This window comes from Microbacterium ginsengiterrae (genome assembly GCF_014205075.1).
Classification (GTDB): domain Bacteria; phylum Actinomycetota; class Actinomycetes; order Actinomycetales; family Microbacteriaceae; genus Microbacterium; species Microbacterium ginsengiterrae.
This window is the reverse complement of the sequence record NZ_JACHMU010000001.1, coordinates 2032245-2089385: the sequence shown is the minus strand read 5'-3', so window position 1 is coordinate 2089385 and position 57141 is coordinate 2032245. Positions and strand designations below refer to the sequence as shown.

At 69.6% G+C, this 57141-nt stretch carries 50 protein-coding genes and 1 riboswitch (2 of these 51 running past the window's edge); of the genes, 24 read left to right on the top strand and 26 right to left on the bottom strand.

What is annotated here, in order from left to right; translation table 11 throughout:
• The 5 genes from HD600_RS10190 to HD600_RS10170 all read left to right on the top strand — a co-directional run.
• A protein-coding gene (locus tag HD600_RS10190) for a LacI family DNA-binding transcriptional regulator (RefSeq protein WP_184283445.1) crosses the window boundary here: on the top strand, nt 1-799 show its 3' portion. Its footprint begins 200 nt before the window's first position; only the last 799 of its 999 coding nucleotides appear in the window; its start codon lies off the left edge, out of view; its stop codon occupies nt 797-799.
• Between the two features lie 84 nt (nt 800-883).
• Complete coding sequence (gene xylA / locus HD600_RS10185) at nt 884-2071, top strand: xylose isomerase (RefSeq protein ID WP_144795836.1); 1188 nt, start codon at nt 884-886, stop codon at nt 2069-2071.
• 3 nt (nt 2072-2074) lie between these two features.
• On the top strand, nt 2075-3358 hold the full coding sequence (gene xylB / locus HD600_RS10180; RefSeq protein ID WP_184283443.1) for a xylulokinase: 1284 nt from the start codon (nt 2075-2077) through the stop codon (nt 3356-3358).
• Between the two features lie 98 nt (nt 3359-3456).
• Nucleotides 3457-4176 (top strand): DUF6882 domain-containing protein, encoded by a 720-nt coding sequence (locus HD600_RS10175; RefSeq protein WP_184283441.1) that lies wholly within the window; start codon nt 3457-3459, stop codon nt 4174-4176.
• Nucleotides 4173-4736, top strand: coding sequence for a hypothetical protein (locus HD600_RS10170; protein WP_184283439.1), 564 nt, complete (start codon nt 4173-4175; stop codon nt 4734-4736). The genes HD600_RS10175 and HD600_RS10170 overlap by 4 nt, the downstream gene beginning before the upstream one ends.
• On the opposite strand, the gene HD600_RS10165 is transcribed toward HD600_RS10170, so the two are convergent.
• Entirely contained in the window at nt 4737-5624 is an 888-nt protein-coding gene (locus HD600_RS10165; RefSeq protein WP_144795840.1) for a bifunctional methylenetetrahydrofolate dehydrogenase/methenyltetrahydrofolate cyclohydrolase, read from the bottom strand.
• A 96-nt stretch (nt 5625-5720) separates the two neighbouring features.
• Nucleotides 5721-6995, bottom strand: a complete 1275-nt coding sequence (gene glyA, locus HD600_RS10160) for a serine hydroxymethyltransferase (protein ID WP_184283437.1) — start codon at nt 6993-6995, stop codon at nt 5721-5723.
• Between the two features lie 40 nt (nt 6996-7035).
• A riboswitch (ZMP/ZTP riboswitch) is annotated at nt 7036-7120 on the bottom strand.
• A gap of 73 nt (nt 7121-7193) precedes the next feature.
• Here glyA and HD600_RS10155 point away from each other — a divergent pair.
• The 6 genes from HD600_RS10155 to HD600_RS10130 all read left to right on the top strand — a co-directional run bounded on the left by HD600_RS10155 (nt 7194) and on the right by HD600_RS10130 (nt 14543).
• A complete protein-coding gene (locus HD600_RS10155) occupies nt 7194-8687 on the top strand; it encodes a beta-N-acetylhexosaminidase (RefSeq protein WP_184283435.1) in 1494 nt (497 codons plus the stop codon).
• Nucleotides 8684-9832, top strand: coding sequence for an N-acetylglucosamine-6-phosphate deacetylase (gene nagA, locus HD600_RS10150; protein WP_144795843.1), 1149 nt, complete (start codon nt 8684-8686; stop codon nt 9830-9832). Before HD600_RS10155 ends, nagA begins: the two co-directional genes overlap by 4 nt.
• 391 nt (nt 9833-10223) lie before the next feature.
• Nucleotides 10224-12389 (top strand): sigma-70 family RNA polymerase sigma factor, encoded by a 2166-nt coding sequence (locus tag HD600_RS10145; RefSeq protein WP_184283433.1) that lies wholly within the window; start codon nt 10224-10226, stop codon nt 12387-12389.
• A gap of 9 nt (nt 12390-12398) precedes the next feature.
• Nucleotides 12399-12770, top strand: coding sequence for a YrdB family protein (locus tag HD600_RS10140; RefSeq protein WP_184283430.1), 372 nt, complete (start codon nt 12399-12401; stop codon nt 12768-12770).
• Nucleotides 12767-14128, top strand: a complete 1362-nt coding sequence (locus HD600_RS10135; RefSeq protein WP_184283428.1) for an FAD-binding oxidoreductase — start codon at nt 12767-12769, stop codon at nt 14126-14128. Before HD600_RS10140 ends, HD600_RS10135 begins: the two co-directional genes overlap by 4 nt.
• Complete coding sequence (locus HD600_RS10130; protein ID WP_144795847.1) at nt 14121-14543, top strand: NUDIX hydrolase; 423 nt, start codon at nt 14121-14123, stop codon at nt 14541-14543. The genes HD600_RS10135 and HD600_RS10130 overlap by 8 nt, the downstream gene beginning before the upstream one ends.
• Nucleotides 14544-14555: 12 nt before the next feature.
• Here HD600_RS10130 and nagB read toward each other — a convergent pair whose 3' ends face one another.
• The 5 genes from nagB to HD600_RS10105 are packed head-to-tail and all read right to left on the bottom strand — an operon-like array spanning nt 14556 to nt 21948.
• On the bottom strand, nt 14556-15335 hold the full coding sequence (gene nagB / locus HD600_RS10125) for a glucosamine-6-phosphate deaminase (protein ID WP_144795848.1): 780 nt from the start codon (nt 15333-15335) through the stop codon (nt 14556-14558).
• Entirely contained in the window at nt 15328-16299 is a 972-nt protein-coding gene (locus tag HD600_RS10120; RefSeq protein WP_206705721.1) for an ROK family protein, read from the bottom strand. The genes nagB and HD600_RS10120 overlap by 8 nt, the downstream gene beginning before the upstream one ends.
• On the bottom strand, nt 16299-17486 hold the full coding sequence (locus HD600_RS10115) for an ROK family transcriptional regulator (protein ID WP_184283426.1): 1188 nt from the start codon (nt 17484-17486) through the stop codon (nt 16299-16301). The genes HD600_RS10120 and HD600_RS10115 overlap by 1 nt, the downstream gene beginning before the upstream one ends.
• Before the next feature lie 5 nt (nt 17487-17491).
• Nucleotides 17492-20740, bottom strand: a complete 3249-nt coding sequence (locus HD600_RS10110) for a family 20 glycosylhydrolase (RefSeq protein ID WP_184283424.1) — start codon at nt 20738-20740, stop codon at nt 17492-17494.
• Nucleotides 20731-21948: an alanine racemase gene (locus tag HD600_RS10105; protein ID WP_184283422.1), complete on the bottom strand. Its 1218-nt coding sequence runs from the start codon at nt 21946-21948 to the stop codon at nt 20731-20733. The genes HD600_RS10110 and HD600_RS10105 overlap by 10 nt, the downstream gene beginning before the upstream one ends.
• Nucleotides 21949-21973: 25 nt before the next feature.
• Here HD600_RS10105 and HD600_RS10100 point away from each other — a divergent pair, with 25 nt between their 5' ends.
• From HD600_RS10100 to HD600_RS15215, 3 genes are all read left to right on the top strand, one after another.
• A complete protein-coding gene (locus tag HD600_RS10100) occupies nt 21974-22381 on the top strand; it encodes a RidA family protein (protein WP_144795852.1) in 408 nt (135 codons plus the stop codon).
• 117 nt (nt 22382-22498) lie between these two features.
• The gene (locus tag HD600_RS10095) at nt 22499-22966 is read left to right on the top strand and encodes a hypothetical protein (protein WP_184283420.1); all 468 of its coding nucleotides are present in this window, start codon (nt 22499-22501) and stop codon (nt 22964-22966) included.
• Nucleotides 22967-23099: 133 nt separating this feature from the next.
• Complete coding sequence (locus HD600_RS15215) at nt 23100-24560, top strand: L,D-transpeptidase family protein (protein ID WP_338402216.1); 1461 nt, start codon at nt 23100-23102, stop codon at nt 24558-24560.
• Nucleotides 24561-24673: 113 nt separating this feature from the next.
• On the opposite strand, the gene HD600_RS10085 is transcribed toward HD600_RS15215, so the two are convergent.
• Complete coding sequence (locus tag HD600_RS10085; RefSeq protein WP_184283418.1) at nt 24674-26890, bottom strand: NADP-dependent isocitrate dehydrogenase; 2217 nt, start codon at nt 26888-26890, stop codon at nt 24674-24676.
• Between the two features lie 119 nt (nt 26891-27009).
• On the opposite strand from HD600_RS10085, the gene HD600_RS10080 reads away from it, so the two are divergent.
• Nucleotides 27010-27468 carry a GNAT family N-acetyltransferase gene (locus HD600_RS10080; RefSeq protein ID WP_144795856.1) on the top strand — a complete coding sequence of 153 codons (459 nt, stop codon included), beginning with the start codon at nt 27010-27012 and terminating at the stop codon, nt 27466-27468.
• A gap of 178 nt (nt 27469-27646) precedes the next feature.
• A complete protein-coding gene (locus HD600_RS10075; RefSeq protein WP_184283416.1) occupies nt 27647-29083 on the top strand; it encodes a GH1 family beta-glucosidase in 1437 nt (478 codons plus the stop codon).
• 3 nt (nt 29084-29086) lie between these two features.
• On the opposite strand, the gene HD600_RS10070 is transcribed toward HD600_RS10075, so the two are convergent.
• The 8 genes from HD600_RS10070 to HD600_RS10035 form a co-directional block, all read right to left on the bottom strand.
• Nucleotides 29087-29917, bottom strand: coding sequence for a hypothetical protein (locus tag HD600_RS10070; protein ID WP_184283414.1), 831 nt, complete (start codon nt 29915-29917; stop codon nt 29087-29089).
• Nucleotides 29918-29951: 34 nt separating this feature from the next.
• A complete protein-coding gene (locus HD600_RS10065) occupies nt 29952-31766 on the bottom strand; it encodes an ABC transporter ATP-binding protein (protein WP_184283412.1) in 1815 nt (604 codons plus the stop codon).
• A complete protein-coding gene (locus HD600_RS10060; protein ID WP_184283410.1) occupies nt 31763-33724 on the bottom strand; it encodes an ABC transporter ATP-binding protein in 1962 nt (653 codons plus the stop codon). The genes HD600_RS10065 and HD600_RS10060 overlap by 4 nt, the downstream gene beginning before the upstream one ends.
• Nucleotides 33725-34015: 291 nt before the next feature.
• Entirely contained in the window at nt 34016-34522 is a 507-nt protein-coding gene (locus HD600_RS10055; protein ID WP_184283408.1) for a methylated-DNA--[protein]-cysteine S-methyltransferase, read from the bottom strand.
• Nucleotides 34519-36048 carry a DNA-3-methyladenine glycosylase 2 family protein gene (locus HD600_RS10050; protein WP_184283406.1) on the bottom strand — a complete coding sequence of 510 codons (1530 nt, stop codon included), beginning with the start codon at nt 36046-36048 and terminating at the stop codon, nt 34519-34521. Before HD600_RS10050 ends, HD600_RS10055 begins: the two co-directional genes overlap by 4 nt.
• A 170-nt stretch (nt 36049-36218) precedes the next feature.
• A complete protein-coding gene (gene purH / locus HD600_RS10045) occupies nt 36219-37826 on the bottom strand; it encodes a bifunctional phosphoribosylaminoimidazolecarboxamide formyltransferase/IMP cyclohydrolase (RefSeq protein WP_144795863.1) in 1608 nt (535 codons plus the stop codon).
• A gap of 45 nt (nt 37827-37871) precedes the next feature.
• A complete protein-coding gene (purN, locus tag HD600_RS10040) occupies nt 37872-38453 on the bottom strand; it encodes a phosphoribosylglycinamide formyltransferase (protein ID WP_184283404.1) in 582 nt (193 codons plus the stop codon).
• A gap of 9 nt (nt 38454-38462) precedes the next feature.
• Nucleotides 38463-39860: a cell division protein PerM gene (locus HD600_RS10035; protein ID WP_184283402.1), complete on the bottom strand. Its 1398-nt coding sequence runs from the start codon at nt 39858-39860 to the stop codon at nt 38463-38465.
• 90 nt (nt 39861-39950) lie between these two features.
• On the opposite strand from HD600_RS10035, the gene HD600_RS10030 reads away from it, so the two are divergent.
• Nucleotides 39951-41438, top strand: a complete 1488-nt coding sequence (locus HD600_RS10030; RefSeq protein WP_144795865.1) for an NCS2 family permease — start codon at nt 39951-39953, stop codon at nt 41436-41438.
• A 101-nt stretch (nt 41439-41539) separates the two neighbouring features.
• Nucleotides 41540-42514, top strand: coding sequence for a glycerophosphodiester phosphodiesterase (locus HD600_RS10025; protein WP_144795866.1), 975 nt, complete (start codon nt 41540-41542; stop codon nt 42512-42514).
• 6 nt (nt 42515-42520) lie between these two features.
• Here HD600_RS10025 and sucD read toward each other — a convergent pair whose 3' ends face one another.
• Both sucD and sucC read right to left on the bottom strand, forming a co-directional pair.
• Nucleotides 42521-43423 carry a succinate--CoA ligase subunit alpha gene (gene sucD, locus HD600_RS10020; protein WP_144795867.1) on the bottom strand — a complete coding sequence of 301 codons (903 nt, stop codon included), beginning with the start codon at nt 43421-43423 and terminating at the stop codon, nt 42521-42523.
• A 32-nt stretch (nt 43424-43455) separates the two neighbouring features.
• Complete coding sequence (sucC, locus tag HD600_RS10015; protein WP_144795868.1) at nt 43456-44622, bottom strand: ADP-forming succinate--CoA ligase subunit beta; 1167 nt, start codon at nt 44620-44622, stop codon at nt 43456-43458.
• A gap of 135 nt (nt 44623-44757) precedes the next feature.
• Here sucC and HD600_RS10010 point away from each other — a divergent pair, with 135 nt between their 5' ends.
• Nucleotides 44758-45420, top strand: coding sequence for a TetR/AcrR family transcriptional regulator (locus tag HD600_RS10010; RefSeq protein WP_184283400.1), 663 nt, complete (start codon nt 44758-44760; stop codon nt 45418-45420).
• 1 nt (nt 45421) lies between these two features.
• Here HD600_RS10010 and HD600_RS15065 read toward each other — a convergent pair whose 3' ends face one another.
• Nucleotides 45422-46063 carry a CatB-related O-acetyltransferase gene (locus HD600_RS15065; RefSeq protein ID WP_184283398.1) on the bottom strand — a complete coding sequence of 214 codons (642 nt, stop codon included), beginning with the start codon at nt 46061-46063 and terminating at the stop codon, nt 45422-45424.
• Nucleotides 46064-46089: 26 nt separating this feature from the next.
• Nucleotides 46090-46488: a VOC family protein gene (locus tag HD600_RS10000; RefSeq protein WP_184283396.1), complete on the bottom strand. Its 399-nt coding sequence runs from the start codon at nt 46486-46488 to the stop codon at nt 46090-46092.
• Nucleotides 46489-46576: 88 nt separating this feature from the next.
• On the opposite strand from HD600_RS10000, the gene HD600_RS09995 reads away from it, so the two are divergent.
• Nucleotides 46577-47368 (top strand): TetR/AcrR family transcriptional regulator, encoded by a 792-nt coding sequence (locus tag HD600_RS09995; RefSeq protein ID WP_184283394.1) that lies wholly within the window; start codon nt 46577-46579, stop codon nt 47366-47368.
• Nucleotides 47369-47380: 12 nt separating this feature from the next.
• Here HD600_RS09995 and HD600_RS09990 read toward each other — a convergent pair whose 3' ends face one another.
• Nucleotides 47381-47863 carry a hypothetical protein gene (locus tag HD600_RS09990; protein WP_184283392.1) on the bottom strand — a complete coding sequence of 161 codons (483 nt, stop codon included), beginning with the start codon at nt 47861-47863 and terminating at the stop codon, nt 47381-47383.
• Between the two features lie 46 nt (nt 47864-47909).
• Between HD600_RS09990 and HD600_RS09985 the strand changes: the two genes are divergently transcribed.
• Nucleotides 47910-49361 carry a phytoene desaturase family protein gene (locus tag HD600_RS09985; RefSeq protein ID WP_144795874.1) on the top strand — a complete coding sequence of 484 codons (1452 nt, stop codon included), beginning with the start codon at nt 47910-47912 and terminating at the stop codon, nt 49359-49361.
• A 41-nt stretch (nt 49362-49402) separates the two neighbouring features.
• A complete protein-coding gene (locus HD600_RS09980) occupies nt 49403-50446 on the top strand; it encodes an ATP-dependent DNA ligase (protein ID WP_184283390.1) in 1044 nt (347 codons plus the stop codon).
• 9 nt (nt 50447-50455) lie between these two features.
• Here HD600_RS09980 and ligD read toward each other — a convergent pair whose 3' ends face one another.
• From ligD to HD600_RS09965, 3 genes are all read right to left on the bottom strand, one after another.
• Entirely contained in the window at nt 50456-51514 is a 1059-nt protein-coding gene (ligD, locus tag HD600_RS09975; protein WP_184283388.1) for a non-homologous end-joining DNA ligase, read from the bottom strand.
• Nucleotides 51515-51552: 38 nt separating this feature from the next.
• Nucleotides 51553-52662: an SseB family protein gene (locus HD600_RS09970; RefSeq protein ID WP_184283386.1), complete on the bottom strand. Its 1110-nt coding sequence runs from the start codon at nt 52660-52662 to the stop codon at nt 51553-51555.
• Between the two features lie 81 nt (nt 52663-52743).
• Complete coding sequence (locus HD600_RS09965; RefSeq protein WP_184283384.1) at nt 52744-55188, bottom strand: ATP-dependent helicase; 2445 nt, start codon at nt 55186-55188, stop codon at nt 52744-52746.
• A 62-nt stretch (nt 55189-55250) separates the two neighbouring features.
• Here HD600_RS09965 and HD600_RS09960 point away from each other — a divergent pair, with 62 nt between their 5' ends.
• Together HD600_RS09960 and HD600_RS09955 are read left to right on the top strand one after the other, a co-directional pair.
• Nucleotides 55251-55643 (top strand): pyridoxamine 5'-phosphate oxidase family protein, encoded by a 393-nt coding sequence (locus HD600_RS09960; protein ID WP_184283382.1) that lies wholly within the window; start codon nt 55251-55253, stop codon nt 55641-55643.
• Between the two features lies 1 nt (nt 55644).
• Complete coding sequence (locus HD600_RS09955; protein ID WP_184283380.1) at nt 55645-56040, top strand: YccF domain-containing protein; 396 nt, start codon at nt 55645-55647, stop codon at nt 56038-56040.
• A 3-nt stretch (nt 56041-56043) separates the two neighbouring features.
• Here the strand turns inward: HD600_RS09955 and HD600_RS09950 are convergent, their stop codons facing one another.
• Nucleotides 56044-57015, bottom strand: a complete 972-nt coding sequence (locus tag HD600_RS09950) for a hypothetical protein (protein ID WP_184283378.1) — start codon at nt 57013-57015, stop codon at nt 56044-56046.
• A gap of 103 nt (nt 57016-57118) precedes the next feature.
• On the bottom strand, nt 57119-57141 hold the final stretch of the coding sequence (locus HD600_RS09945) for an ABC transporter permease (protein WP_184283376.1). Its footprint extends 1003 nt past the window's final position; only the last 23 of its 1026 coding nucleotides appear in the window; its start codon lies beyond the right edge, outside the window; the stop codon is at nt 57119-57121.

The window sequence follows — 57141 nt, the reverse complement described above, 5'->3', positions numbered from 1 at the left end:
GCTCGTCGCCGAGTTCGAACCCTTCGCGCTCCAGCTGCTCCGCGGCGTCTCGGATGCCCTCGACAACACGGACTACGACGTCCTCGCCTACGCGGGAAGCGTCTCGGCGGGGGAACACGCGGGGTGGGAGCGGCGCTCGTTGTCGAAGCTCGGCGGCACGCTCATCGACGGCGCGATCCTCGTCACCCCCACCTCGACCGCGACCCACGCATCCGTGCCGACTGTGGCCGTCGACCCGCATGTGGGGGGCCATGAGGCCGCGACCGTGAGTGTCGCGAACGTCGACGGGGCGAGGGCGGCCACCGCCCACCTGTTGTCACTCGGGCACCGTCGCGTGGCCCACCTCCGCGGACGCACGGACCTCGAATCGGCGCGCGAGCGCGAGCAGGGGTACCGCGACGCGCTCGATGCCGCCGGCATCCCGTTCGATCCGTCACTCGTCGCCGAGGGCGGATACCGCACCGCCGATTCCACCGAGGGAGCGCACGCCATCCTCGACCTTCACGACACGCCGACCGCCGTCTTCGCCGCCAACGACCTCTCCGCCATCGAGATGATCCGCGTGGCGACGGAGCGGGGTCTGCGCGTGCCCGCCGACCTCTCGGTCGTCGGCTTCGACGACATCCTGGATGCCGCCTCGCACACCCCCCAGCTGACGACCGTGCGTCAGCCGCTGCCGGAGATGGGCACGGCGGCGGTGCGGATGCTGCTGGACATCCTGCACGGCGACGACCCGGATCCCGTGCGGATGCCGACCACGCTGATCGTCCGCGAGTCCACCGCACCGCCGCGCCGGTGATCGACCGCGATTGCGGACCGGCGAGGAGTGATATATGTTGTGCATCACAACTTATATTCGGTCACCGCCTGCAGAGGAGCAGCCATGCCCACCCCCACCCGTGAAGACAAGTTCTCGTTCGGCCTCTGGACCGTCGGGTACAACGGCACCGACCCGTTCGGCGGCCCGACCCGTCCCGCCCTCGACGTCGTGCACGCCGTGGAGAAGCTCGCGGAACTCGGCGCCTACGGCCTGACGTTCCACGACGACGACCTGTTCGCGTTCGGCTCCTCCGACGCCGAACGCCAGACCCAGATCGACCGCCTCAAGGGCGCGCTCGACGACACCGGTCTGGTCATCCCGATGGTCACGACGAACCTGTTCAGCGCCCCCGTCTTCAAGGACGGCGGCTTCACCTCCAACGACCGCGACGTGCGTCGCTACGCGCTGCGTAAGGTCTTCCGTCAGCTCGACCTCGGTGCCGAGCTCGGCGCGAAGACCTTCGTGATGTGGGGCGGCCGCGAGGGCGCGGAGTACGACACCGCCAAGGACGTGCGCCAGGCGCTGGAGCGCTACCGCGAGGCCGTCAACCTCCTCGGGGACTACGTCACCGACAAGGGTTACGACATCCGCTTCGCCATCGAGCCCAAGCCCAACGAGCCGCGCGGCGACATCCTCCTTCCGACGCTCGGTCACGCGATCGCGTTCATCGACTCCCTCGAGCGCTCCGAGCTCTTCGGCGTCAACCCCGAGGTCGGCCACGAGCAGATGGCCGGGCTGAACTTCACGGCGGGCATCGCGCAGGCGCTGTACCACGGCAAGCTCTTCCACATCGACCTCAACGGTCAGCGCGGCATCAAGTACGACCAGGACCTCGTGTTCGGGCACGGCGACCTGCACAACGCCTTCTCGCTCGTCGACCTGCTCGAGAACGGCGGCCCCGGTGGCGTTCCCGCCTACGACGGCCCGCGTCACTTCGACTACAAGCCCAGCCGCACCGAGGACGAGAAGGGCGTGTGGGAGTCCGCTGCGGCGAACATGCGCACCTACCTGCTCCTCAAGGAGCGGGCCGCGGCCTTCCGCGCCGACCCCGAGGTCCAGGAAGCGCTGGCTGCAGCCAAGGTCGACGAGCTGTCGACCCCGACGCTGAACCCCGGCGAGTCGTACGACGACTTCCTCGCCGACCGCAGCGCCTTCGAGGACTTCGACGCCGACGCCTACCTGGGCGGCAAGGGCTTCGGGTTCGTCCGCCTGCAGCAGCTCGCCACCGAGCACCTGCTCGGCGCTCGCTGATCGATGCCGCTCGTTCTCGGGGTCGACAGCTCGACCCAGTCCTGCAAGGTCGTCGTGGTGGACACCGCGACGGGCGCCGTCGTGCGCACAGGGCGCGCATCGCACCCTGACGGCACGTCCGTCGACCCCGAGGCGTGGTGGGATGCCCTCCGCGCGGCGATCGCCGAGGCGGGCGGCCTCGACGACATCGCCGCGTGGAGCATCGGCGGACAGCAGCACGGCATGGTCGCGCTGGACGCCGACGGCCGGGTCATCCGCGACGCCCTGCTGTGGAACGACACCCGCTCGGCGGGTGCCGCGGCGGAGCTCATCGCCGAGTTCGGCGCCGAGCAGCTCTCCGCGCGCACCGGGCTCGTTCCGGTGGCCTCGTTCACGATCACGAAGCTCCGCTGGTTGCGGGATGCCGAGCCGGACAACGCCGCGCGCGTCGCCGCGGTCGCACTCCCCCACGACTGGCTGACGTGGCGCCTGCGCGGGTTCGGGCCGGACAACCCCGTCCTCGAGGAGCTCGTCACGGACCGCTCCGACGCCTCCGGCACCGGGTACTGGAATCCGAACGACGGCGAGTACGATCGCGAGCTCCTCGAGGCCGCACTGGGTCACGATGCGATCCTTCCGCGCGTGCTCGGCCCGCACGAGAGTGTGGCGGATGCCGACGGTCGTCGCGTGGGCGCCGGGGCAGGCGACAACGCCGGTGCCGCGCTCGGCCTCGACGCCGGCCCCGGCGACGCGATCGTCTCGATCGGCACGTCGGGCACGGTGTTCGCGGTGAGCACGACGCCCGTGATCGATCCCTCCGGCACCGTGGCGGGCTTCGCCGACGCTGCGGGCAACTTCCTCCCGCTCGTCGCGACGCTGAATGCCGCCCGCGTCCTCGGCGTGACGGCCGCACTGCTCGGCGTGACGCTCGATGAGCTGAGCGATCTCGCACTGCAGGCGGATCCGGGGGCCGACGGGCTCACGCTCGTCCCCTACTTCGAGGGAGAGCGCACCCCCAACCTTCCGGATGCGACGGCGGAGCTCACCGGCATGACGCTGTCGTCTACGACCCGCCCGAACCTCGCCAGGGCCGCCGTCGAGGGGATGCTCAGAGGGCTCGGTGCCGGCATGGATGCCCTGCGGGCTCTGGATGTGCCGCTCGAGCGGGCCCTGCTCATCGGTGGCGGCGCGCAGTCCGAAGCCGTCCAACGTATCGCCCCGCTCGTACTCGGCCTTCCCGTCGAGGTTCCGGAACCGGCGGAGTACGTCGCGCTCGGGGCTGCCCGGCAGGCCTCCCGACTGGACTGACGCCATCCGCCGCGCGCCATCGGAGCGCGCGGCGGATGGGCAGGTCTTCCCCGTGTCGCAGGTGGCGGAAACATAGGATCTGCGGTCAGACTGATCGCATGACCTTCGCAGCCCTTCAGCCCCTCGCCGACCGCGCCGCTCTCTTCGCGGCCCTCCGCCAGGACGCGCTCACCGCCGCCGTCGACGGACTGGGCGAGCACCGGTGGGACGCCGACCTGGCCGCAGGGACGCTGACGTTCAGCTCGACGGCGAACCCGGCCGACACGATGGTCACCCGGCCGCATCTCATCGCCACGATCGCCCCGGGTCCTCGGTCCCTGCTGTGGGCGTGGGCACACCCCCAGGGCGACCCGCAGGGGGTGGCGGCCCAGCTGCGCGAGTACGGCTCGCAGTACGGTCTCGAGGAGCTGACGCAGTCCGAGGTCCCCTTCCCCGAGGACACCGGAGCGGACCTTGACGCCTGGATCGCCGGCGCGGCGCACCAGATCGGCGCCATCGCCGTCGAGATCACCGGACGATCGCCGTACTACTCCGCCCCGATCGGCGGTGGCACGCGCGCGGTCTTCCTGCTCGATGCTCCTGTTCCACCGACGACCGTCGCCGAGGCGGTCACCAAGGCCCCGCGCATCCTGTCGGGCCTCGACCTCAGTGACGCACGGTCCGCCGTGTGGGACGCCGCCCGCCTCGCCGGCTGGAACATGGAATGGACCGACGCCGACTTCACCGGCGCGACGGTGTCCGACGCCTCGGGCTCCGCGACGTTCCAGTTCGACGACCAGGCGAGGATCATCGGCATCGGAAGCAGCCTGGGCTCATGAAGGGCCTGCTCGTCCGCGCTGCCGCGCTCTACGTCTTCAACGTCGCCGTCCTGCTGCTGATCGGACTGCTCATGCGCAGCGTCAGCGTCGGCTGGCACGCACTGTGGGCGGCCGTCGTGCTCACACTCGCCACGCTCGCACTGAAGCCGCTGCTGCTGAAGGGCTTCCGCAGTGCAGCCGCGAAATCCGCCGGCACGCGCTCGAGGCTCGGCGAGAAGCTCGTGCAGTACGCGCTCGTGTTCGTCGTCGAGCTGATCGTGTGGGTGCTGACCGTGCTGCTCAGCAGCGTCGGCGTGAGCGGCTGGTTCTGGGGGTACATCCTCCCCCCGCTGTACCTGCTGCTCGCATGGGTGATCTACGACCAGATCGACGACCGCCTCGAAGCGAAGACCGGCGAGGTGATCGGATCGTTGTCGTCGAGGATCACGCGGAGGGACGCGGCGGCATCCGCTCAGCCCTCCTCGACACCGTCGCCTGAGACGCCCGCGACGAGGATCGGACGGGACGAGCTCGACGACGGGCTGACGCCCGAACAGCGCCGGATGCTCGACGAGCTGTGATCAGCGCGCTGCGGCGAGGCGCTCCGCGGCCTCGACGACGTTCGTCATGAGCAGCGCGACGGTCATCGGCCCCACGCCTCCCGGGTTCGGGGACAGGTAGCCCGCGACCTCGGCGACATCGGGGTGCACGTCGCCGAACACCTTGCTCTTGCCCGTCTCCGGGTCGTCCTCGCGGGTGACGCCGACGTCGAGCACGGCGGCGCCGGGCTTGACGTCCTCGGCGCGGATGAGGTGCTTGACGCCCGCGGCGGCGACGATCACGTCGGCCTCGCGGAGGTACTTCGGCATGTCCACGGTCCCCGTGTGGGTGAGGGTGACGGTCGCGTTGAGGTCACGGCGCGTCAACAGCAGTCCGATCGAACGCCCGATGGTGACCCCTCGTCCGACGACGACGACGTGCTTGCCCTTCAGGTCGTAGCCGTTGCGCAGCAGCAGCTCGATGACGCCGCGGGGCGTGCAGGGCAGCGGCGTGTGGATCGGGGCGTTGACGTTGAGCACGAGACGCCCGAGGTTCGTGGGGTGGAGGCCATCGGCGTCCTTGGCCGGGTCGATGCGCTCGAGAACCCGGTCGGTGTCGATGTGCTTCGGCAGCGGCAGCTGGACGATGTACCCGTGGCAGTCCGGGTCGGCGTTGAGCTCGTCGATCAGTGCGTCGACCTCCTCCTGCGTGGCATCCGCCGGGAGCTCGCGCTGGATGGAGTTCATGCCGATCGCCTCTGACTGGCGGTGCTTCATGCCCACGTACAGCTGCGATGCGGGGTCGGCGCCGACGAGCACCGTGGCGATGCCGGGGACGATGCCCTGAGCGCGCAGCGCCGCGACGCGCTCGGTGAGTTCACTCTTGATCGCCGCTGCTGCGGCCTTACCGTCCAGTACCTGCGCGGTCATGTCGGGGTCCTTTCGTCGAGAAACCAGTCCCTGCGCGAGAAACCACGTGCGGCGTGGTGTGTCACACCGAACATGGTTTCTCGCGCGGGATGCCGCTTACTGCTGCAGGTCGGGGTACAGCGGGAATGCGCCGGCGAGGGCGTCGACGCGGGCCTTGAGCGCCTCGACGTCGGCACCGGGCAGAAGCGCAAGGGCGATGATGTCGGCGACCTCGGTGAACTCGGCGTCACCGAAGCCCCGCGTGGCGAGCGCCGCGGTGCCGATGCGGAGTCCGGAGGTGACCATCGGCGGACGAGGGTCGTTGGGAACCGCGTTGCGGTTGACCGTGATGTGGATGTCGTGCAGCAGGTCCTCCGCCTGCTTGCCGTCGATCGCCGCGTCGCGCAGATCGACAAGAACGAGGTGCACATCGGTGCCGCCGGAGCGCACGGCGATGCCGGCGTCCTTCACGTCCTGCTGGGTGAGGCGGTCTGCGAGGATGCTCGCGCCGCTGAGCGTGCGCTGCTGGCGCTCCTTGAACTCCGGGGTGCCTGCGAGCTTGAACGCCGTGGCCTTCGCCGCGATGACGTGCATGAGCGGACCGCCCTGCTGGCCCGGGAAGACCGCGGAGTTGATCTTCTTCGCGACGTCGGGGTCGTTGGAGAGGATGAAGCCCGAGCGGGGGCCGCCGATCGTCTTGTGCACCGTCGAGGAGACGACGTGCGCGTGCGGGACCGGGTTCGGGTGAAGGCCTGCGGCGACGAGTCCGGCGAAGTGCGCCATGTCGACCCACAGGTACGCCCCGACCTCGTCGGCGATCTCGCGGAACTTCGCGAAGTCCAGCTGACGCGGGTACGCGGACCAGCCGGCGACGATCACCTTGGGCTTGTGCTCGAGGGCGAGCCGACGCACCTCGTCCATGTCGACGAGCGAGGTCTCCGGGTCGACGCCGTACGCGACGATGTCATACAGCCGACCGGAGAAGTTGATCTTCATGCCGTGGGTGAGGTGACCGCCGTGGTCGAGCGAGAGCCCGAGCAGCGTGTCGCCGGGGCGGGCGATGGCGTGCATGACGGCGGCGTTGGCCGTGGCACCGGAGTGCGGCTGGACGTTGGCGAACTCGGCGCCGAAGAGCGCCTTGACGCGCTCGATCGCGAGCGACTCGGCGACGTCGACCTCTTCGCAGCCGCCGTAGTAGCGGCGTCCGGGGTAGCCCTCGGCGTACTTGTTGGTGAGCACGGAGCCCTGCGACTGCAGCACCGAGACCGGCACGAAGTTCTCGGATGCGATCATCTCGAGGAACGTGCGCTGGCGGTTGAGCTCGCGGTCCAGGACCTCGGCGATCTCCGGGTCGACCTCGGAGAGCGGTGCGTTGAAGTACGGATCGGTCATGTCGTCCTCTTTCGTTGCGGAATGGATGTCACCAGTGGATGTCATCGGCCCAGGCGCGCGGTCGAAATTCCGTAACGGTCGCTCCCCGGTGGTGACCCACCCAGACGCCAGTCGCGACCCTTAGAGCATAGCGGAACCCCTCGCCGGTCGCGGTGGAACGATCTGACACGGTCCGACGGTGCAGGGTAGGTTTTGTTCATGGTCTTGCCGCTTGTGCCCCAGCCTGCTTCCGTCACCGAGTCTCCGGGGGTGCTGGCCCTGACCGGGACGACGCGCATCGTCGTGGAGAACGAGGCGGATGCCGCGGCATCCGTCCTCGCCGACATGCTGGCCGACCGCACCGGGCTGCGTCCGTCCGTGGTCGCGGGCAACGCGGAACCCGGCGACATCGTCGTACGCCGGACCGCCCGCCAGGGCGAGGACTACACCCTCCGCGTCGGGGACACCGTCCGGATCGAGGGCGCAGAGGCCGGTCTCTTCTACGGCATCCAGACCCTGCGTCAGCTGCTCGTCGAGGACGACGGCTGGACCGTGCCCGCCGTCGAGATCGCCGACGCCCCTCGCTACTCGTACCGCGGCGTCATGGTGGACGCCGCTCGCACGTTCCTCCCCGTCGACACTGTCAAGGCCGTGATCGACCGGGCGTCCTCGCTGAAGTTCAACCGGCTCCACCTCCACCTGACCGACGACCAGGGCTGGCGGCTGCACATCGACAGTCGTCCGTTGCTGACCGAGCGCGGGGCGACGACGGCGGTCTTCGGACGCCCCGGCGGCTTCTACACGAAGGACGACTTCCGCGAGATCGTCCGCTATGCCGCGGCGCACCGCATGACGGTCGTCCCCGAGATCGATCTGCCCGGCCACACGCACGCGATCGGACTCGCATACCCCGAACTCGTGGAGGCGCCGGTCATGAACGACGGTCTGCTCGCGCAGGCCGAGTCCCTCGGGCAGGACCTCCCGGTCGCCGGTGAGCCCTACACCGGTTGGGGCGTCGGGCACTCCTCCGTGAAGATCCGTGACGAGGCGACGTGGGAGTTCGTGCGCGACGTGCTCACCGGGGTCGCCGAGCTCACTCCCGGGCCGTACCTGCACGTCGGCGGTGATGAGTGCCTGGGAACGCCGCAGGACGAGTTCGACGCCTTCATCGAGCGCGTCACCGCCCTCACCATCGAGCTCGGCAAGACGCCGATCACCTGGCACGAGGCCGGATCGGCGCAGGTCGCCGAGGGAACGATCGGCCAGTACTGGGGCAGCACCGCCCCCGCCGGCACCCACGCGGACGAGGCACGGCGGTTCGCCGAACGGGGTGGATCCGTCATCATGTCGCCGTCGAACACCGCCTATCTCGACCAGAAGTACGACGCAGACTTCCCGCTCGGACTGGCATGGGCGGCGCTGATCGATCTGGAGACCGCCTACACGTGGGAGCCGGAGGACATCGTCGACGGGCTGCCCGTCGAGGCGATCGCCGGCGTCGAATCCCCGCTCTGGTCCGAGACGATCGAGACCCTCGAGGACATCGATCAGCTCCTCTTCCCCCGCCTCGCCGCCATCGCCGAAGTGGCGTGGTCTCCTCGCGGCCGCGACTGGGATGCCTTCCGCACCCGGGTCGGATCACTCGGCGGGATCTGGGATGCCGCGGGCTGGGGTGGCCACCGCCCGGCCGAGATCGATTGGAGCGCACGATGACCAGCCGGCTGATCCACTCCGCACACCTCATCACCGACGGGGAGCAGACCCCGGATGCCTGGGTCCGGTTCGAGGACGGGCTGGTCGCCTCGACCGGTTCCGGTTCCGACTGGCCTGAGGCGGACGAGGTCATCGACGCGACGGAGCTCGCCGGCACCGGCGCGATCCTCGTGCCCGGTTTCATCGACATCCACGGCCACGGCGGCGCGGGAGCATCCTTCGATGACGGCGCGGACGCGATCCGCACCGCGCGGGCGATGCACAGGGAGCACGGCACCACACGCGCCGTCGTCTCGCTCGTCACCGCACCGGTCGACGATCTCGTCCGCCGGGTCGCCGAGATCGCCGACCTCACCGAGAGCGAACACGACATCCTCGGTTCCCACCTGGAAGGGCCGTTCCTCGACCCGGGACACCACGGCGCGCACGAACCCTCGTTGCTCCGGGATCCCGTTGCCGACGACGTCCGGCGGCTGCTCGAGGCCGGACGCGGAACCGTCCGGCAGGTGACCATCGCGCCGGAGCTCCCCGGTGGGCTTGAGGCCATCCGTCTGATCGTCGCCTCCGGCGCCGCTGCGGCTGTCGGGCACACCGATGCCGATGCCGCGATGGCGACCGCCGCCTTCGATGCGGGGGCGTCGATCCTCACTCACGCGTTCAACGCGATGCCGGGGATCCACCATCGCGCGCCGGGCCCCGTGCTCGCGGCCGCTGCCGACCACCGCGTGGTGCTGGAGGGGATCGCCGACAACGTGCATCTGGATCCCGCTGTCATCCGTCTCCTGTTCACCTCGGCGCCAGGACGGGTCGCCCTCGTGACCGACGCCATGGCGGCCGCGGGGAGCGCCGACGGAAGTTACGACCTCGGCGCGGTGAAGGTGACCGTCGAGAACGGCATCGCACGTACCGTCGACACCGGCTCCATCGCAGGGTCGACTCTCACCCAGGACGTCGCGCTCGTACGCGCGGTGCAGGCGGGCGTCCCGATCGCGGAGGCCGTACGAGCGCTCACCGCCACCCCTGCGGCCGCGATCGGTCTGGGCGGCCGGTTGGGCACGTTGACGACCGGCGCTCTCGGCGATGCGGTCCTTCTGGACGCCGACCTCCAGGTGAGGTGGGTGCAGACCGGAGCACGGGTGCACTGATCCGCCGCATCGGAGACGTGGGGCCGCCGTCCCCAGCGGCGGCCCACTCCCCCTCCGTGAATGAGAGCGGGTGGGCTCGGCCTCTCCTCCCCCGAGGAACCCGAGCCCAGCCCGACCAGCGCGATTTCCCCCCGCCGGCACGGGAAGAATCCGCCCCCCGGTGAACTCTTCCCGCTGTCTCTGACTGATGAGACGACGCTCGGGCCGGTTCATTACGCGATTCGCCGAAAACTTCTGAGAGTCCCCTCGATGTCCGTGAAGAACCCGCTGCGAGTTGTCCACAGGGCTGGCCTCCCTGAGAGTTTCGAGGAAGAATGGCTCGGGCGCGTGACGAACGACCCGTCTACGCGTCTCTTCATGTGAGGCATACGAAACGCCCCACGAACGATGGATGACTGTGCAGAACCACGAATCTCACGAGACAGGGACGGCGGCCGACGCCGACCTGATCCTCCGCACCCGCTCGGGTGACGGCGACGCATTCGGCGAACTGTGGCGACGCCACTATCCGTCCGGCATCGCCGTGGCGCGCTCCATCACCTCGAGCATCGACCCGGATGATCTCGTCCAGGAGTCGTACACCCGCATCTATCAGGCGATCCTCAAGGGCGGGGGCCCGAACGGCTCCTTCCGCGCCTACCTGTTCACGAGCATCCGCAACACCGCGGCGGCGTGGGGCAGATCCCGTCGCGAGACCGCGATGGACGAACTCGAGACCGTCCCCGCCCCGGATTCGACCGAGCAGGCCGCGAACGACGTGCTTGACCGAGGGCTGACCGCCCAGGCGTTCCGGAGTCTGCCGACGCGCTGGCAGGAAGTGCTCTGGTACACCGAGATCGAGCAGATGAAGCCGTCCGAAGTCGCGCCGCTGCTCGGCATGAAGGCCGGCGCGGTGTCGCAGCTGGCCTTCCGTGCCCGTGAGGGACTGCGCGAGGGCTGGATCCAGGCACATCTGCGGAGCACGGCCGCTGACTCCGAGTGCCATTGGACGATCGAACACCTCGGCGCGTACTCGCGCGGCAATCTCAGCACCCGCGATCGCAAGCGGGTCGACGCGCATCTCGATGGCTGTGCCCGCTGCCTCATCGTCGCCGGCGAGGCGAACGACGTCTCCAGTCGGCTCGCGCTCGTCCTGCTCCCGCTCGTGCTCGGAGTGTCCGGCGCCGCCGGCTACACGGCGCTCCTGCAGAGCGGCGAGGTACCGGCGATCGCGATCGCGGCCATGCCGTCAGACGTCATCGCCGGTGGCGTCGTCGTCGGCGCCGCCCCCGCGTCGGGGCTTCCTGTCGGCACGGACGGCGGATCGGCCGCCAGCGGTTCGGCAGGCGCCGTAAGCGCACCCGGCGGCGCGATCACCGGCATCGGTGCTCTCGTCGGAGCAGGATCCGCGGCTCTTGTCGTCGCCGGCGTCGTCGCAGCGGCGACGATCGTTCCCGGCCTCATCGATGCGAGCCCCGTGACCTCGCTTCCCAGCGCCGGTGACAGCGACAGTTCTGCGATCTCCTCCGAGGTGTCGCCGGACAGCACGATCGAATCCGACGAGAAGCTCCTGCTCGAGGTCGCGGATGACGCTCCTGACAAGAAGGACGCCGTCGAACCGACGCCAGATCCCGCGCCACCCGTCGAAGAAGAGGACGCGCCGCTGTCGTCGTCCTCAACGGATTCCTCGACGAACGACACACCAGCCGGTGAGGGCAGCGACCACACCGGCCCGTCCGAGCCACCGGTCGCGCCACCGGTGACGCCCACGGACCCGGCGGATCCCACCGACCCGACCGACCCGACCGACCCAACCGACCCGACGGAACCGACCGATCCCACGGACCCGACGGATCCGACCGACCCGACGGATCCGACCGACCCGACGGATCCGACCGACCCGACGGATCCCACGGACCCGACTGATCCCACGGACCCGGCGGGACCGACGGAGCCGGTCACGGTCCTGGGCAGTTCACTCTGTATGAATACGGCGCTCGAGACGGTGGTGTCCGTCCAGTTACAGGGAGTCGCAGACGCTCAGGTACAGCCGCGCATCGGGCCGAGCACAAGCGGGACGAGGTCGGCGCTCCTCAACGACGACGGACAGGGCACCGCCACGCTGAAACCGACGCTGTGGCAGATCCTCCGCAATGCGTCGGTCGACTTCGACTACGTCGACATCGGAGCCGGTCTCACCGCCTCGACGACGCTCCGCGAGCTCGGTGTGACGGTACAGGCCATCCCCTTCGCACCCGCCTGCGACACGCAGACCACGGCATCGGCGGAGGAGCAGACCCCCGCCGCGAGGACGACAGAAGCACCTGCGTCCCCGGATGCGCCGGTTGAGCCCGCGACGGTCGCCGAGCCTGCTCCCGACGAATCAGCCGCCCAGGAGCCCGCACCGGCCGAGCCGGCGGCAGCGGAACCGGCGCCCGTCGCGCCCGCAACGACAGAGCAGGCCGAGCCCGCAACGACAGAGCCGCCCGCAGAGGCCGAGACCCCGGCCACCGAGTCCACTCCTGAGCAAACGGATGCCGAGGGCGCCACGGCAGAGGACTCCGCACCCGCCGAATAGACTGGGAGCATGTCCGAAGCCCCTGACACCGTCCCCGGTGTGAACCGCCCGAACATCACCCCGCTCGACATCATCAGGGCCGTCGTCCTCGTCGCCGCGCTGGCGTCGCTGGTGCTGTGGGGATTCGCGATGTGGGAGTTCCCGTGGAACCTCGTGCTGGGTATCGGCACGCCCCTGGTCGTCCTGGTCGCCTGGGCGCTGTTCCTCTCGCCGCGACCCGTGCTGCGACTGCATCCCTTCATCCGCGCCATCGTCGAACTCGTCATCTACGCGGGTGTGACTCTGGCGTGGTGGTCGATGGATCAGGCATGGGCGGGCATCGCCTTCGCCGTCGTCGCGGTGGCCGCTGGCCTGTTCGCCGGGCGGCGAGATCTGAAATGACCGTCGTCGCGGCCCTGCAGGAGGCGCTCGGCGACATCATCGATGTCACCGAGGAGTCACTCGAGGCCGCACGAGCCGATCGCTCAGGCCACCGGTCGGCCGGACGCCCTCTTGCCGTCGTGCACGCCCGCACGACGGCCGACGTGCAGCGGACGATGCGGATCGCGACTGAGACGCGCACCCCCGTGGTCGTGCGGGGCGCAGGGACAGGGCTGGCCGGCGCAGCCAACGCAGGACCGGGCGAGATCGTCCTGTCGACGGCGAGGATGGACGGCATCCTCGAGATCCGCCGCGACGACCTCATCGCCGTCGTCGAACCCGGCATCCTCAACGCCGATCTGAACGCGCGTCTCGCCGAAGAAGACGTGTGGTGGGCGCCCGATCCGGCCAGCCGCGACATCTCCACGGTCGGCGGGAACATCGCCACCGGCGCCGGCGGCCTGCTCTGCGCCAAGTACGGGGTCGTCCGCGATGCCGTCCTCGGCGTCGACATCGTCCTCGCCGACGGCCGCCTGCTCCACCTCGGCCACCGCAGTGTGAAGGGGGTGACAGGGCTGGACCTCACCTCACTCGTGATCGGCTCTGAGGGCACCCTCGGCGTGGTCGTCGGGGCGACCCTGAAGCTGCGACGTCTCGTCCGTGGCGAGACGTGCACGCTCACCGCGTTGTTCCCCTCCGTCCGGGCGGCAGCGGCGGGCTCCGCGGCGGTGACCGCCTCCGGCGTGCAGCCGGCGATCATGGAACTGATGGATGCCACGAGCCTCGCGTCCGTGCACCGTCATCTCGGCCTCCCCGCTCCGCTCCTTGGTGCATCGCAGCTCACGATCCGGACCGACGGCCCTGCAGCGGCCGCCGAGGCCGAGTCCATCGCGCAGACCCTGCAGGCCGCAGGTGGCGAGGTCGCCCTCACGCGCGATGCCGCCGAGGGCGAGCGGCTCCTCGCGATCCGTCGCAGCATGCACGCGGCGATGGCGACGCTGGGCACCACCCTCATCGAGGACGTCTCGGTGCCGCGGAGCGCGCTACCGGAGATGTTCGACGAGATCACCCGGATCGAAGCACGCTACGGGCTGACGATCCCGACGGTGGCCCACGCCGGGGACGGCAATCTGCACCCCAACTTCATCTTCGAGGGCCCTGAGGTGCCAGAACGGGTCTGGGCCGCCGCCGACGACCTCTTCCGTGCGGCGATCCGGCTCGGTGGAACGCTCACCGGAGAACATGGGATCGGGATGCTGAAGAGCCGCTGGCTGGCGGAGGAGCTGGGAGACGACCAGTGGGAGTTGCAGCGTCAGATCGTTCGGGTGTTCGACCCGCTCGGCATCCTCAACCCGGGGAAGGTGTTCGACCGTGCCTGACATCCATGTGAGCGCCGCAGTGATCACGGATGACGCCGATCGTGTGCTCGTCGTCCGCAAACAGGGCACCACCGCGTTCATGCAGCCAGGTGGAAAGCCGGAGCCCGCGGAGAGCCCGGCGCAGACGCTCGCCCGCGAACTGGACGAGGAGCTCGGTCTCCTCGTCGACGTCGAGGACCTTACTCCCCTCGGCCGGTTCGAGTCAGCGGCGGCGAACGAGCCCGGCCACCGGGTCATCGCCGACGCGTTCGCGCTCCGGATCGACGCGGATGCCGTCACCGTGCAGGCCGAGCTCGCCGAGTTGCGCTGGATCACCCCGAAGGAGATCGGCGCGCTCGAGCTCGCGCCGCTGAGCCTCGAGCACCTGCTGCCGATCGCGTGGCCGGGCCTCGTTCGCCCGAGCGCACCCGCCTGACCCGCCGCTCGATCAGAGGCCCTGCCAGGCCGGCTTGTTGTCGAAGGTGTACCGGTAGTAGTCGGCCAGCTGCAGCTGGGATGCCGCTGCCTCGTCCACGACGACGGTCACGTGCTCGTGGAGCTGGATCGCGGAACCGGGGAGCATGGCGCTGACCGGACCTTCCACGGCCTGGGCGACGGCCTGGGCCTTGCCCTCTCCGAAGGCGAGCAGCACGAGGTGGCGCGCGCGGAGGATGGTCCCGAGGCCCTGCGTGATGCAGTGCATCGGCACGTCGTCGATCGAATCGAAGAAGCGGGCGTTGTCCTTGCGGGTCTGCTCGGTGAGGGTCTTCACCCTGGTGCGCGACGCGAACGAGGAGCCCGGTTCGTTGAAGCCGATGTGACCGTCGGTGCCGATGCCGAGGATCTGCAGGTCCACGCCGCCCGCGGCCTCGATCGCGGCCTCGTAGTCGTCGCCGGCGTGCTCGATGCCGTCTGTCGCGCCATTCGGGGTCCGGATCAGCGCAGGGTCGAGTCCGAGCGGCTCGACGACCTCACGGGTGATGACGGACCGGTAGCTCTCCGGGTGGGCGGGGTCGATGCCGACGTACTCGTCCAGTGCGAATCCGCGCACCTGCGACACGTCGGTGCCGGCGAGCCGCGAGTGCAGGGCTTCGTACACCGGAAGGGGTGTCGATCCGGTGGCCAGTCCCAGCACGGCATCCGGGCGGTGCTGGATCAGGCGCACGATCTCTGCGGCGACAAGAGCCCCTGCAGCGGCGGGGTTCTCGACGATGACGACTTCAGCCATGGACGGCGGTCTCCTTCTCGGGGGTGAGTGCTCCGACCAGTGCGGCGCCCAGGGCGGCCACCGGCGAACCGGACGGGAGCAGTTCGATTCTTTCATCGAGGTGCAGCGACCGCAGGAAGGGCGATCCGGCGGCGTCCGCGATGAGGGCGTTGCGGATGCCTTCGCCGAGACGTTCGCCGAGGGCGGTGAGACCGCCTCCGATGACGACCGTCTCCACGTCGGCGCTGAGGACGAGCACTCGGACTGCAGCGGCGGCGCCGCGGGCGAGGTCCGCGCGGAGCAGGAGCGCTTCGGTGTCTCCCGCCTCCGCTGCGTCGAAGATGTCACGGACGGGCAGCGCGCCCGGTCGACCCCACGCGCGGGCCAGCGCTCCGCCGCCGCACAGGGTCTCGATGCAGCCGCGCTGGCCGCAACTGCACATGCGTCCAGCCGGGTCCACCGAGATGTGGCCGACCTCGCCGGCCGTCCCGCGCGCGCCGCGCCAGAGCACGCCGTCCATCACGATGCCGGCCGCGACACCGGTGCCGAGGTTCAGGTACGCCATCGATGACCGGGGGGCGGTGCCGCGGATCGCGGCGGCCCCCAGTGCGGCGGCGTTCACGTCGTTGTCGACGGCGACGGGGATGTCGATCTTCGCGCGGACCGCCTCGGCGAGGTCGAGGGATTCGACTCCGAGGTTCACGGCGTGCAGGACCCGCCCGTGGGCGGCGTCGACGAGGCCGGGGATCCCGACGCCGACGCTGCGCACCTCGCGCAGGTCGAAACCGGCCTCCGCCTGCAGCTCTCGCACACTGTCGACGACGCCGGAGATCACGGCGGCGTCCCCGTGGCCGGTTGCGCGGCGGATGCGACCGATGATCTCATCGCCGTCGGTGACGGCGACGGCATCCGTCTTGGTCCCCCCGACGTCGAGTCCGATGCGGATCGGTCTGTCGGCGTCCGAGGTCTGCGCTGCGGTCGGCATCACGAGACCCCCAACTGTCCGGAGAGCACCATCACCGCGGTCCCGCGCAGCACGATGTCGTCCTGGCGGGTGAGGCGGATCACGACGTCGTCGAAGACACCCTCGAGTGTGCGCGCGCGCAGCGTGTCGGTCGCGGAGTCGATGAACACGCCGCCGAGCAGGTCGGCGGGCCCGGACAGGACGACCTCCGACAGATCGAGCGCGGTGACGATCGGGGCGACGGCGATCGCCATCCGTGCGCCGGCGTCGCGCAGGATCGCCTCGCGCTGCGCGGGACGGGCGTCGATCTCCTCGCGCAGACGCGCGACGCTGAGCCAGGCTTCGAGACAGCCGTCGCGTCCGCAGACGCAGCGCGGACCGCCGTCCGTGCCGACGACGACGTGGCCGATCTCGCCCGCGGCGAAACGGCTCCCGACGAGCGGCTGACTGCCGGAGATGAGACCGGCGCCGACACCGAAGCCGATCTTGATGAGGACGAAGTCCGAGCGCGCCTCGCCGAACGTGTACTCGGCGAGCACCGCGGCGTTGGCGTCGTTGCGGACGAGGACCGGCAGGTCGAGGTCCCGCCCGAGCTGCGTCTCCAGGGGAAGATCCGTCCAGCCGAGGTTCGGGGAGCTCAGTACGACACCGTCCGTGCGGACGACACCGGGCGTTCCGACCCCGACACCCAGGAGCGTCGCGGTCGCGGCGCCGACGAGTTCGCGGCTGAGGGTCTGCACGGCGGCGTAGGCGGCATCCGCGTCCGACGGGGCGGGGCGGGCGACCTCGCGCCTCTCGATGACGTCTCCGTCGAGGCTGAGGACGGCGCCGCGGAACACCTCGGCGTCGGAGAGGTCCAGCCCGATGATCTGGTGCCCCGTGCGGTCGATGTCGATGAGGATCGGGGGCTTCCCCGGTCCGACCGTCTCGCGGACGCCCAACTCGACGACGATGCCGTCGGCGATGAACTCCGCCACGAGGTCCGAGATCGTCACGCGGGTGAGCCCGGTCTCCCTCGACAGGTCGGCGCGGCTCATCGAGCCGGAGTGGTAGAGCGTCTGCAGGACGAGAGCCCTGTTGTGTCCGCGGGCGTGCTCGGGAAGCACCTTGGCGCGCGAGCGGAGGTGACGGGCCGGCCCGAAGGCGTGCGGGGGCGAGCTGACGTGTCCGGCGGGGGTCACCCGCCGCGGCTCATCCGGTTCGGACATGTTTGTTAGTACACCTTACGAACGGGGGTCTGCGCAAGTCGGAGACCGTCGACGAGTTGCTCGACGATCCGCTCGCGATCTGCGACGCTCATGGGCTTTCCGGGCACGCCCGCCCGCCTCTGATCGGGGGTCGGGCCGTGAAGCTGACGATACTGCACACCGGCCGCCGCCAGGCGCCGGAGGTGCGTGGGAAGTCGCCGGAGGAAGTCTGCGACATCGGCCGGCCCACCGCCCGCCCAGAGGCGCTCGGCGACGGCGCTCAGGCGCGGAAACATCGCGTAATCCACCCTGTCGCGAGTGGGCAGGTGCTCGGTCCACGTGTTCGCCTGCCCGCCGACGACGCCCGCAGGGAGCACCAGCGCGTATGCGCCCTCGACGGTCAGCGGAGGACCGACCGGTACCGGTTCATCGGCCGACTCCGACTGGCGGTAATCGAGGTAGACGCTGAGGTCCGGGCATCCGATGACGGGGATGCCGCGACGCAGCGCCTCCGCCATCGCCACGGGTCCGCGCCAGGCGAGGATCCGCACACCGTCCGGCACATCTCCCTCGAGGACCTCGTCCCACGCGAGGGCCGTGCGTCCGCGCGCGCGGACGTGATCGACGAAGAGTCTGGTGAACCAGGGCTGGACGTCCCCAGGGCCGGAGAGTCCGAGCTCCGCCATCCGATGAGCGGCCGCCGGACTCTGCGCCCATTCGTCCACCGGCACTTCGTCGCCGCCGATCCCGATCCACGGCGAGTCGAACGTGTCGCAGAGGGCGTCGATGGCGGCACGGCCGAACGCCAGCGCTTCCTCGGTCGGCGCGAGCACGCGCGGGTTCACCCCGAAGCGCTCCCACGGCGAGGTGATGGGCTCACCGATGTCGGTGTTGCCGAGTTCGGGATAGGCGGCGAGCGCCGCCTGCACGTGCCCGGGGAGTTCGACCTCTGGGACCAGCGTGATGAACCGCTCGGCGGCGTACGCGACGAGGTCGCGCAGCTCGGCTGTCGTGTAGAACCCCGCGTGCACGCCGGGCTCCACGGTCGCGAGCGGTCCGTGTCCGCGCTGCGTCGCCTCGCGGCGTGCACCGATCTCGGTGAGGCGCGGGTAACCCGGCACTTCGAAGCGCCATCCCTGATCGTCGGTGAGATGCAGGTGCAGCACGTTGAGCTGATGTGCGGCGAGCACGTCGATGAGGCGACGGATGTCCGCCACCGGGCGGAAGTGACGGGCGACGTCGAGCATCGCTCCCCGCCATCGGTAGGCGGGTCCCCCCTGCCAGGTGCCGACCGGGATGCGGGTGCCGACGGCGCGTTCCGGTGCGCACAGCTGACGCAGCGCCATGGCGGCGCGGAAGGCACCGACGGGCGACGCCCCCACCAGCTCGATGCGCTCGGAGGCGACGTCGATGCGGAACCGCTCCTCTTCCCCCAGAGCGGGATCCACGCGGAGGGCGATCGCCGGCGCTTCGGGTCGTCCCGCGTCGGCGAGACCGAGATCCTCCTGCAGGAGCCGGGCCGTCCGGGCGAGGTGCTGCGGAGCGTGCACCGGCGTGTCCGCGCGGAGCACGAAAGGCTCCGCCTGTGCATCGATCACGGCGTCCAGCAGGGGCACGGTGGCGCGGTACGGCGGCGGCGGCATCCGCAGGGCGCGGCCGGGCGTCCGACCGGTGACGTCCCCGTCGGAGACCACAGGGACGCCGTCGACGAGCACCTCGACGATGCCGATCGGCGCCGCTCGAGGATCGTCGAAGGTCGCTCCGGCGGCGATCGTCTCGGGGTCGAACAGCACGAGGTCCGCGGTCGCCCCCTCGCGGATCACGCCACGAGGAGCGTCTCCGCGGTCGAGACCCAGCCGGCGCGCGGGTGTCCCGGACAGGTGCCGCACGGCCTCCTCGAGACCGAGCACGCCGGTCTCACGCACATAGTGGCCGAGGAATCGCGGGAAAGCGCCGAAGCCGCGCGGGTGCGGCTTGGCCCCGATGAGGATTCCGTCGCTGCCACCGGCGTGACGGTCGTGCCGCATGATCTCGCGGACGTTCTCCTCGTCGCCGATGTGCATGAGGATGCCGGTGGCACCGGCATCCCGGATGATCGTGTCGAGGACGACGTCGACGGCGCGGCGGCCCTCAGCGGCCGCGATCTGCGCGACGGTGCGGCCGACGAGGTGACCGAGGGCGGGGTCCCCCGTGCCGGAGATTTCGATCTGCGTCCAGTCGGCACGCTCGCCGTGGAAGCCGTCGCAGCCGATCTCCTCGAGTTCGACCCTGAGCGTCTCGCGACCCTCGTCATCGAGCGCGCGCAGGCTCGCGATGAGATCGCCGCCGGCGGCCAGTCTGCTCGGCAGCAGCGCTGCGAGCGTCGTCGCCCCGGGGAGATAGGGGTACGTGTCGAGGGTCACGTCGACGCCGTCGGCGATGGCCGCGTCGACGAGTGCCAGCAGCTGGCTCGCACGACCGCGGTTGGGGACGAAGTTCATGGTGGCGTGCGTGAGGTGCACGGCGCATCCGGTGCGGCGACCGATGTCGAGCGCCTCGCGGTACGCGTCCAGCGCTCCCCCGCCGTAACTGCGGGTGTGCGGCGCCCAGTAGCCGCCTCGTTCGGCGACGACGCGGCAGAGAGCTTCGAGCTCCTTCGTCGACGCGTACATCCCCGGGGTGTAGGTGAGGCCGCTGGACATGCCGAATGCGCCGGCATCCAACGCGGCGTCGAGCAGAGCGCACATCTCCTCGAGCTCCGCCGCCGTCGCCGGGCGATTCTCATGTCCGACAGTCATCATCCGCAGGTTGCCCTGCGGCACGAGCACGGCGACGTTCGCCGCCGTCGCCGCGTCGATCGCGGCGAGCAGATCGTCCATCGTGCGCCACGGCACCTCTGCCGGAAGGCCGTTCCATCCCGCGATCTGCGCGGGAATGGCGGATGCCGAGGCATCGTCCAGCGGGGCGTATCCCAGCCCGTCCTGCCCGATCACCTCGGTGGTGACGCCCTGCCGGATCTTCGCGCGGTGGTCCGCACCGGTGAGCACGGCGAGGTCGCTGTGCGCATGCATGTCGATGAATCCGGGCGCGAGCACGAGACCGGCGGCCTGCACATCCACGGCACCGGGCGGCAGCTCCAGCGCGCCGTCGTCACCGGGGCGGACGATCGCGACGACGCGGGCGCCCTCCACGGCGACGTCCGCGCGGTAGCGGGCGGCGCCCATGCCGTCGACCACGGTCGCGTCGCGGTACACGCGCACCCGCCCCGCGGCGGCTTGTTCCGCGCTCAGAAGCATGTCGCCACCGCACCGACGACCCGCGGGTCCTCCGCGTCGGGGTCATCGATGATCGGAATCACCCGCCACTTGTCGAAGGCCGTGCACGGGTGCGAGAGTCCGAGGCGTACGACGTCTCCCACTGCCACGTCCTCGCCCTGCGCCAGTGCGAGGAACGCGTGCTGGTCGTTGAGCGCGGTGATCTCCCCGCGCACGGACTGCGGGACGGGCAGGTCGAGGTCGAAGGGCACGTCGCGACGACCGGCATCCAGGAGCGCGAGCCCCTCCTCCGGCTGCGAGACGACTCGGGCCCACGCGTGTATCGCCGACGTCAGCGGGTCCGTGCCGACGAGGGGGCCGAACGGCGACATCCTGCTGTAGAAGCCGTCGTCGTGGATCTGGAACGCCCCCGAGCGGAGGATGATGTCCGCCTCGTCCTGCAGCGGGGCGAGGACGGCGGCGGCGCGGTCCGGGAACGAGCTCCCCCCGGCGGTGAGGATCGGCCGCACACCCTCGGGGTACGTCAGCCTGCGATGAAGTCCGATGATCGTGCCGAGGAATGCGTCGACGGCCTGCACGGAGGCCGCGCTGCGGTCGGGACCGAACGGACCTTCATATCCCCCGACGCCGGCCAGGCGCAGTCCCGGGGCCCGGGTGATCGCCTGGGCGATCGCCTCGCCCTCCTCCAGGGTGCGCGCCCCTGTCCTTCCGCGCGCGCCGCCGAGTTCGACGAGCACGTCGAGGGGACGGGCGGGGTCGATGTGCGCGTCCGCCAGCAGGGTGATCGTGTCGACCGAGTCCGCCCAGCACACGATGCGCAGACGAGGATCTGCGGCGAGCGCGCCGCCGAGGGCTGCTGCTGCGGCGACGTCGGTCACGGCGTTCGCGATGAGCACGTTGCGCACACCCGCCTCGATCGCGACGGAGGCCTGCCAGTCCGTCGCGACGGTGATGCCCCATGCTCCCGCGTCGAGAAGGCGCTGCCACAGCGCCGGCGACATGGTCGTCTTCCCGTGCGGCGCGAGGACGACGCCCAGCGAGGCCGCCCACGCGAACGCGGTGCGTTCGTTGTGCTCGAGGGCGTCCTGATGCACGGTCATGACCGGCGTGCGGAACTCCGACAGCCGCAGATCGACGTCCGCGATCTCCGACACGCGAAGGCCGTGCGTCGTCGCAGGGAAGGCCTTCGCCCACGGGCCGAGTACCGGATCCGGAATTAGTAGAGGCATCTAACAAGGCTACTAGGCTGAGTCCATGACCACGAAGACCCGAATCAGCACCGACGCCGCTCCCGCTCCCGCCCACACGTTCTCTCAGGGCGTGCGCAAGGGACCCTTCGTCCAGGTGTCCGGCCAGGGGCCCGTCGACCCGGTGACGAACGAGTACCTCTTCCCCGGTGACGTCGCCGCCCAGACCACCCGCACGCTGGAGAACGTCAAGGCGATCGTCGAGGCCTCCGGCGCGACCTTCGACGACGTCGTCATGCTGCGCGTCTACCTCACCAAGCGCGAGGACTTCGCGACGATGAACGACGCATACGGCGCTTTCGTCGAGGCGAACACCCCGAGCGGGATCCTCCCCTCGCGCACCACCGTGTTCACCGGCCTTCCCCGCGAGGAGATGCTCGTCGAGATCGACGGGATCGCCATCGTCGAGGCCTGATTCCCGCTCGGATGGGTGCTTCTGCCCATCGGAGGTCCTCACCGGTCTGTGCTTGACTGGGGCACCGACCGGAGAATCGCACCGCCGTTCGCGGTGCCGTCATTGAGGGAATCACACATGAATCGTCGTATCGCAGCATTCGCCATCGCCACCGTCGCCGTCCTCGGACTCACCGCCTGCTCCGGAGGCGCGTCGGACGACTCCGCGAACAACTCCGGCGACACCGCACCCGCGGAGGAGACCACCACCGACCAGTCCGTCGAGGAGGCGTGCGGGATCGTCCTGCCCCAGCTGCAGGAGGCCAGCAGCGCGGCCCAGGACATCGACACCTCCGGCGCCACCGACCCGCAGACCACCGTCGACCAGTTCAACGCAGTCGTCGATCAGTTCGGCGCCGCCGCGGACAGCGTCTCCAACGTCGAGGTCAAGGAGGCGACCTCCGCGGTCCACCAGGACTTCGTCGCGCTGGGCGACGTGCTCTCGAAGGTCCTCATCGACCAGGACCTCGACGCGGCGTCCGACATGGGCACCATCACCGGCGACATGACCGAGTCGGCCACCGCCCTGCAGGAACTCTGCAGCTGACGCATCTCGCACGAGAGCCCCGGGGAACACCTGATCCCCGGGGCTTTCGCGTCCCCAGAACGTTGCCTCCTCGTTATCTGCCGCCCCGTATGATAGGAGGACGTGTCACGTCGATATCACGGGGGGTGAATTCGTGACTGACCTCGTCACCGCACCCGGTGAAGACGCCGCGCAGAGCACGGCTACCACTGATGCAGTACCGCCGCATGACGGCGACCGACCGCTGGAATGGGCGCCTCGCGAACCCGCCCCGAAGAAGCACCGGACCGGCATGTGGGTCGGCATCGGCGTCGGCGCGCTCGTCATCGCCGCCGGCGCGGCGTCCATGATCCTCATCGCACCCGGCACGACCGTTGCGGGCGTCCCCGTCGGCGGCCTCACCGCAGGCGCAGCCGCCGAGGTCGTCGAGTCGCGACTGGCGGACATGCAGATCACCCTCACCGGTGTCGACGGCGACGTCTCCGTCACCGGTGCAGAACTGGGCGCATCGGTCGACGCGAAGGCGCTGGCCGACCAGGCCTTCGCCGAACACCCGATGTGGAACGTCGCGGCATGGATGCCCGACCCCATCCCCGGCGAGATCGCCCTCGACCCTGAGGTCGCTCACGACAGCCTGCGCACCCTCGTCCCGGCCAGTTATGAGGATGCCGTCGACGCCGGCGTGGTCTTCGACGCCGACAAGGCCGCCTACGTCACCACACCGGCCGAGTCCGGCACCGGCGTGGACCTCGACGCGCTGACCGACGTGATGGTCGCCGCCCTGGCCGACGGCGACGAGACCATCTCCTTCTCCGGTGCGCCAGCCGATGCCCCGGCCAGCGTGACCGACGCGGATGCCGCCGGAGTCGCGGAGGACCTCAACGCCATGCTCGGGACCATCGGGTTCTACGTCGGCGACGAGCGGACAGTGCCGATCGCACCCGAGGTCGCGTCGACCTGGCTCGAGGTCGTCGACGACGACGGTCAGCTGCGCATCGTCGCCGACGAGGACGCCATTCAGGCCACCGTCGACACCCTGCCGAAGCTCGTCGATCGCGAACCGGTCGACGCCAAGGCCATCGTCAACGCCGGTGGCACCGTGCTCGAGGAGATCACGACAGGCGTGAACGGACGGACGCTCGGCGACACGAGCACGCTGGCCTCCGACTTCGCCGCCCAGCTCGAAACAGGCAACGCCGTCCAGCCCCTGGAGGTCGAGGAGGTCGCGTTCCAGAACACGACGCTCAAGCGCGAGATCGACGTCAACCTGTCGACCCAGACTGTGTCGGTGTTCGAGAACGACACGCTCGTGGACTCCTGGGCCGTGTCGTCCGGGGCCGGCGGCTCCGCCACGAACACCGGATCGTTCCAGGTCGGATGGAAGACCTCCAGCCAGAACATGGGCAACCCCGACCTCACCCAGGCGCCGAACTACTACCAGCCCGACGTCAAGTGGGTCATGTACTTCAACGGCGACGAGGCGCTGCACGGCGTGTACTGGCACAGCAATTGGGGGACCCCCATGAGCCACGGCTGCGTCGGCATGCCGGAGTGGCGCGCGCAGTGGCTGTACCAGTGGGCGCCCCAGGGCACCAACGTCTACGTGCACTACTGAGCACCAGCACTGCTGCGCGCGTGCCCTGCTGAGCACGCGCACGACCGTTCTGAGATGACACGGTCATGAAGAAGGCCGGATGCATTCGCATCCGGCCTTCTTCATGACGATCGTCAGATCGTGTCGATGATCCCGTTCAGCGTCTGCGACGGGCGCATGACCTTCTCGACCTTCTCGACATCAGGGCGGTAGTAGCCGCCGATGTCGACGGACGTGCCCTGTGCGCCGTTGAGCTCGGAGACGATCTCCTGCTCCTTGGCGGTGAGCGCCTCGGCCACTGGGGCGAAGGCGGCGGCGAGGTCCGCATCGGTCGTCTGCGCGGCCAGCTCCTTGGCCCAGTACAGGCCGAGGTAGAAGTGGCTGCCGCGGTTGTCGATGGTCCCGAGCTTGCGGCCGGGCGAACGGTCCTCCTCGAGGAACGTTCCCGTCGCGGCATCCAGGGTCTGCGCGAGGACGCGGGCCTTCTCGTTCCCGGTGCGGTCCGCGAAGTGCTCGAGAGACGCGGCGAGGGCGAAGAACTCGCCGAGCGAGTCCCAGCGCAGGTAGTTCTCCTCGACCAGCTGCTGAACGTGCTTGGGCGCAGAGCCACCGGCGCCCGTCTCGAACAGCCCACCGCCGGCGAGCAGCGGGACGATGCTCAGCATCTTCGCCGACGTGCCGACCTCGAGGATCGGGAACAGGTCGGTGAGGTAGTCGCGCAGCACGTTGCCGGTGACGGAGATCGTGTCGAGCCCGTGACGCATGCGCGCCAGCGTGTAGCGGGTGGCCTCCTCGGGAGCGAGGATCGAGATCTGCGCCCCATCGGTGTCGAGGGTGGCCAGCGCCTGGTGCACCTTCGCGATGAGCTGCGCGTCGTGCGCACGGTTGAGGTCGAGCCAGAACACGGCGGGAGCGCCGGTCGCCTGCGCCCGGGTGACCGCGAGCTTGACCCAGTCCATCACGGGGATGTGCTTGGTCTGCGTCGCACGCCAGATGTCACCGGCGCCGACGCGGTGCTCGATGACGACGTTGTCGTCTCCGTCGACGATCTCGACCCGTCCGGCGGACGGGATCTCGAAGGTCTTGTCGTGGCTGCCGTACTCCTCGGCCGCCTGCGCCATGAGGCCGACGTTGGGCACCGTGCCGATCGTGGCGGGGTTGAGCGGGCCGTTGGCGATGACGTCATCGATCACGGCCTGGTAGACGCCGGCGTACGACGAGTCGGGGATGACCGCGAGCGTGTCGTCCTCGCCGCCGTCCGCGCCCCACAGCTTGCCGCCGTTGCGGACGAGCGCCGGCATCGAGGCGTCGACGATGACGTCGGAGGGGACGTGCAGGTTCGTGATGCCCTTGTCGGAGTTGACGTACGACACGCGGGGTCCGGTCTCGAGCGCCTTGGCGAACTCGGCGGCGATCTCCTCGCCGCCGTCGAGCTTCGCGACGCCGGAGAGGATCGAGCCGAGGCCGTCGTTCGCGCTGAGGCCCGCGGCGGCGAGCTGGTCTCCGAAGCGCGAGAAGACGTCGGCGAAGAATGCCTTGACGACGTGACCGAAGATGATCGGGTCGGAGACCTTCATCATCGTCGCCTTGAGATGCACCGAGTAGAGGACGTCGTCCTGCTTGGCCGTCTCGAGGGTCTCGGCGAGGAAGGCGTCGAGGGCGGATGCGGAGAGGAACGTGGCATCCACGATCTCGCGCGGCAGCACCTTGAGGTTGTCCTTGAGGACGGTGACGGTGCCGTCCTCGGCGATGTGGCGGATCGTCAGGACGTCGTCATGCGCCGCGATCCAGCTCTTCTCGTTGTGCTTGAAGTCGTCGTGCCCCATGGTGGCCACGCGCGTCTTCGACCCTTCGGCGAAGGGCTTGTTCGTGTGCGGGTGCTTCTTGGCGTAGTTCTTCACGGCCAACGGCGCACGGCGGTCGCTGTTGCCTTCGCGCAGCACCGGGTTCACCGCGGACCCCTTGATGCGGTCGTAGCGGGCGCGGATGTCCTTCTCGTCGAGCGATGCGGGCTCGTCGGGGAAGTCGGGGATGTCGTATCCCTGGCTCTGCAGCTCGGCGATCGCGGCCTTCAGCTGCGGAATGGATGCCGAGATGTTGGGGAGCTTGATGATGTTCGCCTCGGGCAGCGTGGCGAGCCCTCCGAGCTCCGCGAGTGCGTCCGAGACGCCCTGCTCGGCGGTGAGGCGCTGCGGGAAGGCGGCGAGGATGCGCCCAGCGAGCGAGATGTCACGCGTCTCGATGTCGATGCCCGCCTTGCCGGCGTAGGCCTGGACGATCGGGAGGAGCGATGCGGTGGCGAGAGCCGGTGCCTCGTCCGTGTACGTGTAGATGATGGCGTCGTCGGTCACCGGGAGATTCTCCGTTCACGAGTCAAATTTGTCTCGATACCAAGATACCTGAGTGCCCTTGTCCACGTTTCCCCGATATCTTCGGCGCGGTCGGGCGCGCGAGAGGTTACCCTGGGCATATGACTGAACTGCGCGTGGTCGAACTGTCCGCCGCGACGATCGTCGCGGTCAACAACCTGTCCCTGAAGCCGGGGCAGGAGCAGTACCTCGCGCCGGTCTCCTACGGGATCGCCGCCACCGTGATCAACCCCAAGACCTCCTGGCAGCGGGTGATCCTCGACGGCGACGAGGTCGTGGGATTCGTCAGCGCGAACTTCGATCCGGATGCGCCGGAGGAGCACTTCCGCTCTGTGCTCTGGCGCATCAACGTGGACGCCGATGATCAGGGGCGCGGCATCGGCCGATTCGCCGTCGAGGCGCTCGTCGACGAAGCCCGCTCGCGCGGGATGAACCACGTCGACGTGATCTACGAGGCCGGCGACGCCGGTCCTGCCGCGTTCTTCGAGCGCGTGGGCTTCACTCAGGTCGGCGAGACGGAGTACGGCGAGGTCATCGCCTCGATCCAGGTCGCCCCCTAGTACCGGCGGCGGGGTCTCGGATCCCCTCCCCCACCGAGGCTCCGTCGCCTTCAGCCGACGCCGGTCCAGTGCCCCCGCGTCAGCCCTTGCGGTGCGCCTTTCCCGACCTCTAGCATAAGGTCGAAGCGTTTCGACGATTCGCGCCGACGCTGACGCCGACTCAAGGAGCTCCGCCCGCATGAACCGCCCCACCGGCAACGCCGACTACCGCGACTCCGGGCTCGTCTTCCCGCCGTCGTTCACATTCGGCTCTGCGACTGCCTCGTATCAGATCGAGGGCGCCGCAGCAGAAGACGGCCGCACTCCCTCCATCTGGGACACCTTCAGCAAGACACCGGGCAAGGTCTGGAACGGTGACACGGGGGATGTGGCCTGCGACCACTACCACCGCGTCGACGACGACCTCGATCTGATGAAGGATCTCGGCCTCGGAGCGTACCGCTTCTCCATCGCGTGGCCCCGGATCCAGCCGACCGCCGACGGCACCGTCAATCAGGCCGGCCTCGACTTCTACTCCCGTCTCGTCGACGGCCTGCTCGAACGCGGTATCCGCCCCGTGGCGACCCTCTACCACTGGGACCTTCCGCAGTACCTCGAGGATGCCGGTGGATGGACCTCGCGTGCCACCACGGATGCGTTCGAGCGCTATGCGGAGATCATGGGAACCGCCCTGGGCGACCGCGTCCACACCTGGACCTCGCTCAACGAACCGTGGTGCTCGGCGTACCTGGGCTACGGCCAGGGCGGGCACGCTCCGGGCCGAACGGAACCGGCATCCGCCCTCTCCGCCGTGCACCATCTCAACCTCGCGCACGGCCGCGGCATCCAGGCCCTCCGCGCCACGTGCACCGGCGACCCCGAGTACTCGGTCACGCTGAACTTCCACGTCCTGCGCGGACAGGGCGACGGCGCGGACGAGGCCATGCGGCGCATCGACGCGCTGGCGAACCGCGCCTTCACCCACCCGATGCTCCGCGGTGAGTACCCCGCTGATCTGCTCGCGGACACGGCCGAGGTGACCGATTGGAGCTTCGTCCAGGACGGCGACCTCGCCACCATCAACCAGCCGCTCGACGTCCTCGGCGTCAACTACTACTCCACCGCGACCGTCCGCCTCTGGGACGGCGTCTCCGAGAAGCAGCAGAACGACGGACACAAGGGCACGTCCGCCGGCACGGCGTGGCCGGGCAGCGACCGCCTCGTCGAGTTCGTCGAGCAGCCCGGCCCGTACACGGCCATGGGCTGGAACATCGCCCCGGAGGGTCTCGAGGAGCTTCTCGTGTCGCTGTCGGAGCAGTTCCCCGAGCAGCCGCTGATGGTGACCGAGAACGGGGCCGCCTTCGAGGACGAGGTGGCCGAGGACGGTTCGGTTCCGGACCCGGAACGCACGGACTACCTGCGGCGCCACTTCACCGCGGCGCACAGGGCGATGGAGCGCGGCGTCGACCTGCGCGGCTACTTCGTGTGGTCGTTGCTGGACAACTTCGAGTGGGGCTACGGATACGCCAAGCGGTTCGGCATCGTCCGCGTCGACTTCGACACCCTCGAGCGGACCGTCAAGGACTCGGGGCACTGGTACCGGGAACTCGTCCGCACCCGCACCCTCCCCGCCTGAGAGTCAGCGCTCGCCCGGCTCGCCCTTGTCCGGCTTGCGTCGAGCCGCCCAGGCGGCGATCACTGAGGCCGCGGCGCCCGCGGCCTTGTCGAGTGCCTCTGCGGATCGGGTGAGCATCTCCTGCGCACTGTCCTGCCACGCCACCCCGGCGTCGGGGTTGCGACCGGCCGCGCGCGCCTTGGCGGTGTGCTCGGCGACGTCGAACGCCCGCTCGAGGTCGGCGACGGCGTCGCGGTAGGCGGAATACTCCTCCGGCGTCACGCCGGCGTCCGATGCGGGACGCAGGTCGCGTGCTCGACGTGCGGCGGTGAGGAACGCCGCCATGGCCGGGTCCTTGCCGTTGCTCATGACGGGATACGCGATGAGCTTCGCCGGGTCCGTCTCGTACTCCATCCAGCGCGCCGTCACCGCGTCGTGCGCGCTGCGCAGCCGCGCGAGCGGGTAGCGGTCGGGGCGGGATGCCGCGGGGAGCTCCGCCTGCGCCACCCCCACTCTCGCCCGACGTGCGCGCACGTCGGCGGCCGCGGCCTTCGCGTCGTACTCCGCCTGCTTGACCGCGCGGCGGGCGCTGGCGACCTCGGCGGCGGATGCCCTGGATGCCACACGCTCGGCCATGAGTCTGGCCAGCTCCGCCCGCGCGATCTTCACCGCGCGGCGCCGTTCGGCAACCTCCCGCTGCGCGGTGCGGAGGTCGTCGCGGGCGGCGTCGAGGGCGAGCCGCCGGCCGCTGCGGCGCTGTCCGCGGCGCACGCCGACCGCCGTGACGGCTCCCGCACCGACAGCGGTCGGTGCGACCCACCACCACTCGGCGGCCAGCATCCAGAACGGATCCACGGTTCGATCGTAGTCACTCGTCTGCGGCGCAGCGTCAGACGAGCGTCTCCTGCCATGCGGCGTGCAGCTGCGCGAACTTGCCCGTCCCGCTGATGAGCGCGGCGGGGGTGTCGTCCTCGATGATCCTCCCGTGCTCCATCACGAGCACCCTGTCGGCGATCGCGACCGTCGACAGGCGGTGCGCGATGATGATCGCCGTCCGGTCGGCGAGCAGCGTCTGCAGCGCGTCCTGGATGAGGCGCTCCGACGGGATGTCCAGCGAGGCGGTCGCCTCGTCGAGGATCAGCACGGCGGGGTCGGCGAGGAACGCGCGCGCGAACGAGATCAGCTGACGCTGCCCCGCAGACACGCGTCCTCCGCGCTTGTTCACGTCGGAGTTGTACCCGTCGGGCAGTGCCGAGATGAACTCGTCGGCGCCCACCGCGCGCGCCGCCGCACGGATCTCGTCGAGCGTGGCGTCGGGCTTACCCAGCGCGATGTTGTCGGCGACCGTCCCGCTGAACAGGTACGCCTCCTGGGTGACCATGACGATCGCCCGGCGCAGGTCCTTCGGATGCAGCGACCGCAGATCCACCCCGTCGAGCGTGACGCGGCCGTCGGAGGGGTCGTAGAAGCGCGAGATGAGCTTGGCGAGCGTGGACTTGCCCGCCCCCGTCGTCCCGACCAGAGCGATCGTCTGCCCGGCGCGGATGTCGAGCGAGAAGTTCGGCAGGATCGTCTTCTCCCCCGAGTACCCGAAGGTCACCTCGTCGAAGCGCACGTGACCGCGGGACTCCCACAGGTCGACCGGCTTCTCCGGGTCGGGCACTGTCGGCTGCTCCTCGAGCACACCAGACACCTTCTCCAGCGCGGCCGTGGCCGACTGGTAGGAGTTGAGGAACATCGCGATCTCCTGCATCGGCGCGAAGAAGTTGCGCACGTACAGCACGGCGGACAGGAGGACACCGACGGTCAGTGCGCCGTCGGCGACGCGGATGCCACCCCACAGCACGACGAGGCCGAGGGTCAGTGCGGCCACGGACATCAGCCCGGGCTCGAAGGTGCCGAACAGCAGCATGGACCGGCGGTTGACGTCGCGGTACTCGCCGGCGACCTTCTGGAAGGTCGCGTCGTTGCGCGGCTCCTTGCGGAACGCCTTGACCGCGCGGATGCCGGTCATGGTCTCGACGAACTGCACGATGACGCGCGCGCTGATCACGCGCGACTCGCGGAAGACGATCTGCGAGCGCGAGTAGAACCAGCGCATCAGCAGGAACAGCGGGACGCCGGCAAGAAGCAGGATCACCCCGGACTGCCAGTCCCACACCATCAACGCGATGAACGTGAACGCACCGAAGAGCACACCGGAGACGAGGTTGTTGAGGCCCCCGTCGAGCAGCTCCCTGATCGAGTCCAGATCGCTCGTCTGGCGCGAGATGATGCGGCCGGACGTGTACGTCTCGTGGAACTCCAGGCTCAGGCGCTGCGTGTGCAGGAAGATGCGCTTGCGCAGGTCGATGAGCACGGCCTGGGTGATGCGGGCGGCCACGACGACGTACCAGCCGATCAGCGCGGCCGCTGCCGCTCCGGCCAGCAGGTACACGATCCCGATGACGAAGGTCGGCATCCAGTCGGCGCCGTCGAGGACGGCGGGCAGCGCCCTGTCCAGACCGATGCTGATGAGGATGGGCCCTGCCACCTGCAGCGCCGTCGAGATGACGAGGACGACGGCGGCCAGGACGATCTGCGCCTTCAACGGAGAGACGAGCGACCCGAGCAGCCGCAGCGAGCGCCGGCGGATCGCGCGGCTCTCCTCGCGGGTGTAGTTGGAGCGGTCCTCGCCCTGGGTTCCAGCGACGGTCGTGCTCATGACTGCACCTCCTTCTCGATGTCGTGCGTATCGGTGTCGTGGGATTCTGCGGCGTGCGGTGGCGCGGATGCCGCCACACCCGCCGCTTCTTCTGCCGCCGCGAGGTCGTCATCGGTGATGATCGGGATCGCGCCGGTGCGGGCGGCCTCCTCGGCCTCGAGGCTCGAGATGACATGGCGGTAGTGCGCGCTCGTGCGGAGCAGTTCGGAGTGCGTACCAACCGCGGTGATCCTCCCCCGCTCCAGCAACGCCACCCGGTCGGCCAGGGCGACGGTGGACGGGCGGTGGGCGACGATCATCGCCGTGGTGTCGGCGAGGACGTGGCGGAGAGCCTCCTCCACGAGGGCCTCGGTGTCGACGTCGAGGGCAGACAGGGGGTCGTCGAGGACGAGGACCCTCGGCTTGGCCGCCACGGCGCGGGCGAGAGCGAGGCGCTGACGCTGTCCGCCGGACAGGCTCAGACCCTCCTCGCCGATGACGGTCTCCACGCCGTCGGGCAGCGTGTCGACGAAACCGGCCTGCGCGACATCGAGCGCCTCGCGCAGGACGCGCTCGGCCTCGTCGCTGTGGACGTCGAGTTCAGCCCGACCGAGCAGGACGTTCTCCCGCACGGAGGCCGAGAACAGCGTCGCATCCTCGAAGGCCATCGCGATGTGGCGTCGCAGCTCCTCGAGCGACAGGTCGCGAACGTCGACGCCGTCGAGCGTGACGCGACCGCCGGTGACGTCGTACAGGCGTGCGGGCAGCGTTGTGAGCGTCGTCTTCCCACTCCCGGTCAGTCCGACCAGCGCCATGGTCTCGCCAGGGCGCAGCACGAGGTCGATCCCGTCCAGCAGGTCGCGCTCCGCGGCACCGGCATCCTGGTACCGGAAGTGCGCGCCCTCGAAGGCGAGCTCGCCGCGGGGCTCCGCGATCCGGACCGGCTGCTCCGGGTCGGTGATCGAATTCGTCTCGGAGAAGATGTCGAACACGCGGTCCGTCGCCGTGCGCGCGTCCAGCATGAACGAGAAGAGGAACCCGATCGACTCGATCGGCCACCGCAGCACCGTGGCCATCGCGAAGAACGCGAACAGCTCCGGCAGCGCGATGGCGCCCTGCGAGATCAGCCAGATGCCCGTCATAAGGCTGAGACCGAACGCGATCTGCGGCATGAGGTCGAGCCAGAACCAGATGGTCCCGACCGCGCGGGCCTTGCTGAGCTCGGTCTCACGCAGGTTCTCGGCCTGCGAACTGAAGCGCCGCAGCGCGTGCTTTCCGCGGCCGAAGGCCTTCAGCACGCGGATGCCGTGCACGCTCTCCTCGACGCTCGTGGCGAGGTCGCCGGCCTGGTCCTGGCTCTGTCGGGCGAGACGCCCGTAGCGCTTCTCGAAGCGGTACCCGGTGACCCACAGCGGGATGGCCGTGAGGATGAAGATGGTGCCCAGCAGCCAGTGCCAACGGAACAGCAGCACCGTGCCGATGATGATCGTCAGGAGGTTGACCACCAGCAGGATGAGACCGAAGGCGAGCCAGCGCCGGATGAGGCCGATGTCCTGCATCATCCGGCTCAACAGCTGCCCGGACTGCCAGCGGTCGTGGAAGGCGACCGGGAGCGTCTGCAACCGGGCGTACAGCTGCGTCCGCATCCGGTACTCGATCTCGGTGGACGGCTTGAGGATGAACCACCGGCGCAGCCACACCATGAGCGCCTCGCCGAGTCCGAGCGCGAGCACGACGAGCGCTCCGAGGATGATGAGGCCGACGGCACCGGACTGCGTCGCGCCGTCCTGGATCGGGCCCTGCACGATCTGTTCGAGGACGATCGGGATCATCAGGGCGATGACGGCCGCGACGAGCGCGCTCGCGGCACCTCCGACGAACCGCCAGACGACGGGCCGGACGAAGGGGGCTAGGCGCCAGAGGGCGGCGGGGGTGGACAGTGCGGACGACGGCGTTGACGAGGACGACGAGGAAGACATGACTCTCAGACGAGTTGCGATGCGGACGCGGAAGATGTGCGGCGGGCTCGGCGGTGCGACGCGGAACCCGGTGTGATGGTGGTGCCGGGCGGTGTCAGCCGCGCAGGTACTCCGGGGCCTGGCCGGGAGCGGTGATCTGCGTGACAGTGATCGAAATCATGGTGTCCTCCTCAGGCCCGAAGCGTCACACCGGTCGGCGCGACAGCCCTCCAGACTATTCCTGTGAACCCGCTGGGTGCAACAGGAATTCCCAGATGTCCGTCTCCGGGTCGCCCGGGGATCGACGACGACTCATCGGAGGACGCCTGTGGCCCGCTCGCGAGCGAGCAGACTCGCCTTGACGTCGAGTCCCCAGGCGAAGCCGCCCAGCGTGCCGTCGCTGCGCAGCACCCGGTGACAGGGGACGAAGAGTGCCGGTGCGTTGCGGGCGCAGATGGATGCCGCAGCGCGGACCGCACGGGGGCTGCCGAGCTCCGCGGCGAACGAGGTGTAGGTGAGAGGCTGCCCCGGCACGATGCGACGCAGGGCGGCCCAGCCGGTCCGCTGCAGCGGTGTGCCGATCTGCCGGACCCGCACGGTGTCGATCGCGGCGACGTCTCCTGCGTAGTAGTCGCGGACGGCGGATGCGGCATCCGCGCGTCCCTCACGGATCCCGGCGGGGCGAGCGGCGGCGGGAAGCCGACCGAGGATCTCGTCACGATCGGATGTCCACCCGGATGACAGCACGCGCTGTTCGTCGTCCACGAGCAGGGTGAAGGGGCCGTCCGGAGTGTCGACGGTCTGGATGAGCGCGGTCATGAGGCCTCCTCGGGTCGTCGCGCGGCACGCCGCGCAGGTGTTCGTGGGACGCGCGGTGGCACGGCGCGCCAGAGATGGGCGGTCAGGTAGCTGCGCCACGGCGCGGTGCGCGTCGACCATTCGGTCAGCGTGCGCGGTTCGGCTGGGAGTCCGGACGCCGCCGCCCCTGTTCGCACCGCCACGTCGCCGGGCAGGAAGACATCGGGGTCCCCGAGCACCCGCATGCGGACGTAATCGGCCGTCCACGGACCGATTCCCGGCATCGCGAGCAGTGCGGCGCGCTGCTGCTCCCCGTCGTCTCCCACCGTGAGCGGAAGCGAACCGTCCGCGAGGGCCGCGGCGGCGCCGGTGACGGCGCGGATGCGCGCCGCTGGGCCGCGGAGCACTTCTGCACCGCGGTCGGCGATCGCCGCCATCGTCGGGAACAGGCGCGGCAACGGGGCATCCGGATCGTCGGTCTGGGCGGCGTCCTCGACCGGTTCCCCCAGGTGGTGCGCGAGCGCGGTGAGCGCGGTGCGAGCGGCGACGACCGTGATCTGCTGACCCACCATCGCGCGGATCAGCATCTCGTGCGGATCCGCGGTGCCCGGGACGCGGATACCAGGCGTCCTCGCGACGAGGGGGGCGAGAGCCGGCTGCGCGGAGAGCGCGGCATCGATCGCGGCGGGGTCGGCATCCAGGTCGAACAGCCGCCTGGCCGTGGCGATCAGTGGTGCGAGATCGCCGAGATGCGTCACCCGTGCGCGGAGTCGGAGCGCTCCGGCCTCATCCTGTCGGACCTGGAACCACGCGGGCCCACCCGCCATGCGCAGGTGACGCGCGAAGGCGCTGGGGGACGATTCCTCGACCCCCGGCAGCGCGCGCGCCGCCATCCAGTCGAAGATCCCCGTCGTGTCGATCGGCCCGCGGTGCGGGAGGAGCAGATCGATCGCCCCGCCGGTGGAGGCGGCGCCGGTCCGGCGGCGGGAGCGCAGTTCGCTGGGCGAAAGGCCGAACACCTCACGGATCGTGTCGTTGCACTGCCGGATGCTGGCGAACCCGGCGGAGAACGCGATCTCCGCCACGGGCAGATCGGTGCCGACCAGGAGCATCCTCGCGTTGTGCGCGCGGTGGGCACGGGCCAGCGCGAGCGGCCCTGCACCCAGTTCGGCCGTGAGCAGCCGGGTCAGATGACGGGTGGAGTATCCGAGGCGCGCGGAGAGGCCAGGCACCCCCTCGCGCTCGACGACCCCCGCGGCGATGAGGCGCATCGCTCTCGCGGCGACATCGCCGCGCAGGTTCCACTCCGGCGACCCCGGTGCGGCCTCGGGCAGACAGCGCTTGCAGGCCCGATATCCGGCCTCGTGGGCCGCGGCGCTCGTCGGGTAGAACGTGACGTTCTGGGGTCTGGGGGTGCGAGCGGGGCAGCTCGGCCGGCAGTAGATGCCGGTGGAGCGCACAGCGGTCACGAACTGCCCGTCGAAGCGGGTGTCGCGCGCGTCGATCGCGCGGTACCGCTCGTCGAAGGTCATGCCCTGGTAGCCCATGCCTCCACTCTGACACGTCCACATGCCGCAGGCTCGCGGAAATCGGACATCACGGTGGGTCGCGCCGCACCCGGTGTCACGCGTGCGGCGACGGCAACGGCCGGGCACCCGCCACTCGTGTGACGTGGGCCCGGCCGCTCGTGCGTGAACTCCGTGCGATCGGTGACCGCTCAGTGGAAGAAGTGGCGCTCTCCCGTGAAGAACATCGTCACGCCGGCGGCCTTCGCCGCGGCGATGACCTCCTCGTCTCTGACGGACCCACCGGGCTGGATGATCGTGGAGATCCCGGCGTCGATGAGCACCTGCGGGCCGTCCGCGAAGGGGAAGAACGCATCGGATGCCGCGATCGATCCTGCGGCGCGATCGCCGGCGCGCTCGACGGCGAGGCGGCAGGAGTCGACCCGGTTGACCTGGCCCATGCCGATGCCGACCGTGGCCTTGCCCTGGGCGAGCACGATCGCGTTCGACTTCACCGCACGGCAGGCCTTCCAGGCGAAGATGAGGTCCGACATCTCCTCCTCCGCCGGACGCTCGCCCGTGACGAGCTGCCAGTTCTCCGCGACGGTGCCGATCTCATCCGGGAAGCGGTCGGCGTCCTGCAGCAGCAGTCCACCGGAGACGAGGCGCACGTCCATCCGCTCCTGACGCCAGTCGTCCGGCAGCTGGAGGACGCGCAGGTTCTTCTTCGCCTTGAACACCTGCAGCGCCTCCGGCTCGAACGACGGAGCGACGATCACCTCGGTGAAGATGTCCTTGAGGTTCTCGGCCATCTTCAGCGTGACGGTGCCGTTGGTGGCGATCACGCCGCCGTATGCCGAGACCGGGTCGCACTCGTGGGCGCGCAGGTGTGCGCTGGCGATGGGGTCGAGGGCGTTGGGGGCGGTGGTCGCGATGCCGCAGGGGTTCGCGTGCTTCACGATCGCCACGGCGGGGAGGATCATGTCGAACGCGGCCCGCAGAGCGGCATCCGCATCCACGTAGTTGTTGTAGGACATCTCCTTGCCCTGCAGCTGCACGGCCTGGGCGATGCCGTGACCGCCGACGCGGGTGTAGATCGCCCCGCGCTGGTGGGCGTTCTCGCCGTAGCGGAGCGTCGAGAGCCGCTCGGCCTTGATGGTGAGGTGCTCCGGCAGCTCGCCCCCGTCGCTGAGGGTGCCCTCGGCGAACCACGCGGCGACGGCCGTGTCGTAGGCGGAGGTGTGTGCGAACGCGCGCGCGGCCAGCTCCCGACGCTGAGTGAGCGTGGTGCCACCGGCCTGGATGGACTCGATGATCGCGGGGTACGACTCGGGCGAGACGACGATCGCGACGTTGGCATGGTTCTTGGCGGATGCGCGGACCATGGCGGGGCCGCCGATGTCGATCTGCTCGACGACGTCGTCACCGGTCGCGCCGGAGGCGACGGTCTCGACGAACGGGTAGAGGTTGACGACCACGAGCTCGAAGGGCGAGATGCCGAGCTCCGCGAGCTGACGCTCATGGTCCTCGAGGCGCAGGTCGGCGAGCAGTCCGCCATGGATGCTTGGGTGCAGCGTCTTCACGCGGCCATCGAGCATCTCGGCCACCCCGGTGACGGAGGCGACGTCGGTGACCTCGTAGCCGGCCTCGCGGATGGTCGCGGCGGTCGACCCGGTCGAGACGATCTCGACGCCTGCATCGGCGAGCGCCTGCGCGAGCACCAGCAGATCGGTCTTGTCGCTCACCGAGACGAGTGCTCGCCGGATCGGCACCACATCGCGATCACGGTACAGGGACGAATCGTGGCTCGGACCGGCCATGGAGTGGCTCCTTCTTGCGTGGGCGTGCGGGTGTACGGATGCGGGTCAGGGGGTGAGGGCGAGATCGCCGGTGGCGATGCGGCGCACGACATCGATGAGCAGGCGCCGTTCCACGGGTTTGATGCGCTCGTGGAGCGTCTCCTCGGTGTCTCCCGGCTCGACGGGGATGCGCTCCTGGGCGAGGATCGGGCCGGTGTCGACGCCGTCGTCGACGACGATGACGCTCGCACCGGTCTGCGAGACGCCGGCGGCCAGCGCGTCGCGCACCCCGTGGGCCCCAGGGAACTCCGGAAGGTAGGCGGGGTGGGTGTTGATGATCCTCGGCGCATACCGGGCGACCAGAGACGAGGGCAGCAGACGCATGAGGCCGCTCAGGACGACGAGGTCGGGCTCCCACTCGTCGAGTCGACGGCCGAGTTCGGCGCCCCACGCGTCGCGATCCGCGAACGACCGGAACGGCACCGTGAAGCTCGGGATGCCGAGTTCGGCGGCATGCGCGAGCCCTTCGGCGTCACGGTCCGCACCGACGACGACGATCCGCGCGGGGAAGTCAGGGCGGCGTGCGGCTTCGAGAAGGGCGCGGAGGTTCGAGCCGGTGCCAGAGATGAGAACGGCGACCGTGAGCACCCGGCCAGTCTAGCGGGGCGTCGGCGTGCTCCCGTCCCCGGATGGACGGGGCTCCTCGAGCGGCTGCGTGGCGAACAGGCCGTGGTCGTCGATGGGCTCGGTGTCGTACTGGTCGGCGGCGGCGTCCTGCCGGTGCGGGGCGGGGTCCAGCGTCGGGGACGCGCCCATCTCAGCGACCCAGCGGTCCGTGCGCTCCTCCGCGAGTTCGTCGCGATGCCGTGGGGCGATGAGCATGATCGCCGTCCCGACGAGCACTTCGATCCCGACCGCGAGAGCGGCCCACCCGGCATGCGGCCCCGTGTCGGACATGCGCCCCGGCCCGATTGATCCTGAGGCCAGAGCGGATGCGACGGCGGCGACGCCCGCGCTGCACAGGGCGATCGCTCCTGCGATGACCGCGCGCGGGGCCACCGGCCCGGCGGCGTCCTGCCAGGCCAGACGCGAATGCACCATCCATCCGGCGAGCGCACCCGCCCCGACGGGGAGGAGGACGACGATCAGCATCCACATGGAGCTGTTCTCCGGGAGCAGACCGAGCATCGGGACGCCGGGCACCACGCCCAGCTGCGTTCCGGCGGGCGAGACGCTCGTCCCCGCGCCGACGGAGAAGCCGGGACCGGCGATCCACGCGATCGCCCAGACCAGCAGGGTGGGGAGGTAGGCGAGTTGCCCGAGGGTGATCACCGCCGCGCCGGTCGCATCGACGCGCGCCGTCTCGAACAGGGCGACGACCTCTCCGCCTCGGGCGAGCACCATGATCGCCACCGCGAGCCCGGCGACCCCCGTCAGCGCGACGGCCACGACCACGGTGCCGCGGACGACCTCGCCGGGTACGGCGCTCCAGCGCCCCCAGGTGTCGACGCGATCGTGCAGGCGGTCGACGAGCCCGCCGTCCCCGTGGCGCCAGGCCGTGCTGATCGCGCCGGAGAACACTCCGAGCAGGTACACGAGCGCCGGGTACACGATCGCGGTCGACAGTGGCACGGCCGCGATGTCGACTCGCGCCGTCAGCGCGACGCCCGCGGCGATGAGCGCGAACGCGGCGATGCCCGCGACCGCGCCGAGCAGCCATGCCCCGGATCGCGCCGCACGGGCGCCCGAGCGTCCAGCGAACAGGAGGGTGAAGACGAGGAACGCCAGCGGCGTGAGCGACAGGGTGAACGACGCCGCTTCAGGAGCGATCCCGACGGCCGAGACGACGGCATCCGGCAGGTCGATGGCGATCGGCACTCCGTGCCCGAACTGCCACAGCGTCCCCGCGGCCGGCCACAGTCCGCCCCAGTCCGCGGAGACGCCGAAGGCGAGCGTCCACAGCAGGGTCAGCGGCGCGAGCAGCACGGCGAGGCCGACGGCGGCCGCGATGGCGGCGTCGACCGCGGCGAGGATCGCGACGAGGAGGCGTTGCATGTCTCAACGAGACTACGACGAGAACCTGTCGGGCCCGCGCGGGCGCGCGCGAGGGCGCGGACACGGTATCGTTCCCGAGGAGGTTTCCCGATGACTACTGCCCCCTCACCCGCTTCCGGCTCCCCTGCCCCCGACCAGGCCGCCCCGCCGAAGAACGCGCTGGACCGCTTCTTCGAGATCACCAAGCGCGGCTCGACCGTCGGCGCGGAGGTACGTGGCGGTATCGTCACGTTCGTCACGATGGCGTACATCGTCATCCTCAACCCGATCATCCTCACGGGCGCCGCCGACATCGACGGCAACACGCTGAGCTTCAGCGCCGTCGGCGCCTCGACGGCGCTCACCGCCGGCGTGATGACGATCCTGTTCGGGCTCGTGACGCGTCTGCCGTTCGCGTTCGCCGCCGGTCTCGGCATCAACGCGTTCCTCGCCTTCTCGGTGGTCGGCCAGGTCACCTGGCCCGAGGCCATGGCCCTCGTGATGATCAACGGTGTGGTCATCGTCCTGCTGGCCGCCACCGGCCTTCGGAAGATGATCTTCGACGCCGTCCCGTTCCAGCTCAAGATCGCCATCACCGTCGGCATCGGCTTGTTCATCGCCTTCATCGGCTTCGTCAACTCCGGCTTCGTCACCGCCACCGGCGACGCATCGCCGCCCGTCGGACTCGGTGTCGCCGGGTCCGTCGCCACTGTGCCGTCGCTGCTGTTCGTCATCACGCTGATCATCACGGGCATCCTCGTGGCACGGAAGGTCAAGGGCGGCCTGCTGATCGGGCTCGTCTCCGGCACCGTGCTCGCCGTGATCGTCGAGGCGATCTGGCACCTCGGTCCGCAGTTCGCCGACGACGGGTCGTTCAACCCCGGCGGCTGGAGCCTCACGGTCCCCGCCCTGACCGGCACGCCCGTCAGCCTTCCCGATCTCAGCCTCGTCGGCGCCGTGGACTTCGGCTTCGACGCGAGCAAGGTCAGCATCGTCGCGCTGGTGATGATCGTCTTCACCCTGGTCTTCTCGAACTTCTTCGACGCCATGGGAACCATGACGGGCCTCGCGAAGGAGGCCAACCTCTCGGACGAGAAGGGTGACTTCCCCCGGATCAAGTCCGCCCTGATCGTCGAAGGTGTGGGTGCCATCGCCGGTGGTGCGACCTCGTCGTCGTCGAACACGGTGTTCATCGAGTCCGGCGCCGGCATCGGAGAAGGTGCGCGCACCGGGTTCGCCAACGTCGTCACGGGTGTGATGTTCCTCCTGGCGATGTTCCTCACGCCGCTGACGTCCATCGTCCCCACCGAGATCGCGGCCGCCGCGCTGGTGATCGTCGGCGCGATGATGATGGCGCAGATCAAGTACATCGACCTCGCCGACTTCGGCGTCCTCCTGCCCGTGTTCCTCACGGTCACCGTCATGCCGCTGACCTACTCGATCGCCAACGGCATCGGGGCCGGATTCGTCAGCTGGGTGCTCGTGCAGGCGCTGGCGGGCAAGGCGAAGACGATCCACCCGCTGCTGTGGATCGTCGGCGCCGGCTTCGTGCTCTTCTTCGCACGTGGACCGATCGAGGCGGCTTTCGGCGTCGCCTGATCCCGTCGTGACGAGGGGGCGGATGCTGCGGCATCCGCCCCCTCGTCGTATATCGCCATCCGCCCCTCGACGCCGTCGCGATCGTCTGCCAAGATGCGTCCATGGGGTGTCGACGACGACGTCTGTGGGGCGCAGGCTCGCTCGTCGTCTCCGCATGGCTGGCCGTGCTCGGGATCGCTCCGAGCGCGGCCGGCGCAATCCTCGCCGTTCCTCCGGTGACCGCGGTTCCCGCGCGCACCGACACGCACCCCGTCTCCTCGCTGGCCGCCATGGAGGGCGTGATCCTGCGGCCCTTGACGGTCCTCCGCACCCCCGGCGAGACCGGTGCCGTCGTCGCACACCGCGGTCACTCCTCCGTCGCCCCCGAGAACACGATGCCCGCCGTCCTGTCATCGATCTCTTCCGGCGCGGAGTACGTCGAGATCGACATCCGGATGTCTGCGGACGGAGTCCCGGTCGTCATCCATGATGAGACCGTCGATCGTACGACGGACGGCTCTGGCGTCGTGGCCGAGATGACGCTGGCGCAGCTGCGCGGGCTGGACGCCGGTGCATGGTGGTCCGACGATTTCGCCGGAGCGAGGATTCCGACGCTTCGCGAGGTGCTCGATGTGGTCGCCGGGAGCGACATCGACCTGATCGTGGAGTACAAGGGCACCTGGACCAGAGCGGAGGTCCGGACGACGGTCGACCTGCTCACCGCCTACGGACTTCGGCGCTCGGTGATCGCCCAGAGCTTCAGTGAGAAGACCGCGGCGAACATCGTGCGAACGGCCCCCGGCCTGAGGGTGGGGCTGCTCACTCACGTGATGGATCCGGCCACGATCGCGGAGGCCGTCTCGATCGGCGCGCATGCCGTCAACGCCCGCCGGGTCACGGCTCGGGGCGTCGCGCTGGCGCACCGCGCGGGCCTCGGCGTGCTCGCGTGGACCCCTGACACGGAAGACGACTGGGAGATGCTCACCCGCATGGGCGTCGATGGCATCATAACGAACCGGCCCGATGCCCTCAGGGAATGGGTGCGGACAAAGGAGAAGGCCCCGGGGTGGAGCCCGGGGCCTTCAGATCAAGCATAGCTCAGATCAGAGCGACTCGACGATCGCGCGCATGAGGTCAGCGGTCTCGGACGGGGTCTTTCCGACCTTGACTCCGGCGGCCTCGAGGGCCTCCTTCTTCGCCTGCGCCGTACCGGCCGAACCGGAGACGATCGCACCGGCGTGACCCATGGTCTTGCCCTCAGGAGCGGTGAAGCCGGCGACGTAGCCGACGACCGGCTTGGTGACGTGCGCCTTGATGTACTCGGCCGCGCGCTCCTCGGCGTCTCCGCCGATCTCACCGATCATGACGATGGCCTTCGTCTCCGGGTCGGCCTCGAACGCCTCGAGGGCGTCGATGTGCGTCGTCCCGATGACCGGGTCGCCACCGATGCCGATGGCGGTCGAGAAGCCGAGGTCGCGCAGCTCGAACATCATCTGGTAGGTCAGGGTGCCGGACTTCGAGACGAGGCCGATCGGGCCCTTGCCGGTGATGTTCGCGGGGGTGATGCCCACGAGCGACTCGCCCGGCGTGATGATGCCGGGGCAGTTCGGGCCGATGATGCGCGTCTTGTTGCCCTTGCTCTTCGCGTAGGCCCATGCCTCGGCGGCGTCGCCGACGGGCACGCCCTCGGTGATGACCACAAGCAGCGGGATCTCGGCGTCGATCGCCTCGATCATGGCCGACTTGGTGAAGGCACCGGGGACGAAGGCGATCGACACGTCTGCGCCGGTCTCCTTCATGGCCTCCTCGACGGAGCCGAAGACGGGGAGCTCGACGGCGTTGCCGTCCTTGTCGGTGTGCGAGACGGTCGTGCCCGCCTTGCGGGCGTTGACGCCGCCCACGACCTGGGTGCCGGCCTTGAGCATGAGGGCGGTGTGCTTGGTGCCCTCACCGCCGGTGATGCCCTGGACGATGACCTTGGAATCCTTGTTCAGGAAGATCGACATTTCTCTTATTCCTTTTCTGAGGTATCGAAGAGTCAGGCGTTCGCCAGCGCGGCGGCCTTGTCGGCGCCCTCGTCCATGGTGGCGGCGAGAGTCACGAGCGGGTGGGCGTACTCGGCGAGGATCGCACGACCCTCATCCACGCGGTTGCCGTCCAGTCGCACGACGAGCGGCTTCGAGGCCGTGTCACCGAGGGTCTCGAGAGCACCCTTGATGCCGTTGGCGACCGCGTCGCACGCCGTGATGCCACCGAAGACGTTCACGAACACGCTCTTGACCTGCGGGTCGCCGAGGATGACGTCGAGGCCGTTGGCCATGACCTCGGCCGAGGCGCCGCCGCCGATGTCGAGGAAGTTGGCGGGCTTGACGCCGCCGTGGCCCTCACCGGCGTATGCGACGACGTCGAGCGTCGACATGACGAGACCGGCGCCGTTTCCGATGATGCCGACCTGGCCGTCGAGCTTGACGTAGTTGAGGCCGGACTCCTTCGCCTTGGCCTCGAGCGGGTCTGCGGCACCCTTGTCCTCGAGCGCCTCGTGCTCGGGGTGGCGGATCTCGGAGGCGTTGTCGTCCAGGGTGACCTTGCCGTCGAGCGCGATGATGTCGCCCTCTTCGGTGCGGACGAGCGGGTTGACCTCGACGAGGGTGGCGTCCTCGCCCTTGTAGACCTCGAACAGCTTGACGAACACGTCGGAGACCTTCTCGATGAGGTCCTCCGGGAAGTTCGCCGCGCGGGCGATCTCGACCGCCTTGGTCTTGTCGATGCCGGTCAGCGGGTCGACCTCGACGCGGGCGAGGGCTTCGGGCTTCTCGACGGCGAGCTGCTCGATCTCCATGCCGCCCTCGACGCTGCACAGCGAGAGGTACGAACGGTTGGCGCGGTCCAGGAGCACGGAGAAGTAGAACTCCTCGGCGATGCGGGCTCCGGCGGCGACCATGACGCGCTTGACGATGTGGCCCTTGATGTCGAGGCCGAGGATGGACTTGGCGGCCTCGTACGCCTCATCGGGCGTCTTGGCGACCTTGACGCCACCGGCCTTGCCACGACCACCGGTCTTGACCTGAGCCTTGACGACGACGACGCCGCCGAGCTTCTCGGCCGCCGCTTTCACCTCCTCGGGGGTGTCCGCGACGATGCCGGCGAGGACCGGCACTCCGTACTTCTCGAAAACGTCTCGTGCCTGGTACTCGTACAGATCCACTGTGCTTCCTTCACTGGGCTGCGGTCCGGAAAGTCTCTCGATGTCGAGATATCGACCAGGAACAAAGCTTACTACTCCTGCCTGAACCGCTCCGCCGGGGACGGTCAGGCTTGACCGCGCACTAGGCTTCTCGCTATGCAGGAGTCCGCGCAGATGCCGGGCGGTGTCGTCGCCGCCGCTCTCGACCTGTTCCGGTCGCAGGGATTCGACCAGACCTCGGTGGAGCAGATCGCGAAGGCCGCTGGCGTCTCGCGCTCGACGTTCTTCCGCCAGTTCGGCGGCAAGGAGGACGTCGTCTTCCCTGATCACGAGGTGCTCCTCGGGGAACTGCGCGAGTTCCTCGCCGGCTCCCACCCCGACCCGTGGGAAGCGGTCTGCCGTGCGTCCCAACTCGTCTTCGCACATTTCGCGAACGACCCGGAACTCGCCCGCCTCCGCTATCAGGTCGTGCGGGAGGTTCCCGCTCTCCGGGAACGCGAGATCGTCACCGTCTTCCGGTACGAGCGGCTGTTCGACGACTACCTGCGCCGTGCGCTCCCCGGCATCGACCCTCTGGATGCGGTGGGGTTCGCCGCCGGCGTCACCGCCGTGCACAACCACGTTCTGCGGCAACTGCTGCGCGGGACGAAGCCGGTCGCGCCTGCGGTCCTGCAGAAGGCCCTCGACGACGTGCGTCGCCGCTACGGCGTCCTTCCCGACTCCGCGGGAGCCAGGGAGGACGACCTCGTGGTGGCGGTGTTCCCCCGCGCGATGCCCGTCGCCGAGATGTCGCGCCGGGTTCAGGCCGAACTGTCCTGAATCAGCTCAGGCGCTCCAACTCCTGCGGGGAGCCGGCCATGATGACCGCGGCGTACTCGGTGATCTTCTCGACGGGCCAGTCCCACCAGCGCACGGCGAGCAGCCGCTCGACGTCGCGGGCGTCGAAGCGCATGCGAACGTGCCTCGCAGGATTGCCCGCGACCACCTCGTATGGGTGCACATCCTTCGTGACCACGCTGTGCGCCCCGATGATCGCGCCGTCGCCGATCGTCACACCGGGCAGGACGGTCGCATCGCGCCCGATCCACACGTCGTTGCCGACGACGGTGTCCCCCGGCTGTTCGATGGCCAGGAACGCCTCGAGGGTCGCTTCCTGCCACGCGCCGCCGAACATCGTGAACGGGTACGTCGACGGACCGATCATCGGATGGTTCCCGCCCGGCATGAGGAACGTCGCACCGGGTGCGATCGCGGTGAATCGCCCCAGAACGAGTCGCTGAGGCCCGTAGAGATACTTGACATTCGCCTGCTCGAACGGAGGACGGAACCCCTCATCGTCGTAGTACGTGAAGTCTCCGACGTCGATGAGCGGCGATTCGATCGCGTTCTTCAGGAAGATCACGTTCGTCAGGTCCGCCCGAGAGGTCGGTGTGGGCTGGTCGGGATCAGGTAATGACTGCATGGCGATCCTTCGAACTCGATCCGGGCTCAGGACTGCTCCTGCGGCGTGGGGGTCACCCACTGCACGAGCTGGTAGACGATGCCGTTCGGGTCTGCCATCTGGAAGTAGCGCTCCCCCCACGGTTCCGTCTCGATCGGCGTGATGATCTGAACGCCCTCACTCTGCAGACGGGCATAGTCGGCATCGATGTCGGACACCGTGAACACCACGAGCAGGCCATCGGCACGTCCCGCCGCGGATGCCGGCTTGAACGTGGGAAGCCCGGTGCGCAGGTAGATGAGGTGGAACCCGGCGTCGGGGTGGCTGAGCGAACAGAACCCGTCAGCCTGCATGGCGACGGAGAACCCCAGGTGCGTCTGCACCCAGTTCGCAGAGGCTTCGACGTCGGTGACATTGAGCGAGATGGCGGATTCGGTGATGTGCATGCGTCTCCTCGGCGATTGATTTCCGTACGTTGTACACTGTACGGGTTACAATGTACAACGTACGGAGTAAATGTGCAAGGATGTCACCATGACGGATCACCGCACCGGTTCGGGGGAACCCAGTACCACGCTCGGCCTGCTGTGGGGACTGCCTCCCCGTCCGACGCGCAGGAAGGGCCCCGCCAGGTCGGCCACGGTGGCCCAGATCGTCAACGGTGCGGTGGCGCTGGCCGATGAGAGCGGCCTTGGCGCCGTCACCGTGCGCGCGGTCGCCGAGCGTGTCGGGATATCTGCGATGTCCGTGTACACCTACGTCCCGGGAAAGCCGGAATTGATCGACCTCATGCTCGATGCGCTGTACGCGCGCATGGACCGGCCTCGGTGGCAATCAGGATCCTGGCGCGATCGTCTCACCGCAGTGGCGGAGGCGAATCGTGGACTTCTCTCCGAGCACGCCTGGGTCACCGAGATCGCCGCCCTCAGCCGACCACCCCTCGGTCCGGGCCTGATGGCGAAGTACGAGCATGAGCTGTCCGCGTTCGACGGGACCGGACTCGCCGACCGCGACGTCGACGCCGCGCTGACCTTCCTGCTCGGGTTCGTGCAGGCCCACTGCCGTGCCGCTCATGATGCGCGCCGGGCCACCACGGATTCCGCGATGAGCGACGCTGATTGGTGGGCGGCGAACCAGCCGATCCTTGCGCAAGCGTTCGACGCCGAGGTCTATCCGCGCGCCGTACGGATCGGCGCAGCGGTCGGCGAGGCGCAGCAATCGGCATGGAGTGACGAGCGCGCCTGGTCCTTCGGCCTGGAGAGAGTGCTCGACGGGCTCGCTGCGATCATCGAGCGACCTGCGGAGGCCGGGACGCCTCACACGTGAGCGCCGACGCGGTCAGTCGCAGTTGCAGCGGCCGGCGGCGTTGCGCACCATGAAGCACGCGTCGCAGACGCCGTAGTCGCGCTCGGACACCGGCGTCGCCTTGGGTGCGACCGGTGCGGCAGGGGCCGTGCGGGCGCGCGGCGCCTTCTTCGCCGGAGTGACGGGCCGGAACTCGCTCGGATGCGTCACGTAGAAGTAGGGCTCGCGACCCTCGCTGGGCTGGAGGCGCAGCGGCGCGGCGCCGATGACGATCCGCTCATCAGCGGTGAACCCGTTCGTGTACGTCTTCCCGATGTGCAGCGGGGCGCCCTCTCCGCGTCGGATCGCCTCGATGTAGCGCCCGCGGTCGATCAGTGAGCTGACGCCGACGGCGTCGACGATCGCGCCGATGAACTCGTGGTTCGCCGGGTCGATCCGGTGCGCACGCAGCGCCTCGGCGAGGTTTCGGTATGGACGGGAAGTGCCGGCGGGCGTCGGGCCCTGGATTTCTTTCATCCCCTCCAGGATCGCACGTCCCCGAGGGGTCTGAAAGACTGAGCGCATGACGCGAGCGACCATCATCGGCAGCGGGCCGAACGGCCTGGCCGCGGCGGTGACACTCGCCCGTGCGGGTTACCGGGTGCGTGTGGTGGAGGCGGCCGACGTCATCGGCGGCGGTGCCAGCACGATCGACGCCGATGTGCCCGGCTTCCGGTACGACGTCGGGTCCTCGGCACATCCCGCCGCCCTGGCGTCGCCGTTCTTCCAGGCGTTCGGCCTCGCGGAACGGATCGAGTGGATCCGCCCGGAGATCTCCTACGCCCACCCGCTCGACGACGGTCGCGCCGGCATCGCCTGGCGCGACATCGACCGCACCGCCGAGGGCCTCGGCGCGGACGGTCGCGCCTGGGTGTCCCGCCTGAGGCCGTTGAGCCGGCACATCGAGGGGACCGTCGACTTCACCGGCAATCAGATGCTGCGCATCCCCCGCGATCCGGTCACCGCCGTGCGCTACGCCCTGCGGATGCTGGATCAGGGGTCCGGCCTCGCGCGCCGCTCCTTCCGCACGGAGGAGGCCGCGGGACTCCTGTCCGGCGTTCTCGCCCATGCGAACACGCCGCTCCCCTCGCTCGCCGGCGCCGCAGCCGGGTTGCTGCTGGCCGCCCAGGGCCACGCTGGCGGATGGATGTATCCGCGCGGGGGCGCTCAGCGGATCACCGATGCCATGGTCGCCGACCTCGAGGCGAACGGCGGCACGGTCGAGACCGGCGTGCACGTCACGGATCTTGCGACGTTCGACTGGGGCGACCCGCGTCGCGGTGATGTGCTGCTGCTGAACTCCTCCCCCAGACTCGCCCTCACGCACCCCGACATCCCCGCGCGATACGCCAGAGCGATCTCGGACTACCGGTACGGACCCGGCGCGGCCAAGGTCGACTTCGCCCTCGACGGCCCTGTCCCCTGGTCGCATCCGCTGGTCGCCCAGTCCCCCACCGTGCACGTCGGCGGAACGCAGGCGGAGGTCTGGGCCAGCGAGAACGCCGTGGCTCAGGGACATGTGGCCGACCGCCCGTATGTGCTCGCCGTGCAGCCGTCGGTCCTCGACGACACCCGCGCCCCGGAGGGCAAGGCGGTGCTCTGGACGTACATCCATGTGCCGGCCCACTCCGATCTGGACCCCACGGAACTCATCACGCGGCAGATCGAACGCTTCGCGCCCGGTTTCCGCGACCGCATCATCGCCCGCACCGTCACACCCGCGACCGCGCGCGTGGCGTTCAACCCGTCGAACATCGGCGGCGACATCCTCGGCGGGGCGTTCACGATCGGACAGGCCCTGCGGCGCCCCGTGCTCTCGACGCATCCGTGGCGCACCCCGATGCGAGGCGTCTACCTCGCATCGGCGTCGACCCCGCCGGGGCCCGGCGTGAACGGCATGGCGGGCTGGCACGCCGCACGAACGGTGCTCGGGGATGCCGGCACGCCCGCCGGCCTGCAGGAGCTCTTCCGATAGCCGCCCTTCCGCTGCCGCCGGTGCGGCGCGAGGATGGACGCATGCGCTACGACATCCCCGCGCCCATGCTCGCGAAGGCGGCAGCCGCTGTTCCCGACCCTGCGAAGACCTCCGGCGGGCTCTCGTTCGAGCCGAAGTGGGACGGGTTCCGCGGACTCATCGCGTGGGACGGCGACACGGTCGAGATCGGCTCGCGCGGCGCGAAGCCGCTCACGCGGTACTTCCCCGAACTCGTCGCGGCGCTGCCCCGGATCCTCCCCGAGCCGTGCCTGCTCGACGGAGAGATCGTCGTCGCCACCGGTCGCCCCGGTGCCCAGCGGCTGGACTGGGAGGCGCTGAGCCAGCGCATCCACCCCGCGGCATCCCGCGTCGAGATGCTTTCGGAGCAGACGCCGGCGATGTTCATCGCGTTCGACCTGCTCGCTCTCGGCGAGGAGAGCCTGATCGACCAGCCGTTCCACCGGCGTCGCGCACAGCTCGAGGAGCTCCTCGCCGACGCGTCACACCCGCTCCATCTCACCCGCACGACGACCGACCGCGGCACGGCCGTGCGGTGGCTCGAGGAGTTCGAGGGCGCCGGCCTCGACGGAGTGGTGGCCAAGCCGCTCGACCAGCCGTACGCACCGGGCAAGCGCACACTGGTGAAGATCAAGCATGCCCGTACCGCGGACGTGGTCGCCCTCGGTTACCGCATCCACAAATCGGGTTCGGGGGTCGGTTCCCTCCTCGTCGGCCTGTACGACACCGACGGCACGCTGCGACAGGTCGGCGGGGTGGCGGCGTGGAGCGACCGACGCCGACAGGAGCTCGTCGACGAACTCGCACCGCTGGTGGAGCGGGACGACGCAGGTGACGTGGTGACCGGCGGCGGTGAGCGCAGCCGCTTCTCCGGGGCGAAGGACGTCTCGTTCGTGCGGCTCCGTCCCGAGCGCGTCCTCGAGGTGCGCTACGACCAGCTCGAGGGCGCTCGGTTCCGCCACACCGTGCAGTTCGAACGCTGGCGGCCCGACCGCGACGCCCGCTCGTGCACCTACGACCAGCTGGACACCGTCGCGGGCTACGACCTCGCCGACGTCCTGGAGTGAGGCGGTCGATCAGTCCTCGACGCGATTGCCGTCGGCATCCCAGTTCTCGGCGACGCGCTTGCTCGGCTGCACCCTCGGCGGTTCACCGGGCATCTTCGGGAACTCGGGCGGGAAGGGCAGTTCGCCCAGCCCGTTCTCCACATCGCGCTCCCACCACGACAAGAGCGTGTCGATGCGGCCGGGATGCGCCTGCATGTCCGCCCACGGGTCGCCAGAGTCCGCGACCCGCTGCGGGACGGTGCGCACGGTGAAGCTGCGAGGATCGACGTCGTCGAGCTCGTCCCACGCGACCGGTGTCGAGACCGTCGCGCCGGGCAGCGCGCGCGGGCTGTAGGCACCGGCCATCGTCCGGTCGCGGTTGGCCTGATTGAAGTCGACGAAGATGCGCTCGCCCCGCTCCTCCTTCCACCAGTTCGTCGTCACCTGCGTCGGCATCCGCCGCTCGAGCTCCCGCCCCGCGGCGATGACGGCGTGACGGACATCGAGGAACTCATGCGTCGGTTCGATCGGGCAGAACACATGCAGCCCGCGGTTGCCGCTGGTCTTGATGAACGGCTCGAGCTCGGCGTCGCGCAGCACCTCGCGGAGCCCGTGAGCCGCCGTGACGGCATCCGCGAAGTCCGTGCCCGGCTGCGGGTCGAGGTCGATGCGCAGCTCGATCGGATTGTCGGTGTCGGAGGCGAGCGATGCCCACGGATGGAACACGATCGTGTTCATCTGCACGGCCCAGACGATCGCACTGGGGCGGTTCAGGACGATCTGCGGATGCTGCCGACCGCTGTTGTACGTCACCGTCACGGCATCGACGAACTCCGGCGTCCCCTTCGGCGGGTTCTTGGAGAAGAAGCTCTCGGATCCGTCGGTGACGCCGTTGCGGAACCGCTCCAGTGAGACAGGTCGGCCCCCGTTCGCGCCGAGGAACGGCTCCGAGACCGTCTGCACGTACTCCGCGAGTTCGGCTTTCGTGATCCCCGCCTCGGGCCAGATGACCTTGTTCGGGCTCGACAGGTCGACGTCCTGCGTCCCGCCAGGATCGGAGACGGACAGGGTCACGCGTTCGGAGGCCATGCTCCGACCCTATGGGCGGGGGCTCTCGGACGGTAGGGTCAGTCGCTGACGTCGACCGCGCGCACCATCACCGCACCGAGCGCCGCTCGCTCGACGACGATCGACGGTCCGGCCGAGTCCACGATGACGCCCGCGAGGGTGTCATGCCCGGCGAGCACCTTCGCCAGCTGGTCCGGCTCGAACGGCAGCGGCTTGTCGCCGCGTCCCAGCGCGACGATCTCCAGCGGGTGCGAGAACAGCTGCAGGAAGCGGCGCCCGTCGGCGGTCTGCGCTTCGGCGATGCCGACCTGACCGTTCCCGCTGCCGTCGTTGACGGCGACCCACATCTTCGTCTTCGCGAGAGCGTCGCCGACGAGCTGCATGGTGTCCTCCTCGCGGGGGGCGGCCAGCAGTGTCTTGATCGTCATGTTCGGATCCGCCTGCTCCAGGGCCTTCGTCAGCACCTCGACGGGGAACACCGCCCGGTGGACGCCGGAGGCGTTGTCGAGGATGAGGCCGGCGAAGTCGCCCGCGATGAGCTGCTGGAGGACGGCCGTGACGGGCTGGGCGATCGCGGAGGTCGCCGACGGTTCGGACTCGCGCTGCACGGACTCGCGCACTGCCTCGGCAGAGCTGAATGCGAGCATGTAGCTGCGTTCTCCGTCGCGGACGACGGCGATGGACAGCGGCTTCCCCTCTGCCAGCTGCGCACGCGCGTCGCCGTGCACACGCAGGTAGAGATGGTTCTGCATCATCTGACGGAGCACGCCGATGAGCTGCTCGTTCGTCGCACCCTGTTCGATCTCCGCGAGCGCCGCCCGCAGGAGTGTGTTGTCCTTCATGCCGGGGACCGACTCCGTCGGTGCAGGGGGCAGCGCGGGCGCGAGGGGCAGCACGCGCTTCTGCGCGGTCTGCGGACGGGGAGCAGACGCCGCCTTCGGCGCTGTCGCGCGCGCAGGGGCGGGGGCCGCATTCGGGTCGGGAAGCGAGACCTCGGGGCCGGCCTCTGCGCCGACGCCGCGGAAGGCCTGCACGGAGATGCCGATCTGAGGGACCGCTTCGGCCGGTGCGGCGTCCTCGGCGGTGGCCTGATCCGGCGCATCCGCGGGCGGCGTCTGCGTCTCGTCAGGGGTCTCGTCGGTCTTCTTGCGGCGGGAGAACAATGCCATATGGCTCAGCCTAGCCCGCGCGAACGGGCCGGACGCCACCGCAGGGGTCGCCCGCCGTCAGAGGTTCGGGACCGCCCGCGGTCAGAGCTTCTCGATCGGCGCGATCTTGATGAGGAGCTTCTTCAGTCCTGCGGCGTCGAAGCGCACGTGGGCGATGCGCTTGGCACCCTCGCCCGTCACGGCGTCCACTCGTCCCTCACCGAAGTCGTCGTGCCGAATGCGGTCCCCCGCCGCCAGCTCGAGATCGCCGTTGTCGCGCACCTTGCCGGTGACCTTGTTCGGGAACTTGTCCATGGCGGTCGACAGCGGTGTGATGCGATCGCGCGGCGCGAGCGGCTTCACGCCGAACCGGTCTCCCCCGCTGCCGCCGAAGCCGCCGCCGCGACGCGCGTTGAGCGCACGCGACTGCGTTCCGCCGCGGGAGTTCACATCCCCCGGCGACTGCCTCCAGTCGACGAGCTCGGCGGGGATCTCCTGCAGGAAGCGGCTGGGCATCGCCACGGAGACCTCACCGAACTGCGCGCGAGTCATCGCGAGCGACAGGTGGAGGCGCTTGCGCGCACGCGTGATGCCGACGTAGAAGAGCCGGCGCTCCTCCTGAGGACCGCCCGGCTCGCCCGCGGAGATGCGGTGCGGGATGAGGTCCTCCTCGACACCGGTGACGAACACCGCGTCGAACTCCAGGCCCTTCGCGGTGTGCATGGTCATCATCGACACCGAGCCGGACTCGTCGTCCAGATCGTCGGCGTCCGACACCAGCGCGACCTCGGTGAGGAAGTCGGCGATCGTGCCCTCGGGGTTGTTGCGCGCGAAGTCGCGGGCGACCGCGACGAACTCGTCGAGGTTCTCGACACGTGCCTCGTCCTGCGGATCACGGCTGGCGCGCAGGGCGTCGAGGTACCCGCTCTTGGCCAGCAGCAGGCTGAGGCCGTCGGCGACGACCGTGGGCGGCGGCACCTCGCCGGAGGCCGGCAGCATCAGTGCCGTCGCCTCCGTGAGGACGGCGTCGAGCTGACCGATGGCGGCCTGGATCTTGGGGCCGACGCCGAGCTGCGACGGCATGGAGAGCGCGTCGCGGAAGCTGATGCCCTGATCGTCGGCGAACCGGGCGATCGCCGTCTCGGTCACGTCGCCGATGCCGCGGCGCGGCTTGTTGAGGATGCGGCGCACCGACATCTCGTCGGCCGGGTTCGCGACGGAGATGAGGTACGCCAGGGCGTCCTTGATCTCGGCGCGCTCGTAGAACTTCGTCCCGCCCATGATCTTGTACGGCACCGCCGAGCGGATGAAGATCTCCTCCAGCGCACGCGACTGCGAGTTCGTGCGGTAGAAGACCGCCATCTCGGAGTACGGCATCCCCGCCCTGTGCAGCGCCTCGACCTCGTCGGCGACGAACTGGGCCTCATCGTGCTGCGAGTAGCCGGTGAAGCCGACGATCTTGTCGCCGTCGCCTCGATCGCTCCAGAGCTTCTTGTCCTTGCGGTCGAAGTTGTGCCCGATGACGGCGTTCGCCGCCGAGAGGATGTTCTGCGTCGACCGGTAGTTCTGCTCGAGCAGCACTACCTTCGCACCGGGGAAATCACGCTCGAACTCGCTGATGTTGCGGATGTCGGCGCCGCGGAACGCGTAGATGGACTGGTCGGAGTCGCCCACCACGGTGAGCGATGCACCGGCCAGCTCAGGGGTCGTCTCCGGCTCGAAGATCATCATGCCGTTCGAGGCATACGGGTCGGGAGCGTCGGCGGAGACGGGACGGGTGAGCTCGTGGATGAGCGCGTACTGCGCGTGGTTGGTGTCCTGATACTCGTCGACGAGGATGTGCCGGAAGCGCCGCCGGTAGGTGTCGGCGACCTTCGGGAACGCGCGGAACAGGTAGACGGTCTGCCCGATGAGATCGTCGAAGTCGAACGCGTTCGCCTTGCGCAGGCGCCGCTGGTAGTCGGCGAAGATCTCGACGAAGACCCGCTCGGCCGGGTCGCTCATGTTCGCATCGCGCGCATAGGACTCGGAGTCCTGCAGTTCGTTCTTCAGCTTCGAGATCCGGCCCTGCACAGATGCCGGCGTGAGCCCGTACGCGTCGGCCTCGTGCTCCTTGACGAGGCGCTTGATGAGGGCGCGGGAGTCGCCGGAGTCGTAGATCGTGAACGACTTCGTGAACCCGAAGTGCTCGGCCTCGCGACGCAGGATCCGCACGCACGCGGAGTGGAAGGTCGAGATCCACATGCCGCGGGCAGCCTCGCCGACGAGCTGCCCGACGCGCTCGCGCATCTCACCGGCCGCCTTGTTGGTGAAAGTGATCGCGAGGATCTGACTCGGCCACGCCTCACGGCTGCGCAGCAACGACGCGATCCGGCGGGTGAGGACGCTCGTCTTCCCCGACCCCGCACCGGCGACGATGAGCAGCGCCGGTCCGCGATAGGTCACGGCGGCGAGCTGCTGGGGGTTGAGGCCTGCGAGGAGGTCGTCCTGGTCCTGCGGGCCGGACGGACCGGCGGTGGACGGAACGATGAGAGGGGCTTCGGTCATGACCCTACGAGTCTAGGCTGGGCCGCAGACGCCCGGATACGATCCGGATCGAGGAGGACGAGATGATCACCGAACTGCCCGAGCGGGAGTGCCGTGAGCTGTTGGCGACGACGACGGTGGGGAGGATCGGGTTCGTCGCGGACGACCGCGTCCACATCTTTCCCGTGAACTACGCCGTATCCGGCGACGCCATCGTGCTGCGCACCTCATCGGACGGCGTCCTGCATCGCCTGAGCGACGAGGAACCCGCCGTCGCGTTCGAGATCGACTACCACGATGACCTCGGCGGCGGAGGATGGAGCGTCCTGATCCAGGGCCGCCTGTCGCCGACCGATGAGCGCTCTGCAGCGTCCGCCCGGCACGTCTCGGCATGGGCGGGCGGCGAGCGCGAGTCGATGCTGAGCGTGCGGATCGAGACCATCGCCGGACGGCGTGTGCGACGCGAGAGGCCCTGACATGCGCACCATCCTCAACATCATCTGGGTCGTCTTCGCGGGGTGGGTGCTGTTCCTCGGCTACGTCCTCGCCGGCGTCCTGCTGTGCATCCCGATCATCACCATCCCCTGGGCGATCGCCTCGTTCCGCACCGCCGGGTACGCGCTCTGGCCGTTCGGTCGCCAGATCGTCGAGAAGCCGACCAGCGGCGTGGGGGCGTTCCTCGGCAACGTCGTGTGGGTGGTCCTCGCCGGCTGGTGGCTGGCCCTGGGGCACATCGTCTCCGGCATCGCCCTGTGCCTGACGATCATCGGCATCCCGATGGCCATCGCCGACTTCAAGATGGTGCCGATCTCGCTCATGCCGCTCGGCAAGGACATCGTGCGGACCCGTAGAGGCCCCTTCGACACGAAGTGACGCTCAGTCGACTGCGTTCCGCGGCGGTAGCGCCAGTAACGCACCGAGGACGCAGACCCCGACGCCGCTGAGCAGCGCGACGAGGGCAGAGGATGCCGTGCCGTCGACGTAGCCGGCCGCATCGAGCGCGGGGCCGAGCGCCCAGGGGAACAGGGCGGATGCCGCGCCTGCGGGCCCGGTGGCGGCACCGACGCCCGCGAGAGCCGCGACCGCGGCGGAGAGGGTGAGGCCCGCACCGGCGCCGAGGAGCACGATGCCCCAGGACCTGCGGCGTCCCCACCGCAGCGACAGCGCCCACGCCGTCGCCACGAACAGCCAGACGAACAACGTGAAGGCGATCGTGATGTACGCGGAGCGCAGGAAGGGCTCGTTCCACAGCGCTGCCCGCACGCCGACGGGCCCCGCCACGGCGAGTGCGGCGAGTGTCACGACGCAGCGCAGCACGATGACGCCGCCGACCGTGGCGATGAGCGCCCACGGCGACCGTCGACGGGCGATGAGGATCGTCACGGCGAGGAACGCGAGCCACGCCACGAGGATCACGACGAGGTGCGCCCAGTCGGTCAGCGAGGTCTGCACCGCACGAGTGGCGACGAGCAGCGCAGCGGGCACGGAGACGAGCAGCAGCCGATCGGCGGGGAGCATCCCGAGCATCGACTCCACCGCGCGCCACGGGCGCGTGGCGCTCACCCAGCTCGCTCGCGCGGCGGCCGCGCCCGGACGGCGGACGAGACGGGTCCGTGCGGCCAGCATCCCGATCACGAGCCATGCGACGGCCAGGACGAGCAGGACACGAGCGCACCATGCCATCGTGAGATCGTCGGCGCCGTCATCCTCCGGTGCGCCGACACCGACCGACGCCGTGTCGACGACGTCCGAGACGAGCAGTGAGACACCGACCCCGACGATGATCAGCAGCGCGGCGACGATGAGAGCGACCGTCCCTCGCGCACGCAACTGCATCCTGGCACCCATACCAGGACTCTAGCCCGCCGGCGGGTATGGATTTTGCCGGTCACGGCCCCCGAGAACCGACACGATCCATCCCGCGTCGCCGCGAAGCGGCGGCGCCCCGCCGTCAGGCGATGCGCGTGCCGGGCG

Excerpts from the sequence above, each read along its gene's own strand:
- xylA (WP_144795836.1), top strand. The coding sequence starts at position 884 with ATGCCCACCCCCACCCGTGAAGACAAGTTCTCGTTCGGCCTCTGGACC.
- xylB (WP_184283443.1), top strand. The coding sequence starts at position 2,075 with ATGCCGCTCGTTCTCGGGGTCGACAGCTCGACCCAGTCCTGCAAGGTC.
- HD600_RS10175 (WP_184283441.1), top strand. The coding sequence starts at position 3,457 with ATGACCTTCGCAGCCCTTCAGCCCCTCGCCGACCGCGCCGCTCTCTTC.
- HD600_RS10170 (WP_184283439.1), top strand. The coding sequence starts at position 4,173 with ATGAAGGGCCTGCTCGTCCGCGCTGCCGCGCTCTACGTCTTCAACGTC.
- HD600_RS10165 (WP_144795840.1), bottom strand. The coding sequence starts at position 5,624 with ATGACCGCGCAGGTACTGGACGGTAAGGCCGCAGCAGCGGCGATCAAG.
- glyA (WP_184283437.1), bottom strand. The coding sequence starts at position 6,995 with ATGACCGATCCGTACTTCAACGCACCGCTCTCCGAGGTCGACCCGGAG.
- HD600_RS10155 (WP_184283435.1), top strand. The coding sequence starts at position 7,194 with ATGGTCTTGCCGCTTGTGCCCCAGCCTGCTTCCGTCACCGAGTCTCCG.
- nagA (WP_144795843.1), top strand. The coding sequence starts at position 8,684 with ATGACCAGCCGGCTGATCCACTCCGCACACCTCATCACCGACGGGGAG.
- HD600_RS10145 (WP_184283433.1), top strand. The coding sequence starts at position 10,224 with ATGACTGTGCAGAACCACGAATCTCACGAGACAGGGACGGCGGCCGAC.
- HD600_RS10140 (WP_184283430.1), top strand. The coding sequence starts at position 12,399 with ATGTCCGAAGCCCCTGACACCGTCCCCGGTGTGAACCGCCCGAACATC.
- HD600_RS10135 (WP_184283428.1), top strand. The coding sequence starts at position 12,767 with ATGACCGTCGTCGCGGCCCTGCAGGAGGCGCTCGGCGACATCATCGAT.
- nagB (WP_144795848.1), bottom strand. The coding sequence starts at position 15,335 with ATGGCTGAAGTCGTCATCGTCGAGAACCCCGCCGCTGCAGGGGCTCTT.
- HD600_RS10120 (WP_206705721.1), bottom strand. The coding sequence starts at position 16,299 with ATGCCGACCGCAGCGCAGACCTCGGACGCCGACAGACCGATCCGCATC.
- HD600_RS10115 (WP_184283426.1), bottom strand. The coding sequence starts at position 17,486 with ATGTCCGAACCGGATGAGCCGCGGCGGGTGACCCCCGCCGGACACGTC.
- HD600_RS10110 (WP_184283424.1), bottom strand. The coding sequence starts at position 20,740 with ATGCTTCTGAGCGCGGAACAAGCCGCCGCGGGGCGGGTGCGCGTGTAC.
- HD600_RS10105 (WP_184283422.1), bottom strand. The coding sequence starts at position 21,948 with ATGCCTCTACTAATTCCGGATCCGGTACTCGGCCCGTGGGCGAAGGCC.
- HD600_RS10100 (WP_144795852.1), top strand. The coding sequence starts at position 21,974 with ATGACCACGAAGACCCGAATCAGCACCGACGCCGCTCCCGCTCCCGCC.
- HD600_RS10095 (WP_184283420.1), top strand. The coding sequence starts at position 22,499 with ATGAATCGTCGTATCGCAGCATTCGCCATCGCCACCGTCGCCGTCCTC.
- HD600_RS10080 (WP_144795856.1), top strand. The coding sequence starts at position 27,010 with ATGACTGAACTGCGCGTGGTCGAACTGTCCGCCGCGACGATCGTCGCG.
- HD600_RS10075 (WP_184283416.1), top strand. The coding sequence starts at position 27,647 with ATGAACCGCCCCACCGGCAACGCCGACTACCGCGACTCCGGGCTCGTC.
- HD600_RS10065 (WP_184283412.1), bottom strand. The coding sequence starts at position 31,766 with ATGAGCACGACCGTCGCTGGAACCCAGGGCGAGGACCGCTCCAACTAC.
- HD600_RS10060 (WP_184283410.1), bottom strand. The coding sequence starts at position 33,724 with ATGTCTTCCTCGTCGTCCTCGTCAACGCCGTCGTCCGCACTGTCCACC.
- HD600_RS10055 (WP_184283408.1), bottom strand. The coding sequence starts at position 34,522 with ATGACCGCGCTCATCCAGACCGTCGACACTCCGGACGGCCCCTTCACC.
- HD600_RS10050 (WP_184283406.1), bottom strand. The coding sequence starts at position 36,048 with ATGGGCTACCAGGGCATGACCTTCGACGAGCGGTACCGCGCGATCGAC.
- purH (WP_144795863.1), bottom strand. The coding sequence starts at position 37,826 with ATGGCCGGTCCGAGCCACGATTCGTCCCTGTACCGTGATCGCGATGTG.
- HD600_RS10035 (WP_184283402.1), bottom strand. The coding sequence starts at position 39,860 with ATGCAACGCCTCCTCGTCGCGATCCTCGCCGCGGTCGACGCCGCCATC.
- HD600_RS10030 (WP_144795865.1), top strand. The coding sequence starts at position 39,951 with ATGACTACTGCCCCCTCACCCGCTTCCGGCTCCCCTGCCCCCGACCAG.
- HD600_RS10025 (WP_144795866.1), top strand. The coding sequence starts at position 41,540 with ATGGGGTGTCGACGACGACGTCTGTGGGGCGCAGGCTCGCTCGTCGTC.
- sucD (WP_144795867.1), bottom strand. The coding sequence starts at position 43,423 with ATGTCGATCTTCCTGAACAAGGATTCCAAGGTCATCGTCCAGGGCATC.
- HD600_RS10010 (WP_184283400.1), top strand. The coding sequence starts at position 44,758 with ATGCAGGAGTCCGCGCAGATGCCGGGCGGTGTCGTCGCCGCCGCTCTC.
- HD600_RS15065 (WP_184283398.1), bottom strand. The coding sequence starts at position 46,063 with ATGCAGTCATTACCTGATCCCGACCAGCCCACACCGACCTCTCGGGCG.
- HD600_RS10000 (WP_184283396.1), bottom strand. The coding sequence starts at position 46,488 with ATGCACATCACCGAATCCGCCATCTCGCTCAATGTCACCGACGTCGAA.
- HD600_RS09995 (WP_184283394.1), top strand. The coding sequence starts at position 46,577 with ATGACGGATCACCGCACCGGTTCGGGGGAACCCAGTACCACGCTCGGC.
- HD600_RS09990 (WP_184283392.1), bottom strand. The coding sequence starts at position 47,863 with ATGAAAGAAATCCAGGGCCCGACGCCCGCCGGCACTTCCCGTCCATAC.
- HD600_RS09985 (WP_144795874.1), top strand. The coding sequence starts at position 47,910 with ATGACGCGAGCGACCATCATCGGCAGCGGGCCGAACGGCCTGGCCGCG.
- HD600_RS09980 (WP_184283390.1), top strand. The coding sequence starts at position 49,403 with ATGCGCTACGACATCCCCGCGCCCATGCTCGCGAAGGCGGCAGCCGCT.
- ligD (WP_184283388.1), bottom strand. The coding sequence starts at position 51,514 with ATGGCCTCCGAACGCGTGACCCTGTCCGTCTCCGATCCTGGCGGGACG.
- HD600_RS09970 (WP_184283386.1), bottom strand. The coding sequence starts at position 52,662 with ATGGCATTGTTCTCCCGCCGCAAGAAGACCGACGAGACCCCTGACGAG.
- HD600_RS09965 (WP_184283384.1), bottom strand. The coding sequence starts at position 55,188 with ATGACCGAAGCCCCTCTCATCGTTCCGTCCACCGCCGGTCCGTCCGGC.
- HD600_RS09960 (WP_184283382.1), top strand. The coding sequence starts at position 55,251 with ATGATCACCGAACTGCCCGAGCGGGAGTGCCGTGAGCTGTTGGCGACG.
- HD600_RS09955 (WP_184283380.1), top strand. The coding sequence starts at position 55,645 with ATGCGCACCATCCTCAACATCATCTGGGTCGTCTTCGCGGGGTGGGTG.
- HD600_RS09950 (WP_184283378.1), bottom strand. The coding sequence starts at position 57,015 with ATGGGTGCCAGGATGCAGTTGCGTGCGCGAGGGACGGTCGCTCTCATC.